The organism is Campylobacter concisus, assembly GCF_902460625.1.
Lineage (GTDB): Bacteria > Campylobacterota > Campylobacteria > Campylobacterales > Campylobacteraceae > Campylobacter_A > Campylobacter_A concisus_AD.
Map to the genome: position 1 here is coordinate 1 of NZ_CABPUT010000007.1, position 46,776 is coordinate 46,776.

The window sequence follows — 46,776 nt, forward strand, 5'->3', positions numbered from 1 at the left end:
CCCTTAGAGGATTTGAACCTCTGTTTCTACACAGAGAAAGTAGAGTCCTGAGCCACTAGACGAAAGGGTCATAAACCCAAAAATGGTGTCCTGCGTTGGATTCGAACCAACGGCCCCCTCATTAAAAGTGAGATGCTCTACCGACTGAGCTAGCAAGACATTTGTTTAAAAAAGAATTGAGATTATACAAAAAACATTATTACATGTCAAGAAACAATAAAAAGTATCCAGTGCTTTACAATATTAATTTTTAATAATATAAGTTTATCTCAAATTATAAAAAAGAATGGTGCGGATGAAAGGACTTGAACCTTCACGCCGTGGGGCACCAGATCCTAAGTCTGGCGTGTCTGCCAATTTCACCACATCCGCACAACAACAATAAAGTGGTACGCCCATCAGGATTCGAACCTGAGGCCTACGGCTTAGAAGGCCGTTGCTCTATCCAGCTGAGCTATGAGCGCATAAAGTATTTTAAGTGGCGCGCCCGATAGGAGTCGAACCCATAACCTACAGATCCGAAGTCTGTCGCTCTATCCAATTGAGCTACGAGCGCCCAAAATGGGGTGAGTGATGGGAATCGAACCCACGACCCTCAGGACCACAATCTGATGCTCTAACCGACTGAGCTACACTCACCATTTAACATGGTCGGGGTGAAAGGATTCGAACCTTCGGCCCTCTGGTCCCAAACCAGATGCGCTAACCAGACTGCGCTACACCCCGCCTGAGTCGTGTTTGTAAGTTTATGCCACTACCTCATTAAAAAGTCGTATTTTAACTTGTTTTTTTTATAAAGTCAATTAAAAAACACTTAAATTAATAGAAATTATATATAAAAGATAATTCAATCAAAAATATTAATTAATACTTCACCAAATACTTAATTTTTTACACAGGCCATATTTTTGCTTCTCTATCTTATTACCTCACCATAAAGTATAACCTTTATTTCACGGATTTTTAAGTAGCCTGACATGAATATTTTAACTAATATGCAACGAAACAAACATTGATCTATTATCTATTATGCCTTTCATACTTAGCAAAATTTTCTTTTAAATTTATACAGATTTATCTTTTTGGGCTAGAATTTTTATAAAATTGCTTACTTAAAATTCCACAAACAAAAATCACTTGATAGGCTAATGATATGATTGACATTTTATCTATCCTATCATTAGCTTTTCATCATCGTAAAAATATTATTTAGCTAACATTTTCTTTTTAGCATAGATATTTATACTTTCAACTGCCAATGAAAATGCCATCGCAAAATAGATATATCCCTTTGGAATATGAAATCCTAATCCTTCAGCAACTAGTGTCATGCCCACAAGCACCAAAAATGCAAGTGCTAAAATTTTTATAGTCGGGTTATTATCTACAAAATTAGAAATACCTTTTGATGCTACCATCATTACACCAACTGCTAAAATAACAGCAATGATCATTATCTCTATATGCTCAGCCATTCCAACAGCCGTGATAACACTATCAAGAGAAAAAACAATATCCAAAACAGCTATCTCGCTTACAATAACCAAAAAATTTGCATGTGATTTTTTGCTATTTTTATGCTCTTCACCTTCACCAGAAACACTAGAATGTATTTCAAGGGTTGATTTTACAAGTAAAAATAGACCGCCCAGTATAAGCACCAAATCTCGGCCGCTTATACTAAATTCTGCGATAGTAAAGAGTGGCTTTGTTAGCTTCATGATCCAAAACAATGAAAGTAAAAGTAAAATTCTAGTCACCATAGCTAGCCCTAGGCCGACAATCCTACCACTACCGCGCTGCTCTGGAGGTAACTTACCTACCAAAATAGCAATAAATATAATGTTATCTATGCCTAAAACTATCTCTAAGCCAGTTAACGTAAGTAGTGATATCCACGCTTCTGGCGAACTAAACCATTCAAACATTTGCTTCCTTTGTTAAAATTTTTATTATGCTATCAGGCAAAATTTCATGCTCTATCGCATGGATTTTGCTCTCCCAATCCTCTAAGCTCATACCATCTTCTCTTTCAAACGCTCTTTGTGCAATGAGTTTACCTCCGTCAAGCTCCTCGCTCACGTAGTGCACGCTGACACCACCTATCATCATATCGCTCTCAAAGCTCTCTTTTATCGCATGAGCGCCTTTAAAAAGTGGCAATATGGAAGGATGTAAATTTATGGCTTTTATCTTTGATGTAAAAACAGGAGTTAATATCCTCATAAATCCAGCAAGCACTGTTAGTTCAGCGCCGCTTTTTAAAATTTGCTCCACAACTGCAGCGTCAAATTCTTCTCTATTTGCAAATTTGGCACTCTCTATTATCGTCGTATCAAGCCCAAATTTCTTAGCTCGCTCGATGCCATATGCTCCTGGCTTGTTGCAAATACAAAGGCAAACTTCGATCTTTACGCCATTAAAAATTTGATTATGAACTTTTTTAAGTATCGCTTCTAAATTTGAGCCACTACCGCTAAAAAGTACGGCTATTTTTTTTGTAAGCATTTTACTCCTTTTATAATGTCTGTTGGGCTAAGCGCATAGCTATTTTTTTTGAAATTTTTAAGGCTTAGTGCATGAGCTAGTGTAGCCGAGATGGCAGCATCCAGTGGCTCGTAGCCTTGAGCCAAAAGAGCAAGCACGAGTCCGCTTAGCACGTCGCCACTGCCACCTTTTGCAAGCGTGTTTTTACCATAAGGCATGATATAAATTTGTCCGTCTTTAGCGATTATCGTATTTGCGCCTTTAAGTACTAGCACAGCCTTAAATTTCTCGCTCCAAGACTTAGTATAGGCAAATCTATTTTCTTGTAATGTTTTTACGTCGATATCTGCTATATTACAAAGCCTTAAAAGTGAGCAAAATTCCTTTGGGTGAGGTGTCAAAACACAGTTTTCATTTAATAGATCAAGCACTTTTGCGCTGTAAAAGATATCAGCGTCAAGAACAAGTTTTTTGCTCTTTAAAATTTGTGCATCAAGCTCTTCTATACCATTTTCACCAAGTCCCATACCAATGGCTCCGGCATTCATTTTATCGCTTATCTTGCTTGCTTGCATGATCTGCATTGGTAAATTTAGACTCTCACTACTTATCACACTAACTAGCCCAGCCCCAAAGGCAAATGCCGCCTTTGCGCAAAGCATGCTAGCTCCTATGCGCTCGCCAGATATGATAAATGCGTGGCCAAAGTCGCCCTTATTTACGCACTGATTTTTTCTATTTGGAAGTACAAGATCACATTTTTCAAGCAAGTGATAGTCGCTCTCGCATTCGTAGTTTTGCGCGCTTATACCAAGATCAGCGACCTTTACCTTGCCAACAAAGTCTTTTGCAGCGTCGCTATAAAGCCCAAGCTTTCTAGCTCCCATCGTGATCGTGATATCCGCTTTTACGCAAGCACCAAGTACTTTGCCCTCGCTACTTAGCCCGCTTGGCATATCACAAGCGATAGTGCAGGCAGAGCTTTTGTTTATCTTTGAGATAAGCTCTATGTGCTTTTTGTCTAAATTTCTATTTAGCCCTGAGCCAAAAAGCCCGTCTATGACGCATTTTGCGCTATTTAAGCTATTTTCTGCGTCTTTACTCTCTCGCACGCCAGCAGATTTAGCTCGCTCAAGCTGCTTAATGGCTAGTGGCTTTAAATTCTGACTAGCTAAGATAAATTCGCATTCAAACTCGCCCTCTAACATCCTTAAAGCACAAAGCACGTCAGCACCGTTATTCCCACCACCGGAAATGCCAAGCACCCTCTCGCCTTTTTTAAATTTCTTACGGATGAAATTTGCTATGCCAGCGGCAGCGTTTTCCATTAAAAGCTCTTCACTAAGGCCAAATTTCTTGCTCGCTCGCTCGTCTAAAATTCTTGTATCTAAATATAAATTTTTCATCTTCATGCCCTAAAACTAAGCGCCTCTAAGATGTGGGGCTTTAAAATTTGCTCACTCTCATCAAGGTCAGCGATACTTCTAGCCACTCTAAGTGTCCTTTTTATGCCTCTTTGAGAAAGATTGTACCTCGAGGCTGCCTTTTGTAAAATTTCTCTTGCTTCATTATCCAGTAGACAAAATTTTTCTACTTGTGCGTCATTTAGCTTGCCGTTTAGCTCATCTTGATCGCGCTTTTTTTGAAATATAAAGGCTTTTAAAACCATATCACTCATCTGCTGTGAGCTCAAACTTGCCTTGTCACCTGGCGAGCTCTCGTCCATGGCAACTTTTAAATCAATGCGGTCGAGCACTGGAGCTGAAATTCTTGATTTATAGTTTTTTATCTCATTTTCGCTGCATTTGCAATTTAGGTTGTGAGAGAATAAATTTCCGCAAGGGCATGGATTTTGAGCTGCTACGAAGATAAATTTAGTCTCGTAAGTCACTTTTGAATTCACTCTTGCGATGTGGATTTGATTGTCTTCAAGTGGCTCTCTAAGGCTTTCTATCACCTGCTTTGCAAAGTGAGGGAACTCATCAAAAAATAGCACTCCGCCATTTGCAAGTGCGATCTCGCCGATCTTTGCGACGTTTGAGCCTCCGCCAAATATCGAGCTTTTTGTCGAGGTGTGATGTGGCGATCGAAAAGCTCTAATACTTGTAAATTCGCTATCTTGAAGGTTTAAAGAGCGGTAAGCGGCAGACTTTAGCACCTCTTCTAGGCTTTGTGGCGCCATGATGTAAACTAGGCGTTTTGCACACATGCTTTTGCCGCTACCTGGGCTGCCTTCAAATAAAATATTGTGCATGCCAACAGCTGCAATAACGCAGGCTCTTTTGGCACGATCCTGACCCAAAACGTCCTTAAAATCAAGCTCAAAGTTTAAATTTGGAACATATCTTTTGCCAGAAATTTCTAATACGTTTGAAAATAGCTCATGCGTAGCGTTAAAACGTATGCTTTTTGCAAATTCTGCGTCATTAAAAAACCTAATCGCCTCTTCTAGAACACTAACCGCATAAATCTCTAAATTTGGGATCATAGAAGCTTTTTGTGCTATCTCTTTTGGTACTAAGACTTTTACGTTTTTTACCTGTGTGCTTAAAAAAAGAAGGATTGAGAATAAATTTGCTGTGCTTTTTACACTTCCATCAAGTCCAAGCTCGCCAAAAACAAAAATTTTCTCTAAGTTTTTTGCCTTTTGAAGAGCTATAAGAAGAGCAATAGCTAGGTCAAAATGTGAGCCACTTTTTGGCAGATCTGAAGGGGATAAATTTATGGTTATCTTTTGTGCTGGAAAGGAAAAATCAAGTACTAGAAGTGCTGCTTTTACGCGTTCTGTGCTCTCTTTTATGCTTGTGCTTGCAAGCCCAACGATGCTAAAACCAGGAAGCCCGCGAGAGAAGATAGACTCAACGTCAATTATCTTTAGTCCATCGCCGTAAGTAGCACATCTTAAAGACTTCATGAAGCTTTTTCTTTTTTTTGCTTTTTGTATTCCTTATCAAATTTTTTACGTTTATTAAAGCCGATTTTTTCTATAAAAAGATGTCCATCTAAATGATCATTTTCATGCTGGATAGCAATAGCTAAAAGCCCATCAGCCTTTAAGCTTTGCTCTTTGCCAAAGCGGTCTTGATATTTGATAGCCACAACCTCATTTCTTTTTACATCTTCATAATATCCGGGTACACTAAGGCAGCCCTCTTGATAGACACACTCACCCTCACGTAGTTCAAATTTTGGGTTTATGATTTCGATTAAATTTTCTTTATCTTGTACGCCCTCGTCATTGGCTAGATTTATAATAAAAATTCTTTTTGCGACACCTATTTGAATAGCTGCAAGGCCAATGCCCTCTTTTGCAATCATCGTATCATACATATCATCAAGTAGTTTGTGAAGTTCCTCATCAAAAATTTTAACCTCTTTTGAGACTTCATAAAGTTTTTTATTTGGATAAGATAAAACCTCTAAGATCAAGCCCAAACTCCTACTTATTCACCCAAAAATATAGGCTGCTCATCATCTTGTGTTAGTATTAGTTGATCTAACGAGTAAGAGATTAATTCTTCAGCACTTCTTGTCTTTGTTATCATGCTTGAAACCACTTGGATATCAAGCTTGCACTCTTCGCCATCAATCTTCCAAGGTATAGATGAAAGCATATTTAAAATTCTGCTACCGGCTTGTTTTGTGCCATTTTCATCAGTATATTTCATAACCATAGCAAAACAGCCATCACCGTAATGAGCTACTATATCGCTTCTTCTAGAAGTTCTTAAAAGAAGCTGTGATATAGCTTTATACATATTGTTTCGCTCTTTTAAATTTTTAACACGATTTGTAAACCTATCTTTTGCTCTTACTAGTAAAAACGATGCGTTATAGCCATATCTCTTAACAGCTTCTACTTCACTTTGTACTGTGGCTACTAGAAATTTTTTATTATAAACGTCATATGTCGTATCATAAATCGACTGCTCTTCAATAGATTTAAGCATCTTAGCTACTTCGTCATAGCTTACTTTAATGACATCAAGATGCTTATCCATAAGGCTGTTTAATTTTATTAAGTCATGGTTAAATGCACTTAAAACATTTTGAAGAGCTAGGATATTTGTATTATTTTTGAGTGCATCCATGCGCTTTTGTACTAGGCCTCTCATGATGCCTAAATTTTTATAGATTAGCACCACAGCCTGAAGCATGCTTTTTATCTGGATAAAACCTTGCTTTATCTCTTTTTCAATAGAGATATTACTGCCTGATGGTACTGAGATCTCGGAATTTATAACTATCATATCACCGATCTCTTTTCTAAATTCATCAGGCTGCCCATCAAGCATTTTCTCAAAATAAATAGAATAATTATTTGGCGTAGATGGAACATTATCATCGCTTAATTCATGCAAAACATTTTCTGAAAATTTGTAGATATCTACCTTTTCTTTTTCTAGAATATGTTTTACCTCAACCGCTTTTTTCTTAGGGTCTGGTGCATTATCTATCTTTATCACTTTGGGCCTTATTTAAAACTTTTCTCCAAAATTTTATCAACAAGTCCGTACTCTTTGGCTTCGGCCGAACTCATAAAGAAGTCACGTTCAGTATCTTTTACGATCTTACTTAGCTTTTGACCTGTATTTTTGGCCAAAATTCCATTTAAAATCTCTTTCATACGCAAAATTTCACGAGCTTGTATCTCGATATCAGTCGCTTGTCCTCTAGCGCCGCCAAGTGGTTGATGTATCATGATGCGAGAATTTGGCAATGCATATCTTTTACCTGGCGCACCACAGCTTAATAAAAATGCACCCATGCTAGCGGCTTGTCCGATGCAGATCGTGCAAACATCTGGCTTTATGTAGTTCATCGTGTCATAGATACTAAAGCCACTTGTTATCACGCCACCTGGTGAGTTTATATAAAGGTAGATATCTTTGTCCGGATCTTCAGCCTCTAAAAATAGAAGCTGAGCAACTATAGAAGCGGCCATGCCATCTTCTATCTCACCACTTAGCATAACGATCCTGTCTTTTAAAAGACGGGAGTATATATCATAGCTTCGCTCACCTCTACTAGTTCTTTCAACTACGACAGGAACGTAATAGCTCATTACTCGGCCTTCTCTTTTTTACTTGCTTTTTTCTCGTCTTTTTCTTTGTTAAAGAGCTCACCAAATAGCTTCTCTTCGATCATTGACATCTTTATAGCTGGAAGCATGCCTTGATTGCGGTACATCTCAAGGTGTGCTTTTGGATCTTGACCGCTTCTATACGCCTCAAAATAGATCGCTTGAACAACCTCTTGATCGCTTACTTTCACGCCTCTTACGCGAGCTAGCTCATCAATAATGAAAGTTAAACGAACGCTATTTTCAGCGTCTTTTCTAAACTCGTCACGTTTTTTAGAAAGAGCATCTTTGTCCTCTCTAAATTTCTTCATATCGTCTGGAGTAAATGAGCTCCATGCGTTTCTAAACTGCATATCAATCTCTTGCTCGACAATATTTTTTGGCACGTCAAATTTAAATTTCTCAACCGCAGCTTCAGCAAATTTTGGCTTAAGCTCATCATTTATAAGTTTATAAATTTTCTCTTGGCGGATTTGCTCTTTTATACGCTCATCAAGTAGCTCTTCAGTTGGTTTTTCTTCATTTGGAAGTAGAGTTTTAAGCATCTCTTCATCTAGTTTTTCAGGGATTTTTCTCTCTTGAATTTCATGAAGTTTGACTTTAAAAACAGCGTCTTTGCCAGCTAAATGTGCAGCGCCGTAGTTTTCTGGGAATTTAACCTCGATATCTTTTTCGCCACCAGCTTTTATGCCTACCATACCATCTTCAAAGCCTGGGATAAATTGATTTGAGCCGATCTCAAGCACGTAGTTTTCAGCCTTACCACCATCAAATGCAACGCCATCAACAAAGCCTTCAAAGTCAAATTTAGCAAAGTCGCCAACCTTTAGACCTCTTTTGCCATCAATTTTCTCAAGTGGAGCTATCATTTTTAAAAGCTCGCTCTTTTTCTCATCGATATCTTTTTTCAAAACACGTGGGTTTGAAAACTCAGGTATCAAGCTCTCATAGCCGCTCACATCGACACTTGGCTTAAATGAAACTGTTAGCTCAACATCGATCTTGTCATCTTTTCTGTCAAATTTTGAAACGATAGGCTCGCCGATAAGGTCATCGTTTTTCTTGCCTGCTTGCTTTATAGCCTCATCAACAACATCTCTTAAGACATCTTGTTCAGCATCGTTCGTTAGCTCTTTCTCGTAGCGTTTTAGCACAATAGCAACTGGCACATGGCCTTGTCTAAAGCCATCTACTTTCATAGTTTTTGCTGCTTTTTTTGCTAGTTTCTCTACGCTAGATTTTATAGCATCTGCACTTATAGTCGTGCTTGCTAAGGTATTTACGCTATCTAGAGCTTTTGTTTTGATTTCCATCTAATTCCTTTATGAATACAAATTTTTAGCCCAAAATATAGCAGAATTTTCCTTATTTCATTGTAAATTTGTAAATTTTTATAGATATAAAAGGCGTTTTAACGTAGAATCTGGCAATAAAATTATGGAGAAAATTTATGCAAGAGAGCTTTGAAAATTCGGTTAAAAACATGCTAACAATAATAGGCGAAGATCCAAATAGAGAAGGGCTTATAAAGACGCCTGAGCGTGTCTTTAAAGCGTTTAAATTTCTAACTAGCGGATATGATGAAGATCCAAAAGAGGTCCTTGGTGATGCACTTTTTACTAGCTCAAATAATGAAATGGTTCTCATGCGAAACATCGAGTTTTATAGCCTTTGCGAGCACCATTTGTTGCCTATTATCGGCCGAGTGCATGTAGCATACATTCCAAATGGCAAGGTCGTTGGCCTTAGTAAAATTCCACGCATGGTAAATATCTACGCCAGACGCTTGCAAATTCAAGAGCAAATGACTGAGCAGATCGCAAAAGCACTTGAGGACGTAATCGCTCCAAAAGGCGTTGGAGTCGTCGTCGAGGCTAGGCATATGTGCGTTGAGATGAGAGGTGTGCAAAAGATAAACTCAACTACGACAACCTCAGCACTTAGAGGCTGCTTTATCAAAAACGCAGACACAAGACGAGAATTTTTCTCGCTTATAAATTCTCCTAGGGAAACGCATTTTTGAGCTTAGAACATATAAATTTAAAGCTTAAAGAGGGTGTAAAGCTCTCAAACACCTTTGGCATCATAACTAAAATCACAGCTACGACTATCGAGATCACTGGGCTTCGTCCAAGTATCGGTGATATCGTGCGTATAGTTGCAAAAGATAAGAGCAAAAATGGTCTTGGAATGGTCACACAAATAAAGACAGATGGCGCTTATATCAGCCCCTTTGGCTTTGTCGAGGGCTTTAGGATAGGCGACTTTGTCTATGAGAGTGATCAAGGTATGAGTATACCTGTGGGACCAAATTTACTAGGCCGCGTGGTCGATCCATTTATGAAGCCCATTGACGGCAAAGGAGCGATCGAGACGACTGAGTATATGCCGATCATGAGAGTACCGATAGATGCGATGAAGAGAGGGCTTATAAACGAGCCATTTAGCGTTGGTATAAAGACGATAGATGGACTGCTTACTTGCGGCAAGGGGCAAAAGCTGGGAATTTTTGCAGGTTCAGGCGTGGGTAAATCAACGCTCATGGGTATGATCGTAAAAAACACACTAGCTCCCATAAAAGTAGTCGCGCTAATAGGCGAGCGTGGCCGTGAGGTGCCTGAATTTATCGAAAAAAATCTAGGCGGTGACCTAGAGGGCACAGTCATCATCGTAGCGACCAGCGATGACAGCTCGCTCATGCGAAAATACGGCGCATTTTGTGCGATGAGCGTGGCTGAGTACTTCAAACAACAAGGAAATGATGTGCTTTTTATCATGGATAGCGTTACGCGTTTTGCGATGGCACAGCGTGAGATCGGCCTTGCGCTTGGCGAGCCACCTACATCAAAAGGCTATCCACCAAGCTCACTCACGCTCTTACCACAGCTAATGGAGCGCGCCGGCAAAGAGGAGGGCAAGGGCAGTATCACGGCATTTTTCACCGTGCTAGTTGAAGGCGATGATATGAGCGATCCGATAGCTGACCAAAGCCGCTCTATCCTAGACGGACACATCGTGCTAAGCCGCGAGTTAACGGACTTTGGAATTTATCCACCTATTAACATCCAAAACTCAGCCTCGCGTGTCATGGGCGATGTGATCAGTAAAGAGCATAAGCTAAATGCGATGAAATTTAAGCGTCTTTACTCGCTTTTAAAAGAAAACGAAGTCTTGCTTCGCATCGGTGCATATCAAAAGGGTAGCGACAAGGAGCTTGATCTTGCGATCTCAAAGAAAGAATTTATGGAAAATTTCTTGAAACAAAGCTCGGAAGAGACATTTGCACTCGAAGAGGTCGAAGAGCTGCTTGATAAGATCAATCAGTAGATTTCTAAAATTTGCAAGCCTTTTGACAAATTTTGCTACTAAAATTTTTATAGCTTCTTAGGCCTTGCCAAAAATATAATCAATTTTTTATACTAATTGCTAAAGTGATCACGCATTACTTCTTTGCTTCGGATGTAAGAATTGCGCTCAAAGACTTATATCATCTCTTGTTTAATTTCAAAAAGCGCTGCTACAAATATCATGAAAGAGAATTTGAAAATTATGAGGCTTTTTATTTTAAACTTAGTGAGAACGGTTTTTGTGTTATACAAAACGACAAAGTATTAAAAACTATTTCTAAGCACAATACGCATTCCAAACAGCGATCACAAAGTGGGCAAATTCCAAAATTTGGGTTTTACAAAAACTTACCCACTTACAAAATCTGCGGTAGTAAATTTGAGACAAGCGAACAAGCTAAATTTATACCAAGTGGTTATGTGCTGATATCTGTCTTGCTGTAAATTTTGGTAGCAATCATGACGTAAATTTAACTATGAAAGTAAAATTTTACATTTAGATCAGTAATCTCTGGCACTTTAAACTTCACCTCGCAACAAAAAGCATATGCTACATGAGATAGTAAAATTTGGAAGAGATTAAAAGCCAAGACCTATTTTTTCTCATCAAAGCTTGAGTTTAGCTTACACTTTCCCTGACTTTGGTGACGGCAAACGCATAAATTCTAATTAGATAAAAGCAGGTTTCCCACCAACGTCAGAGACTCTTGTTTATTTATATTTGTTTAAATTTATACAAACAATGAAATCAAGAGAGAAAGGCTTAAGAGCCAAATCCCATCTTTTTATCCTCGCCAAAGCTTGAGTTTAGCTCGCGCTCTATCGTCGTTTTAAAGTCCTCAAAGGTAAAAATCCCATCATCTTTTATCGCTACTTTTAAAGCAGTATTTTTTAGCGCAAGTACGATCTGTGCGCCACTTAGGTTAAACTCAGCCAGCCTTTCTACGCTAAAGCCATCTTCAAAGCTTGCATTTTCGGGCAAAATTTTACGCCAAATGGCAAGCCTGCCGTTATAATCAGGCTTTTTAAACTCGATCTTGTAGTCAAACCTTCTAGAAAACGCCACGTCAAGGCTTTGCAAAAAATTTGTCGTGGCGATCAGCACACCCTCAAAGCGCTCGATCTGCTCTAAAAAGATATTTTGCATTTGATTATGCATCTTCTCAGCCCCGCTCGAGCTCTCCACTCTCGTGCTTAAGAACTGATCGGCCTCATTTAGCAAGAGCACCGGCTCGCTGCCACTTTTTTTGCAAATTTCTTTGTAAGTGTCAAAAATTTTTCTTACATTTTGCTCGCTCTCGCCGACATATTTGCTTAAAATTTTTGAACAGTCAAAGCTTAGAATTTGCTTCTTTAGACTCTTTGCAAGCCCAACAGCGCTCATCGTCTTACCAGTGCCAGGCTCGCCGTAAAAGATGATCTTGGCGTCTATATTTTTTCTAGTTTTTATGCCCCAGCTGCTAAGTCTAGCGAGTACTTTTTTATCGACTTGTTTTAGTATCGTGCTTAAAAGCTGCTTTGTCTTTTCGTTTAGCACGACATCTTCTAGGCTAGTTACTGGCTCTATTAGCTCAAAAATTTCTTGCTCTTTTACCAGGCTTTCGATCTTGATTTTTTTACTATTTTTATCATTTTTTGGATGCATTATGCTTTGCAAAATTTCTTCGTTTATAAAAAAGCTCTTGCTAACGTTGCCATAAGCGTTTAAAACCTCATCGTAGTCAATGAGCACACCCTCGATGAGCCTTGAGCCATCCTCTAAAAGAGTACGATTTTTGATGCGTTCAAGCTCGTCTTTGCTTATTAGCCCAACTAGCGTGTTTAGATCGCGACCGTTTTCAAAGTCGCCCGCGTACTCCTCTTTTAAAAGGGCTAAAAATATAATCTGCTCTTTTTCATCAAGCGAATTTTCTTTAAAAATTTGCTCTATCTTTAGGCTAATTTTGCTTAGTTTTACGCGCTCGTTTATGCGCTTTGTAAGCTCAGAAATTTGTTCATTTATTCGCTTTTTGGCATCACTTGAGCTGTTTTCAAAAATAGCAGCCTTTGAGTAAAGCTCCACCTTTAAAAACTGATCTTTTAAATACTCCAAATGATCCTCATATGGCGTAAGTTCTGGCAAATTTATATCAGCGTTGCCATCTTCAAGAATTTTTAAAAATGTGGCTGATAGAGAAATTTCAGAATGAAACAACGAAAGTAGCCCTTGAGCTGAAGCTCTTTGCGTGCTCTCAGGTATTTTAAAAAGACTATAATTTTGTACAATCCAACCGCTATCAAGCAAATTTTTTATAAATTTTAGATACAAAAGCTGCTTATCATTTTGCGTGCCAAAGACTGCTCCAAGTAGCTCAAAAACGCTCATATTAGCCGTTCCTTGCACATAAGCTTTACTTAGATATTTTAAAATTTCTCCCTCTTCATCGCCGCACTTTATCAGCTCGTAAATTTTACTTTTTTTGAGGTCCTGGTTTAAAAAATCAAGCAAGTATTTCACTAAAATTTATCCTTCATCTGCTCTATTTGCTCTTTTAATACACGTTTTAGCACCTTACCAGTAGCATTTCTAGGCAACTCTTCGGCAAAATAGATACTCTTTGGTATCTTGAAATTCGCTAAATTTTTCTTTAAATGCTCTCTTACTGTCTTTTCATCAAGATCCATGCCCTCTTTTACCTGAATAAAGGCCACAACCTCTTCATCTGCATGCACGTCTTTTACGCCGATTACCGCTGTTGCTTCGACTGCTTCAAGTTTGTAAATGACTTCTTCTATCTCGCGCGGATAGATGTTAATGCCCTTTGATATAATGAGGTCTTTTTTACGATCAACGATATAGATAAAACCCTCTTCATCGACTTTGCCAAGATCTCCAGTTTTTAACCAGCCGTTTATTATAGTCTCATCAGTGATGCTTGGCATACCATAGTAGCCTTGCATGACGCAGTCGCCCTTTACAATGATCTCACCGATCTGGCCAATTGGAAGCTCCATCATCTCATCATTTACGATCTTTACCTCATAGCCATCAAGCACAGGCCCTACACTTAAAAGCTTTTGTTTATCATATAAATTTGCAGCTACGACTGGCGAGCATTCGCTAAGGCCATATCCCTCGACAAGTGTTGCACGTGGGAATTTCACTCTAAAGTCATCTATCGTCTGCTTTGCAAGCGGAGCCGCACCACTTACAAATAATCTAATGCGGTTAAACCATCTAAAATACCAAGGAATTTTTGCCTTGCCGATAGCTGTATAGATGGCTGGGATTCCCAAAAATACAGTTACACGCTTTAGCAAAGTTTGCTTTAACACATTTGAAAACGGAAATACCGACTTTACAAGAACCATCGAAGCGCTCGCAAATATCGGAAGCAACACCATTGCAGTTAGCGTAAAACTATGAAACATCGGCAAAAAGACTATAAAACGATCGCTTTTTTTCACTATAAAACGATCATGAGCTCCAATTAAATTTGAAAAGATATTTTTATAGCTTATCATCGCACCTTTTGGCTTGCCAGTAGTGCCTGAAGTGTAAATTATATGCATTAAATCATCTATTACCGGATGCTTTGCGATACTAAGAGCATATTTGTGATTTAGAGTTTCTGTAAAATTTATGTTTTTAACGAGCCCATTATTTTCATAGCCCTTGCTCATATCCTCTTTTGAAATTTGAGGTGTTGAAGTGAGATACGCGCTCTCGCCATACTCTTCGTCAGTGTCTATATATTCATCTTTTGAGGCACTTTGAAGTTTCTTTGGTATTGCTCCGATCCAGATTATTTTTCTTAAAATTTCAAGCTCATTTAATGCGATTAACTCTTTTGCAAGCGAGCTAGACGCAAAAAGCACCTTTGCACCGCAATCATTTATGATATATTCAAACTCGTTTGCTTTTAAAAAAGTATTCATAGGCACTGCGATACCGCCTATTGCGGTTATCGCAAGGTATGAGATGATAAATTCTTTCGAGTTTGTAACCGCCATAGCTACTTTATCACCAAATTTTACTCCAGCAAGCTGCAAATAAGCCGCCACTTTATCGACATTTTGCTTTAATTCGCGATATTTTAGCTTCTCTTTTTCTTCAAAAAGAACTACTTGATTTGGATTTTCCTTTGCTACTTTAGTTAAAATTTCATAAAAATTATTATAAGAGTATCGCATTATTGACCCTAACTAAAATGTATATTTAAAAGTCGTACCAAGGATTTGGATCGTACCAGTATCAAATTCCCCTGACATTTTTCCATTAGCTGTTGAAATACTTGTTGCACGCTTTTTGTCACGGTGTTGATAAACATATCCAAGTGCCATTTCAAGATTTGGCGTAAATTTATAATTTACTCCAAAAGAATACACCTTAGATGTAGTATTTGGAAGCTCTAATCCAGTATGCTTACTGCTTGTAATGTCTTCATCATAGGCAAAGCCAGCCATTAGCCTAAATTTTTCATTTACGTCGTAGGCAAGACCTAGTCTGTATGTATTTGTATCTTTTGCATTTTTAATGACTGGATCATCCATGAATCTTGCAAAAGCTGGATGCGAGTGAGCTGGGCCTTTATCCATGTATTCAAAGTCATAGCCTTTAAATTTAGACCAATACGTCCTCTCAAAAGCTAGCAAAAGAGTAAAGTCGCTAAATTTATATCCAGTTGCAAGCACAAGCTGTGCAGGAAGTGGGATCTCAACTTTTGTTTTGCCATGATAGCTTATAGGAGATAGCGCTCCGTTAAAATCAGCATCTGTATGGCCTTTAAGCTCTAAATTTACATTTGAGCGGTAAGTAACAGCAAAGCTCAAATCCTCAATAGGTCTATAAGTAAGCGCAACATTGTAGCCATAACCCATACCATCGCCTTTTATCTCTCTGTAGCCTATTCGTCCAAAGTCACTTGCTATCTTACCTTTGGTGTAAACGCCTCTAGCACCAAGAGCAACGGCAAGCTTATCGTTTATGCGGTAAGCCACGGTTGGATTTAGCTCAACAACTTGCAGCTTAAACCTTTTAGCGGTAAATGCAGTAGCTGGATCCTCCCATGATACACCAACAGCAGCAGGAACGGCAAGAGCTAAACCAAATTTCCAGTTTTCATAAATTTCTGGCGTTACAAAACTAAATGTACCAGCTAGCGAGTCAAATTTTTCTGACCCATAGCTTTTACCACTATCACTTTTAAACTCAAGCTTATTTATATGAAACCAGCCAAGGGTACTTTCAAAATGGTGAAGCCCGTCTAAAAACATCATATTTGCAGGGTTAAAATACGCCGCATCAGCCCCAAAACTAAAGGCCACGTTACTAGCAGCAAGGCCTAAAGAATCAGCGCTTTGCTCAGGAACCTTATAACCTCCAGCATTTAGCAAAGTAGATGCCATAATAATGCTTAATAGCACTTTTTTCATAGTTTTTCCTTTTCAAAATTTCTTAAAATTTTTATCTCGTCTTCCCAAATACTCTCGTCAATCGTCTCTAATATTAAAGGAATTTCGCCTATTTTATCATCATTTATTATATTTTTAAAAGCGCTAAATCCAAGCTCGCCCTTGCCAAGGCTCTCGTGTCTATCTTTTTTCGAGCCAAGCCCAAATTTTGCATCATTTAAATGCATGCCAGATAAAAATTTATAGCCAATGATCGCATCAAATTCCCCCATCGTCTTGGCGTAAGCTTCTTTACTTCTTAGATCATATCCAGCAGCAAATGCGTGACAGGTATCAAAGCAAACACCAACTCTGTTCTCATCGTCTACTCGCTCTATTAAATAAGCAATCTGCTTAAAACTAAAGCCTAAATTTGAGCCTTGTGCAGCTGTATTTTCGATGACTAGCTTTACACCGCTTGTGCGTTTAAGTGCCACGTTCATGCAGTTTGCGATATTGTCTAAACACTCTCTTTCGCTTATTTGTTTTAGATGTGAGCCTGGATGAAAATTTAAAAGCTCTAGCCCAAGCTTACTGGCGCGATCTATCTCATCTATAAAGGCTTCAAGCGACTTTGCTCTTGCCTCCTCATCCGGATGGCCTAAATTTATCAAGTAACTACTGTGTGGCAAAACATGCTTTGTGCTTATGCCAGAAATTTTTAGATTTTCCTTAAACTGCTCTATTTCACTAGCACTTAGCTCTTTTGCATTCCACTGGCGTTGATTTTTTGTAAAAAGCGCAAAGGCATTTGCTCCTATTTTTGCAGCATTTAAAGGTGCATTAAACACGCCTCCAGCCGCACTTACGTGAGCTCCTATGTATCTCATTTTAACTCTTTTATTATCACTCTTATTTTGTTTTTGCTATCTACAAATTTGACGTAGTTATCGCAAGCCTCGTATTTTATAAAATATGAACTTAGATCTTGACTAAAACCACACTCCGTATTTATCAAGCCTTTGCCTTCATAAATCTTTTCTTTTTGCAAAATTTCTTCAAAAAGGCTCTCATAATGCGGGGCTAGAAAAAATTTCTCATTAAACTCAGTCTTGTTAAAGCAAGCATTATTTATGCAAATTTTATCTCTTATGCTTATGTTTGCGGTGTTTACGCCAGAGCTATAAATTTGCAAATTTAGCTCATTTTTATATTTATGGAAAAATCCAACGTCATTTATCTTGATCATTGGAGAAAATAAAGTAACTTGAAAAGCTTGTGAATTTTGCGGCGTTTTAGTAGCTACGCAACCTGTAAAAATAAAAACAGACAACAAAGTAAATAAAAAATTTTTCAAAAATTTTTCCTTATTAATCTAAAATTAAGTATAAAAGAAATATAATCCCAACTTCATAACCGACATGTGGCCCATTCGTCTAGCGGTTAGGACATCGCCCTTTCACGGCGGTAACACGAGTTCGAGTCTCGTATGGGTCACCACTTCTAAAAATTAAAATCTTATCCATATAAGCTTTAAAATATAGTTAATCTTAAATATTATTTTTAATTTTACTGGACTGTGCCGCTTTCAATTAAATGCGTTATTAAAATTTTAAAACCTAGAAAAATTAATATCGCTCCTCCCAGAAAGAGCGCCTTTTTCTCTAAAATTTCACCCATAAATTTACCTATATAAAAAGCTATCAGGCTTAATGCAAAGCAGACTACACCGATGATAAGCGAGCTTTGAAAGATATTTATCTCTTCAAAGCTAAGTGTGACGCCAACGGCAAGAGCGTCTATACTAGTAGCAAATGCTCCATACAAAATAGTCTTAAATCCTATCTTAAGATACTCACACTCCTCTTTGCTACAGGCCTCTTTAAACATTCTAAAACCAAGAAAGCAAAGTATAAAAATGCGATGAAATGATCAACCGAGCTTATAAATTTTGCAAAACTAACACCTAAAAGATAGCCAAGAAGTGGCATAAGAAACTGAAAAAAACCAAGCATAAAAGCAATAAATAAAATTTTATTAAGAGCTAAATTTTTATACCTTGCGCCATTTGCCATATTTAGTGCCGCACTATCCATACTAAGAGCGAAGCTAAGAAGTAAAAGTTGCATAGTCTTCCTTTAAAAAAAGGGTAAATTCTAGTGCAAAAAGATTAAATTTATTTTAAGTGTTTAGATATTTTTTGTATGATTTTGCTCTAAATTTTAAAAAGGAGAGAAGATGAAAAGATCTCTTGTTATTCTTTGTGGCGCGCTTGCTTTAAATTTACAAGCTGCAAGCATGGATGATATGATAAATAAAGGCGTCAAAATAGCTACTCACGCATCAAGTGGCGACTACAAAAGCCTAGTTAGCGAGGCGCTAAATGCCGCTGTTAGCGAGCTTTCAAAAGAGGGCTTTATAAACAATGCCACAGCTAAAATTCCACTTCCAAAAAGCCTTGAAATGGCTTCAAATTTGGCCAAAAAAGTAGGCGGCGAGAAGTGGGCGCAGGATCTTAGCAAGTCGATAAACAACGCCGCGACCACAGCCGTACCAAAGGCTGCTGAAATTTTTAGCGAAAGCATAAAAAATATGAGCGAAGCAGATGTCAAAAAGCTCTTTAACGGCGGCAGTGACAGCGTTACGAAGTATTTGCAGCAAAGCTCCAGCCAAAAGCTAAAGGCAGCTTTTACGCCGATAATTGAGAAAATGATGAGTGATAATAGCTTTGCTACCGCCTATAATGGGCTAAATTCTTTCATCGTCGGCTCAGCAAAAAATAATGAAACGATAAAATCAGTAAAGAGCCTAGCTAAAAATTTAGGTGCAAGCGAGTATGTGCCAGATGACGGCGAGGATCTAAACGCATATATCACAAGAAAGACGCTAGATGGGCTATTTAACGTGATGAGCGAGAAAGAAAAGGGGCTAAGAAGCGGCTTTAGCCTAGATAGCGGCAAAAAGGTGCTAGACTCGATCTTTAAATGAAAAATTTAAGCGCGCAAAACAAAGCCGACATCGCACTCATCGTAGTTGCCATCGTTTGGGGCGCTACGTTTTTACCTATGGCAAACGCACTAAAAACAAATAGTGTCTTTGTCATGCTCTTTTGTAGATTTTTTATTTCCGCTATCTTTATGGGGCTTATAGCATTTAAATTTTCTAAAATTTTTGATAAAAAAAGTGTGGTTTATGGCATTATCCTTGGCGTAGTTCTATTTGGCTCATTTGTTGCTCAAACTTACGCTCTAAAGCTTACTTTTAGCTCAAGCGTTGCCTTTATTACAGGGCTTGAGTGTGTGATCGTGCCTTTTATGACAGCACTCATTTTTAAAAATAAAATAACCATTTTTGCTATTTTTGGTGCGCTTATTGCCATTTTTGGACTATGGCTTTTAAGTGGAGCCACTCTTGCCTTAGGAGCTGGCGAGGCACTTGCCCTACTTTGTGCCATATTTTATGCACTTTACACGAGCTTAAATGGTCACTTTGTAAGAAAATGCGAGCTTTATCTACTCGTATTTGTGGTATTTCTTACAGTCTCTTTACTCTCATTTGTCTTTGCGTTTATTGAAGGTAGTGTGGTGCCAAATTTTGACAGGGAATTTTTCATAGCGATATTTATCACAACGGTGATTGGCACCATATTTTGCTACTTTGTACAAACCATCGCTCAAAGATATACGACGGCTAGCAAAGCAGCTTTATTTTTCTGTCTTGAGCCAGTTTCTGCTGGCTTTATCGGCTATTTTTTCGCTGGTGAAAAGCTAACACTCATACAAATTTTTGGCGCGATCTTAATAATCTTTGGAGTTATTTTTAGCGAATTTGGTAAAAAATTTTTCTCCAGATCAAAACTAGCTTAAAAGACAAAAAGCTTCATCTGCGACTCTATCTTTTCATCTATAAACTCGCCGTCAAATCTCTCTTTTAACATCGCTAAAACCGCCTTTTCATCGTAGTTTTTAGCTCCATTTATCTCAAGGTGCCAGCAGATGTTCTCAGCAGCTTCCTTCACGCTTCGTCTTGCGATCCTTGTTTCGTTTAAAATTTCACTCTTATAAGCGATCCCTTGCTCATTTAGCCACGCTTCAAGTCTATTTACAACGTTTTTTTGAGAGAGAGTGCGTCCAAATTTTTTAAAAAATGGCTCAATCAAATCAGAGCTTCTAGGCTTATCCCAGCCAAGGTAGAGTTTTTGCTTTGCGATATTATGAAATTTAGCAAAATCTTCATCGCTAGCAATCGCTGGACTCATTGTGCAAATAGCAATATCAAAATGCTTTGTGGGCTTAAATTCTCTCCAAGAGCAAACCTCGCTGGTTAAATTTGTCACGCCAAATCTTTTAGCATCTTCATTTAAAATTTCTATCATATTTTTTGAGCTATCAATGCCAGTTATATTTTTTGCAGTTTTTGATAGAAATATCGTCCAAACGCCGGTGCCACAGCCTATATCAAGAATTTCTTTACCGCTAAAATCAACTCCCCAAGCTAAGGCTTTAGCAAAAATTTGTTGCTGAATAGCACTTACTTTGCCATCAAACCTTTGATAATTTGACGCCTTCTTATCCCATAAATTTTGCATTTTAGCTCCTTATTTTTGGTTATAATTCTAGCAAAAAAGGTCGGAAATGAAAGATTTTATCTACAAAGTAATAATCCCTCCACAAGCCATTGATATGCACGGACATATGAATAATGTCTATTATTTTACTCTTATGCAAGAGGCTGCATTTGCGCACTCTGCCGCGGTTGGCGACACGGTCGAGGCGCAGTATAAAAGAGGCGAGATCTGGCTCATTAGAAAAAATGAAGCCAAATATATAAAAAGCGTAAAATTGATGGATGAGATAGAAATTCACACTTACACACAAGCTGAAGGCAAAGCGACTTCGTGTAGATATTTTGAGTTTAAAAAAGATGACGAGCTAATAGCAACTGGCAAGACCGAGTTTGTCTATATCGATCTAAAAACAAATCGTCCAAAAGCCATTCCGGCTGAGATAATCGCTCTTTACTCGTGATCACACTCATCACAAACGCCTTTTATCACGGCGCTTTTTATATTTTTAGCGACGTTTAGATGAGGCATATCAATGTTTGTGACTTTATGACAGACATCGCAGATAAAGTACGCTTTTGCCTCATTTGCCAGTTCGTAGTAGCTTTTATGATTATTCTCAGTTTTTATGACAAGGCCTTTTTTTTCAAAAATTTCTATGCTTCTATAAAAAGTGGTTTTATTTGCATTAAGGCTTTCTAAAATTTCATCATAGCTTAATGGAGTTTTGGCATTTTGCAAAATTTCAACGAGCTTTATGCGAAAAGTAGTTGCCTTGATACTATGCTCTTCTAAGAAATTTCTTGCATTCATCCTTGCCCTTTTTATTTTTTGTATATTAACGCTAAAAGTTTTAAATTTCATTTAAAAAGCGCTATATTTAGGCTTTCGTTCTTTAAGTTGCAACCAAGTTGCAATCTGCTAAACTTCCGCAATATTTTTTCAAACAAAGGAGAGATGGTGAGAAAGATTTTTGTTTTTTTAGCAGTTTGCGCTTTGTCACTTTTTGCAAAGCCAGTTGTTACGACTAGTATATTGCCTACAAAATTTTTTGTTGAGCAAATCGCTGGTGATACACTAAGCGTAAATACAATGGTTGGCAAAGGTGCTGATCCGCACACTTATGAGCCAAAGCCAAAACAGATGAAGGAGCTTGAAAAGAGCGAGCTTTACTTTGCTATTGGTATTGAGTTTGAAGATACTTGGCTAGAGCGTTTTTCAAAATCTTTTAAAAATTTACACATTGTAAAAACACAAGAAGGCATCGAAAAGATAGCTATGAGTGATGAACACGAACATCATGAACACCATGAACATCACGAGCATAAGCACGAGGGCGAGCATAAACATGAACATCACGAGCATCATGACCATGACCACGAAGCTAGCGAGCATCACCATCATCATGACGGCCTTGATCCGCACATTTGGCTTGATCCGGTTTTAGTAAAAACTCAAGCTGATAATATAGCCAAGGCATTAATAGAGAAATTCCCGCAAAATGCAAAGCTTTATGAGGAAAATTTAGCTAAATTTAAAGCTAGTCTTGACGAGCTTGATAGCTTTATCAAAAATACTCTAAAAGATGTTAAAACTCGCGAATTTATCGTATATCACCCATCTTGGGGATATTTTGCAAAACGCTATAACTTAGAGCAAATCGCTATCGAGATAGAGGGCAAAGAGCCAAAACCAGCTGAGCTAAAAGAGCTCATAGAAGAAGCTAAAGAGCACAGTGTAAAGGTCATTTTCGTGGCTCCACAGTTTCCAACAAAGGCTGCAAATTTAGTAGCAAAAGAGACTAGCTCAAAGGTCATAAGCATTGATCAGCTCCCAGAAAATTGGTTAGATGAGATGAAAAAAACAGCAGAAATTTTTGCTAAGAGTCTATAAAAGATGTTAGCACGCCTGATTGTCATTTGCTTATTTACTATAAATGCCTTCGGGTGTGCTCTTTGCTCACTTTATAGCCCAACCGCTCACGTGAGCGTTAAATTTGACTCAAATGAAAACAATATCACTACAATTGCTTTTTCATGGACATTTTCGCAAAATTTCTCAGAGCTTATGAGGCAAAATTTTGACCTAAATCAGGATGAAAAGATAGATGAAAGCGAGATCAAAAAGATCCGCTTAAATTTACTTGATTATCTTGTGCCAAGGCACTATTTAACAAATATTGAGTACTTTTATAAAGATGAAAATGCTACAAAGCTTGAGTTAAATTTAAAAAAGTATAAACTCTATTTTGATGAGGGCAGATTAAAATTTGATGTTAGTTTTAAGACAAATTTGCTTATCAAAGATGGCTTTGTGGTGTCTGTCGAAATGGACGACAAAGAGGGATATTTTAATTTTAAATTTACACAAAACAACGCATTTTTGGTATCAGATCAGTTTTGGACGATACCAAATCCAAATGCAAATTTAATATTTTTTACATTTTCAAGTAAAGCTGCAGCCAAAGCTCATAATGAAAAGCCTGCATTAAAAGAGCTTCTAAAAGAGCCAAACTCAGTAAATTTTGAAGATGAAAATTTAAGCCAGATCGATAAGATCGATGAAGCTAAGTTTGATCTTGTTTCAAAAACAAGTCTAAGCATGTTTGATAGATTAAAGCAAATTCTAAGAAATTTTGATCAAAGAAGTCCGCTAACTCTGCTATTTTTAGCGCTCATATCATTTGGTTATGGCTTTTTACACGCTGCATCTGCGGGGCATGGCAAGGTGCTTACAAGCTCCTATTTTGCCGCAACTGGTGGAAGCTACGCCAAAGCCTTTTTCTTCTCTTTAAAGATCGGATTTTTACATGTTGTGGGCGCGTTTATTTTTGTGCTTGCTAGTTTTATGATATTACGTGAGATCAGTAGCGATCTGACAAAAGATACAGCAAGCGTTACGACAGCATTTTCTGGCGTTATTATCTTTTTTGTAGCGATTTTTATGCTTTATAAAAAGGTCAAAATTTATCTTTCAAGCAAAAAAGAGTTAAATAAATTTTATATTTTTAGTTCAAGCTTAAGCCAAAATTTGAGTAAAAATACAAAATTTATTAGCGACTGTGGCTGTAATATCTGCACTACAAAAAAACCAAAAAGCAAAGAAGAATGGCTGGTTGCGGCTGCTGCGGCACTTATTCCTTGTCCTGGCACAATACTTGTCTTTGTACTGGCAAATGAGCTAGGTAGCTACTTTGCAGGCGTTATAAGTGGCGTATTTATGGCACTTGGCATGAGCGCAGTGATATTTTTAGCGGCTATTTTTGGAGCCAAGATAAACGAGAGCACAAATATTAAGCTAAAAAAGTTTAAAATCTATGCCGAATTTATGGCACTTAGCGTTATGCTTTGGCTTGGACTTTTTATTTTTACTACTACATTTACGCAAAAGAGTCTGTTTTGAAAGAAATTATAAAAATTAGAAATTTAAACTTTAGCTACGATAAGCAAGTGGTTTTAGAAGGTATCAATTTAGATTATAGTAGCGATGAGTTTTTAGCTATCATCGGCCCAAATGGTGGCGGTAAAAGTACGCTTTTAAAGCTTATCTTAGGGCTGCTTAAGCCTCAAAGTGGCGAGATAAAGCTCTTTGGAAAAGAGCCAAGCGAAGTTAGTAAATTTATAGGCTATGTGCCTCAAAATTTTCTCTCAAATCAAAGCTTTCCGATGATGGTTTTAGAAGTAGTTTTAATGGGACTAATCGATAAAAAAATTTTTGGTTTTTACTCGCGAGATGAGAAACAAATGGCCCTTGGTGCCCTTGAGAAAGTTGGCATGAAAGAATTTGCAAGCGCTAGAATTGGTGAGCTAAGCGGTGGCCAAAGACAGCGTGTATATATCGCAAGAGCGCTTTGTGCAAATGCGAAGGTTCTCGTTTTAGACGAGCCAACAGCTAGTATCGACACAAAGGGCCAGGCTGAAATTTATGAAATTTTAAAAAATATAAATGCAAGCGGTGTTGGCGTAGTTTTAGTAAGTCATGATCTAAATATTGTGCTAAATTATGCTACAAAAATCGCCTATGTGAGTAAAAATTTACATATTCATAAAACTCATGAAGATACCGCAAAAAGAGAATTTATAGAGCATTTAGCAAAATCTCATAGCCATTTTTGTGATGTTGAGATCGCACTTGGTGAATGTGAGTGCAAAATCAAAAGTAATGTTTTTAAGCTAAAGAGATGAAATGAGTGAAATTTTAGAGTTAAATTTTATGCAAAATGCCTTTATTGCTGGCATTTTAGTTAGTATCATTTGTGGGCTCATAGGCTCGCTCGTTGTTATAAATAAAATGACTTTTATCGCTGGCGGTATCGCACACGGAGCATATGGCGGCATAGGACTTGCTTTTTTCTTCTCGCTTGAACCACTTCTTGGAGCTAGCATATTCTCACTCTTTTTAGCCCTTATAATCGCCACTATCACATTAAAAGATAAAACCAACATCGACTCAGTTATCGGTGCTATTTGGGCATTTGGTATGGCTATTGGCATCATTTTTATCGATTTAACTCCGGGATACAATGCCGATCTCATGAGTTATCTTTTTGGCTCTATCTTAGCAGTGAGTGGGCAAGATATAACATTTATGAGTATTTTAGATATCTTATTTTTAGCACTCATTGCCCTTTTTTATCGTCAATTTGTAGCTATTAGTTTTGATGCAGAGTTTGCAAAGTTACGCGGCGTAAATACAACATTTTTTCACTATTTATTAGTGTGCATGATGGCACTTTGTGTGGTGGCTACGATTCGTGTTGTTGGGCTGATTCTAGTCATCGCTCTTCTTACTATACCGCCATATTTAGCACAAATTTTTGCCAAAAGACTGGGGCTGATGATGTTAATCTCTACTGTCTTTTCAGTCGTTTTTTGCTTTAGCGGTCTATTTATTAGCTTTTATTTTAACCTAACAGGCGGAGCTAGCATAATCTTAGTTGCTTCACTTTGCTTTTTTGCTTTTTGTTTTAAATTTAAAAGCTTACGCCAGTAGCCCTTCTTAGCTGATAAAGCGTCCAAAAGACGAAGCAACTGGCTGTGAGATAGACGCTAAAAAATAGAGCCAGCCATATAAATTTTATCTCAAGACCAAAATAAAAAACTACTGCGTAAAAAAGTGATCCTTGAAGCACGAATTGCCTAAATCCATTTAGCAAAAAGATGGCCACTGGGCGTTTTATAGCCTGAAGAGTGCTGCCTGAGACATTTATCGTGCCATAAGCTACGTAAGCAAGAGAATTTATACCAAGATAAAGCCCTGCTATCTCCAAAACTGCCGGCGTATCATCAAAAATTCTTATCATATCTTCACCAAAAAATCTAATAAAAACGCAAGCAAATACACAATAAATAAGTAAAAAAAGAAGCGAAATTTTATAACATTGCTTAGCTCTTTTAAAATTTTTAGCACCATAGTTTCTTGAAACGATACTTAAAACTGCTGCGGCCATACCAATGGTCGGCAATACCAAAATTTGCTCTATCCTTAAAGCTATACCGTACCCTGCTACGGCATTTACGCCATAGTAGCTTATAAATTTTAAAAGTACAAGTGAGCCAAGTGACATCGATAGATAGTTTAAACAAGCTGGTAGAGCTTGCTTTGTAATCTTTGCCCAAATGCTAAAATTTGGCACAAAATAGCTTAAATTTCTTGGCTCAATCATCTTAGCTTTTTTAACTTTTACAAAAAGGTAGATCATGCCCAAAAGCTGAACACCGGCCGTTGCTAGAGCAAGTCCTTTTACACCAAGGCCCAAAATGAATGCAAAAAAGTAGCAAAAAAATGCATTGATAAAAAGGCCATAAAATAGCCAATTGCGGTAACTTTTTGTATCTCCAAGTGCTACAAGCACGCCGTTTAGAGATTTGATAATCAAGAAAAACGGTGCAGCAAGAAAGATAACACCCGCGTAATCAAGCGCCTCTTTTAAATAGTGATGATCAGCCCCTAAAAAAGTGAGCAAGTTTGGTGCTAAAAAATAGCCACAAAACCCCATAAAAATAGCAAATGCTAGCACAAAGATAATTCCATTTGACGCATAAAATTTGGCCATTTTTACTTTTCCTGCTCCAAGACTATTGCCTATTAGCGCAGTTAGTGCTGAGCCAAAACCAAGCCCAATGCCCACAATACTTAGATAAAGCAAAAAACTCATAGCCATACCAGCTACGGCAAGGGTAGAAATTTTTGCTGCAAAAAAAGTGCCAGTAACGTTATAAAGAGTATTAAACATCATTGCGGTGCCGGCTGGAAGCGAAAGCGAAATGATGAGCTTATTTAACGGGTCTTTTAGTAAATCCATGGTTTGATTTTACGTTTTTTATCTTTAAAATTTGTAAAGAAGAAAAATCAACTAAATTTAATAAAAAGCCATTGCTTATAAGCATAAGTTAGGATTGATATCTTTTGGCAACGCATTAAATCTTAGAAAGCTTTTATTTTTATGCTTATAAATTATTTGTGTAAAAATTTGTATTTCTATTAGTCTTTGTTATATTATAAATTTAGTAGGCCAAATATCATAAAAAGCAAGGAAATACCTTGCTAAATTTTATTTATATTTTATGCCCATGCCACCAAATTTAAGTGTATTAGCTGTCTTGTTGTCGGTAGTACTTTCGATTAAGGCTTTAACATCTACTAAGCCTGGCAAGCCCCAAACTTGTTTGCAAAGACCGCCTGTTTTTATAGTTATTCCTATCTCACCAGTAGTATTATTTCCAGGACGTACTTCTAAACACTCATCATCTTTTGCTTTTACTGGTGTTTTTACATTTGACATTTTTTTGACAGCTTCTTTAATATCCGAATCAGTAGCAAATTCGCCTTGTGAAGTGTAGTAAGAACCCAAGTCCGAAATAAGCGTTTGTATATTTGAAGCAGTTTTTGATATCTCTGCATCATCCCTTGTTGCAGCTAATTTTGGTATAGCAACCGCAGCTAATATGCCCAATATAACGATCACGAAGATCAACTCAATCATCGTAAAGCCTTTTTTCATGACTTTCTCCTCCCTGAAATATAAATATTTTCTAAATCGAGCGAATTGTATCATAAATTTCAAAAAAACAATAAAATAATGTACTATATAAAAAATCAAAAATTTGCCGATATAAAAAAGAAAATTAAAATTTAGGGGCGTTATGAAGAGCGTTATACTTTGTCTATTTATCATCACGATTTCATTTTGTAAATATGAATCCTACAAACCTCTCACGGTAGTAAAATATAATGAAGAAAAGGCTCTGCTTGGTAAAAAACTCTTTTTTGACAAAAGACTAAGCCCAAATGAAAACTACTCTTGCCAAACTTGTCACAACTTGTATTGGAATTTAAGCGGAAGCAACCAAGATAGCATGGAAAAAGGCACTTTAAATCCTCCAACCATATTAAATGCTGCAGCAAACTATCTATTTTATAGCGATGCAAAGATTAGCAATTTAAAAGATCAAGTAAAAGAGTCCATAACTTCTAGAATAGAACTAAACTCGGATAACGACAAGATAGTGGATTCTGTAAATAATATCTCTGAGTACAAAATTTTATTTAAAAAAATTTATAATGACGGTATTAATTTTGATAATATTGCAGATGCAATAGCTGAGTTTGAAAAGGCTGTCTTAAGTGTTGATTCGCCATTTGATCGTTTTATATCAGGTGATAACAATGCCATAGATGATAGTGCAAAGAAAGGATTTGAGATATTTAATAATATAGGCTGTGCCGCTTGTCATAATGGTAGAAATTTGGGAGGAAATTTGACACAGGATATTGGCCGAGAAAAAATTTCTGCCTTAGATACAAGCAAAAGATTAAGAAGAGTGCCATCACTAAGAAATATTACAAAAACTGCTCCATATTTATCTCATGGAGAGATAAATGATCTAAAAGAGGCTATAAGCTTTATTGGTAACTACCAGCTAGGATATGAGCTTAGCAAAGATGAAATTGATGCTTTATACTCATTTTTTCTGACATTAAATGGTAAAAAGCCTAGGATACTAAATGAGTACTAAACGAACAAGAACCGTACTTAGCGTCTTAGTAGCTATATTTTTCATTAGTACATTTTTTATATATAAAGCAAATATAGCCATTGATATGGCTCATAAATTTGACGATGGAATTTTAAATCTAAAATTTATAGACAATGAGATAACTTTTTCTTTAAATAATATTTATGATGTCTCGAACTACGACAAACTCAACGCTGATATAAATTCTTTTGATACAAATTTGAGCAACCTTTCAATGCTTAGCGATGAAATGATATTGTTTCATCAAAATGAAATAACAAAAGACCTACAAAATATAAGAGATGTATTTATTAAAAAAGTATTTTTTACACAAAGATCAGCTTATGTAAACTCATCTATAGATTCTTATATCCAAATAAGTCAATATGAGATACAAAATATCGCGCTTCCAAATAAGCTTGAGCCTATATTTTATGCGATAAAAGGTGCTTTAATGCTTAGTCCTGAAGCAATAGATGATATTTCAAAGCAAATAAAAATGTATAAAAACGAGTATAAAGATAACCAAAAAGCTCAAAATGTATTAGACAAGATACTTTATGCAACTCAAGCTACAAAAACTTTACGTACAATCTCAAATAGTGTAAAAGAGCTACACCTTGATAATCTGATAGAAAATTTTAGAAACAAAATCCTAGAATTTCACTCTGATGAGGTGAATAAGGCAAAAATAGCTCAGAGAATTTGCTTACTTACATTTATAATATTTTGTTCATTTGGTCTCTATCAAATTAAAATAGCCTCAGAGCGTTTAAGACAGATAAAACTCTTAAGATCCACGGTTGAAAACGATCATAGCTCTGTTGTCTATTGCGATAAATACAATAGAATTTCATACGTAAATAAAACCTTTGAAGAAAAAACTGGCTACAAGCTAAAGGATGTAATCGGTAAAAATCCTAGAATACTAAAATCATATATGCACCCACAAAGCTTTTATGAATCCATAAAAGATGCTCTGCAAAAATCTCTACCTTGGGAGAGCGATGAGCTTATAAGCAGAACAAAAAGTGGTGATTTTTTATATGAAAAGGTAAAATTTTCACCATTTTTCTTTAAAAATAAATTTGAGGGCTATATAGCGGTAAAACTTGATAGGACTAAAGAGACGCTAATACTAAACGAACTAACTCAAAAAAATGAACAAATAAAAATACAATCTTCGATCGATAAACTAACAGGCTTTGGTAACTACTTTGCTTTAACTGAAATTTTAGACGCGCAAAAAGATGGAGTGCTCATTTGCTTAAGCATTAAAAATTTTAAAATTTTAAGATTCTTTTATCAAACTAAGATTATCGATGCAATGCTAAAAGCAGTAGCTGACACACTAAAGCTTTGCATAGATACTTCTGAGATAAAAGCAAAGCTATTTAGATTTCAAGATGACGCATTTTATATATGGTATGAAGGCGATAACATAGTAAGAGATATTGAATATATAAGAGAATATTTTGGCTCAAATAGAATAAATGTCGCTATTGATGAAAAATTTGAAAATTTACCAGGCATAAAGATGGTGTTTGGTGTTTCATTGCCAAATGATACCCCACAAACTAACCGCCTAATGCAATCAGTCCTTGCAAATCAGCTCGCAATAGAAAATGGTAGCAATATTTACTACTATCTAGAAAATGACGCTATCGAGATGAAATATCACAAAAACCAGCTGGCAGTTCAGCTAATCGAAGATGCTTTAGAAAACGATAGAGTCATCGTAGAAGCACAAGGCATCTTTAACTTAGAAGAAAATGAAACCGAAGCAAAATATTATGAAGTTTTGGTTCGTATAATCGATCAAAATGGCAAGATACACTATCCGGGCGAATTTTTAGATATTGCCATGAAAACGCAACTATATCCGCAAATAACCAAAAAGGTGATAAGTCTTGCATTTGATCTTGCTAAAAGATATCCAGATTATATGTTCTCGATAAATTTATCAATTACCGATATAGCTGATGCTAGTATGAGAGAGCTTATAGAGAGCAAGCTAAACGAGTGCAAAGATCCTAATAAAATTTGCTTTGAAATGCTAGAGAGTGAAGAGCTTAGCGACTACGTTGCGGTAAATTCTTTCATAAAACGCGTCAAAGGCTATGGATGTAAAATTTCGATTGATGACTTTGGCTCAGGATACTCAAACTATTACCGAATTTTGGAGCTTGATATAGACACCATAAAAATAGACGGCTCGATAATCAAAAAGCTTCCATTTGACGAAAATGCTAGAGTTCTAGTAGAAACCATCGTAAGCTTTGCAAAAAAGCAAGGCTACAAAATAGTAGCCGAGTTTGCAAGTTCAGAAGAAATTTTAAACCAAATCAAAAATTTTGGAATACCTTACGCACAAGGTTTCTTACTAGGCAAGCCTCGCAGAATGGAATAGTGGCTAAATTTCTATATCTATCCCAACTGGGCAGTGATCGCTGCCTGTAATATCTGGCAAGATAAATGCGTCTTTTAGCCTATCTTTTAATCCTTGCGAGATAAAGAAATAATCAATCCTCCAACCGACGTTTTTAACCCTTGCGTTAAAGCGGTAACTCCACCACGAGTAAGCGTCCGCCACGTCGTCATTTATGGCTCTAAAGGTATCTATAAAGCCACTTTTTAGCACCTCATCTATCCACGCTCGCTCGATAGGCAAAAAGCCTGAAGTTTTGGCATTTGCCTTTGGATTTTTAAGGTCGATCTCGCGGTGAGCGGTATTTACATCGCCACAAAATATCACCTCTTTGCCGCTTTTTATAAGTTCTTTGCAGTAAGCTAAAAATTTCTCATAAAAGTCCATTTTATAGGCTAGTCGCTCATCATCCTTTTGTCCGTTTGGAAAATAGATATTAAAAAGCACGATATCATTAAATCTATGCTCCAAAACACGCCCCTCCGTGTCGTCGAAAAAAACTGCCTTTTGTGTAGAAATATCAAAATTTGCTAGGCTCATCACGCCAGAGTATCCAGCCCTCTCACCCGAGTTTACACTTATATCTTTAAAACCAAGGTTATAAATTTCTTTTGGCACATCACTTTCTTTGACTTTAATCTCTTGAAGTGCCAAGAAATCAGGCTTTTGCTCTGTAAGCCATGCAAAACCATCTTTTGTTACAAGTGCTCTAAGGCCATTTACATTCCAGCTAATAAGTTTCAAATTTCATCCTTTTTTTAATTATAATTATGCCAAAAATCGCAAAAAGGAAAATTATGAGGAACCAGCCAGAGTATAAATTTTTAAAAAATTTTGGCTATGCAAGAGAGGGTTTGGCTGAAATTTTTAAAAATGAAAAGAGCTTTCGAATAGAAATTTGCATATTTTTATTAGCAACACTATCGCTATTTTTTTGGAAATTCAGCTTTATTTTTAACCTATTTTTGATCTTTAGCATGGCATTTGTGCTAGTTTGCGAGTGCCTAAACTCTGGCTTAGAACGAGTAACTGATCTTGCAAGCCCAGACTATCACGCCCTAGCAAAGGCGGCAAAAGATGCAGGAAGTGCAGCTGTGATGATCGCAAATTTCTTATGTGGCGCGCTTTGGTGCGTGGCAATAGGATATAAAATTTGGGGCTAGTATGAATGAAGAAATTTATAAGGCAATCATTGGCGAGAAAAAGGTAGAAATTATAAATTTGCTAGTTAAAAGCTGTGATGAAAATGGCTTTGTTATGCTTAAAATTTCAGAAATTTGCGAAAAGCTAAACGTGAGCAAACCAACCGTGATAAGCACGTTTAAGCTGCTTGAAGAGAAGAAAATTTTCGAGCGAGTAAAAAACGGAGTTTATAGATTTAAAAATTTATAGTGGCAAGCAAACGCTTACTACCTCTTTTTAGCCGATAGTCTCAGCATTGATCATTCCAAATGTTAAGTAGTTAGTTATCACGACGACCCTAGACGGCTAGCGTCATGAACGCCACCTGTGATCTCGCCGGCTGCATATAAATTTGGTATAGGCATAGCTGTTTGAGAGCTTATGACATGGACTTTTGTATTGATACTTAGACCACCTATTGTGTGGTGAACTTTTGGTGTGCCATGCTCTGCTTAAAATGGCGGATAGGCTATAAAAGTAAAAAAATAATATAAATTTTCTTATAAAATTTTTAAGTAAATAGCTTTAAAAATATTCACTACGACTTCTTTAAATTTATAAATTAGTTGACGAATTTTAGAGTATTTTAGATTTTAGTTTAAGAAAAAAATTTAATTTAGAAGAACGGAGCAAAATTGCTCCATAAATTATTTAACACCAACTATAATTTGAGTTGCTTTAATGATCGCAGTTACTTTATCTCCCACTTTTAAAGCTAGGCTGCTAACTGACTCTCTTGTGATGATAGCTGAAATTTTGTTGCCATTTACATCGATAATAACTTCAGCATTTACAGCTCCGTCTTTTATCTCGCTAACAACGCCTTTGATTTGGTTTGTAGCGCTAAGTTTGATGCTGTCATCTTTTGAAACGATAACGCTTGAAGCTTTGAATAAAAAGATAGCTTTTTTGCCAACTTTAAGATCAAGACCTTTTTCACTATCAACCGTAACAGTTGCTTTTAGCACCTCACCGCCTGCAAGCTTAGCAGATATTAGCGAATTTACCGCACCTATTCTTACTTCTGATATCTCAACATTTAGTTGATTTCTTGCACTTATTGACACTTTGTCTCCTTGTTTTGAATTAAATTATGGTGAAATTGTAAGGTAGAATTATTAAGCAAAACTTAAAAACTATTTATACAAAATTATAATATCAAAAATAAAAATTTTATACTTTTAAATGCCCTAGAAATCGCTATTTTAGAAATAAAATCTAAAAATTTAATTTATATTATTTTAAAAAAAAACGAGAAAAAATATTACTAACTACTACTTCTAAATATCTATTTTTGTAAAATTCTTGTAAATTTGACTTTAAAGATTAGTAAATTTAAAAGTATTTTAAGCTAAAGCAATATTTTTAGGTAAAGAAATAAATTATAAAATTTGAAGTAAAAATTTGAAAGTTTAAATGCCAGCTTCTAGCATAGCTTCTGCTTGATAATGCGTAATAAGTGGCTCAATGATCTCATCAAATAATCCCGCAGCCATAATCGCATCAAGGCGGTAAAGTGTTAAATTTATACGGTGATCACTTATGCGGTTTTGCGGATAGTTGTATGTCCTTATCCTGCCAGAACGATCTCCGGTACCAACTTGGCTCTTTCGCTCACTAGTCTCTTTTGCAAGTCTCTCTTGCTCTTGAAGCTCATAAAGTCTAGCCTTTAGCACCTTCATCGCAGCTTCTTTATTTTTGTGCTGACTCTTGCCATCTTGGTTTGTGACAACAAGGCCTGTTGGTATATGTGTGATCCTAACGGCACTATCGGTTGTATTTACTGACTGACCGCCATGGCCTGAGCTTCTCATCACATCAACCCTTATATCATTTGGATTGATCTCAATCTCGCTATCTTCAACCTCTGGCATAATAGCCACAGTCACAGCTGAAGTATGTACCCTACCCTGACTCTCAGTCTCTGGCACACGCTGAACCCTATGCGTGCCGCCTTCAAATTTTAGTCTTGAGTAAGCACCTTTGCCTTTTATAAGCACGATGATCTCTTTAAAGCCGCCAGTATTGCCTTCGCTTTGGCTAACGATCTCAAATTTATATCCCCGAAGCTCTGCATATCTGATGTAAGCATTAAAAAGATCTCCAACAAATAGCGCGGCCTCATCTCCACCAGTACCTGCACGAATTTCTAAAAATATATTTTTATCATCGTTTGGATCTTTTGGAAGAAGTAAAATTTTAATCTCTTCTTCAAGCTTTTCTCTTGAAATCTCCAAATTTTTAAGTTCCTCTTTTGCTAACTCTCCAAGCTCAGAGTCATCTAGTAAAGCTTTGTTCTCATCAATGTTATTTAAAATTTGTAGATATTTTGTTGCAGCAGATGCAACTGGCTCGATAGATGATTGCTCTTTTGAGAGCTTTGTCATCTTTTCGATATCGTTTGCTATATTTGGATCGCTAAGAAGCGCAGAAATTTCATTATAGCGATCCAAAAATGGATGAAGTTTATCAGCAAACATTAAAATTTATAGATTAAGCAGCTTTTAGAGTGTTTACTAATTGAGCAAGGCGACTAACGCGGCGAGCAGCAGTTTGTTTCTTCAAAAAGCCTCTACTTACGAAGCTATGGATGCTTTTGTTAGCAACTTTTAAAGCTTCATTTGCAGCATTTAGATCTTTAGCTTCTACAGCTACACGCACTGCTTTTGTGATGTTTTTAAGTCTAGTGCGGTAAAATCTGTTTCTCTCAGTTCTTTTTATAGTTTGTCTAGCTCTTTTTTCAGCAGATTTATGGTTTGCCATAATATACCTTTTTGAATAATTTTAGTCGGTGATTATATTAAAGATATAATAAATTTGACCTTAATTTAAGTCATCCTTAATGAAAGTAAAATTTTAGATTTTAAATTAGGTAAATTCTGATAAAATAGCACAATTTTATAATAAAAAGGATAAATTTATGAAACTATTTGGAACGGATGGAGTTCGTGGAAAAGCTGGCGAGAAGCTTTCAGCTCAAACATCTATGCGTCTTGCAATGGCAGCTGGAATTTATTTTAGAAAAACTTCAGCGACAAATGTGATTTTAGTTGGAAAAGATACTAGAAAAAGCGGTTATATGATAGAAACTGCCATCGTTGCGGGGCTGACTGCAGTTGGCTACAACGTCCTTCAAATAGGCCCTATGCCAACACCTGCGATCGCATTTTTAACAGAAAATATGCGCTGCGACGCTGGCATAATGATAAGCGCCTCACACAACCCATACTACGACAACGGCATCAAATTTTTTGATAGCTTTGGCAATAAGCTTGATGAGACTATAGAGGCCGAGATAGAAAAAATATTCTACGACGATGAGCTCATCGCAAACGCTCAAAAGACGATGACAGAGATCGGCGCAAACAAAAGGATCGACGACGTTATAGGCAGATATATCGTACAGATCAAAAATTCATTCCCAAAAGAGCTAAATTTAAAGAATTTACGAGTAGTTTTAGACGTGGCAAACGGAGCTGCTTACAAGGTCGCACCAACTGTATTTAGCGAGCTTGGAGCCGATGTCATCGTTATAAACGACGAGCCAAATGGTAGCAACATTAACCAAAACTGTGGCGCGCTTCATCCAGAGGATCTAGCAAGCGAGGTAAAAAGGCTTCGTGCTGACATCGGCTTTGCATTTGACGGCGATGCTGATAGGCTTGTAGTAGTTGACGAAAACGGCGAAGTTGTGCATGGCGACGCGATACTTGGCTCGTTGGCTGCATTTTTACACGAGCAAAAGGCTCTAAAAGGCGGAGCCATCGTAGCTACGGTGATGAGTAACGCCGCACTTGATGACTATCTAAAAGCTCATAAGATCAAGCTACTTCGCTCAAACGTAGGCGATAAATACGTCCTTGAAATGATGAAAGAAAATGGCATAAATTTTGGCGGCGAGCAAAGCGGTCACGTCATTTTTAACGACTACGCTAAGACTGGCGACGGCCTTGTTACCTCGATGCAAGTTGTCGCAATGATGCTTAAAAAAGGCAAAAAAGCTAGTGAAATTTTTGGCGAACTAAAGCCGTATCCGCAAATTTTGTTAAATTTAAAGATCACAGAGAAAAAGCCGCTTGATAAGATAGAAGGGCTAAAAGAGCTTGAGGCCAGCCTTGCAAAAGATGGCATAAGATCACTTTTTAGATACTCTGGCACTGAGAATTTGATCAGACTTTTGCTTGAGGGTAAAAATCAAACTTTAGTTGAAAAACACATGGATGAAGTTGAAAAATTTTTCGTAAAAGCCTTAAATGCGTAAAAATTTGGTTAAATTTTTCATAGCGTTTTTTATCATTTTTATCGTTGATCAAGCGATAAAAATGATATTTATAGATGGTTTTTTGTGGGAGGGCGAGTTTTTCTCACTAGTTCTTACATATAATAAGGGCGTTGCATTTTCGATGTTTGCCTTTTTAGATGAGTGGCTTAAATTTATCCAGATAGCCCTTATTTTAGGCGTTTTTGTCTATCTAGTCGTTGAGAAGAAGCTGCTTTGCTCGCATGCCATTTGGCTTGGAGCTTTGCTAGGAGCTGGCAGCTCAAATATCACAGATAGATTTATCCATGGCGGCGTCGTGGATTACGTCTTTTGGCACAAGTGGTTTAACTTTGCAGTCTTTAACTTCGCTGATGTGATGATCGATCTTTGCGTAGTGATGATACTTTGGCAAAGTTTTAGAAAAAGGAGAGAGAGTGGGAAATAATATCTACGTCGCATACGCGCTTTGGCTACTTACTGGCTGGCTTGGAGCGCATAGAATTTACCTTGGTAAATTTATCACTGGCTTTTTGATGATGGGACTATTTTTTATCGGCTACTCTTTGCAAATCATCCTTATTGGATATATATTTTTAGCTATCTGGTTTATCTGGTGGATCATCGACGCATTTTTAGTCGGCAGTGGTGTGGATAAAAATTTACAAAAGGACGAGCTAAAAGAGAGACTAAAACTAAAAGATAAAGAGGACGACTTAAAAAGACTTTATGAGCTTTTTGAGAGTGGTGTGATCAGCAAGGCTGAATTTGAAGCTAGAAAAGAGATACTTTTTAGATAAGGAGACGTTATGGCAGAATATTATCTTTACTTAAAATACCTCCACTATTTGTTTTTCATATCGTGGATGGCAGTGCTGTTTTATCAGCCAAGGCTCTACGTTTATCACGTAGAAAACATGGACAAACCTGACTTTATAAAAGTGGTTGAGGTGATGGAGTATAAGATGTATCACTACATCGGTTGGGTCGCACTGATTGGCTCATTTTTTACTGGCATTTTGATACTTATCGCGATGCCTGATCTTATAAAAACTGGTCACATACACGTCAAAATTTTAGTTGTCATCTTAATGGCTATCTATCACCTAGACCTTGGACGCTACATGAAGCAGCTCAAAGAAAAACGCTGTAACAAAAGTGGCATCTTCTTTAGAGCTTACAACGAAGTGCCAACTATCGCGATGCTTATCATCATCTGGGTCATGATAGTAAATCCATTTTAAGGGAATTTGATGAAGAAATTTTTAGCGTTTATTGCTTTGCCGGCACTCTTACTTGCAGCGACTCAGTACTTTGAGCCGATGCAGATAAAATTTGACAACAGATTCTACTCGCTAGCAGGCTCAGCCAAGCCTGTGCCAAATTTATTCACGCAGGAGTACTTACTGCCTGGCGAAAAGCTAGATAGTTTTAGCTACATGCTCTCGCTAAACACGCTTAAATTTGATGCTACGCCAGAGCAAGCAGTCGAGCAAAAGATAAATGATCTAAAAGAACTAAAAGCAAAAGGGCTAAAAGTGGCTTACAAAAAAGGCTCGCTCGCAAATGAAATTTATCTTGATATCACAATATTTTCAAATCTAAATGGTGTGCCAACAGCAGAACACTCGATATATCGCTACACCAAGCAAAGTGGAAATTTAGTCCTTTTTACCATCCAAAGGCGCGCTTATAAAAAAGAGGGCATTCAAAGATTTGCTACAAATTTCACGATCGAGTCGCAAGATTTTAGCAAAAAAGCCCTAGCCACCCCTTTTCCACAAATCATCAATAGATAGAAAAATTTGAGTGTAAATTTAGCCTTTGCACTCAAATTTTAAAACCAGACTTAATAAATTTATCTAAAAATAAAACGAATAGTTATATGATAAGAAAAACTCAAGAAGGATAGCCTATGATACATAAAATTCTTATCGCAAATCGTGGTGAGATCGCAGTTAGGATAGTCAGAGCTTGTAGGGATTTACACATCCAAAGCGTAGGAATTTACACAGCGCCAGACAGCGAATGCTTACATGTAAGGATAGCTGATGAGGCCTATCAAGTGGGCGAAGATCCAATCAAGGGCTATCTTGACGCCAAAGCTATCGTAAAGCTTGCTAAAGAGTGCGGGGCTGACGCGATACACCCAGGATACGGCTTTTTAAGCGAAAACTACGAATTTGCAAAGGCGGTCGAGGACGCTGGACTTATCTTTATCGGTCCAAAGGCTGAAGTGATCAGAAAAATGGGTGATAAAAATATCGCAAGATACCTGATGAAGAGAAACGGCATACCAATCGTTCCAGGCACAGAAAAGCTAAATGACGAGAGCATGGACGCCATAAAAGAGCACGCTAGACGCATCGGCTACCCAGTCATCTTAAAAGCAAGTGGAGGCGGAGGCGGACGTGGCATCAGAGAAGTTTGGCAAGAAGAAGATATGCAAGATGCCTTTGAGTCGTGCACCAGAGAAGCAAAGACCTACTTTAACAACGATGAAGTCTTTATGGAGAAGCTTGTCGTAAATCCTCGTCACATCGAGTTTCAAATTTTAGGCGATAACTACGGCAATATCATCCACCTTTGCGAGCGTGACTGCTCTATCCAAAGGCGCCACCAAAAGATAATCGAGATCGCACCTTGCCCATCTATCAGCGAAAATTTAAGAAAGATAATGGGCGTAACCGCGGTGGCCGCTGCAAAGGCTGTGGGCTACTCAAACGTAGGAACGATCGAGTTTTTGCTAGATGACTACAACAACTTTTACTTCATGGAGATGAACACCCGTATCCAAGTGGAGCATGGCATCACCGAAGAAATCACCGGCCACGACTTAGTCGTTAGACAGATAAGGATCGCAGCTGGCGAGATTTTAGAGATCGAGCAAAGCGACATCAAGCCGCGCGGCTACGCGATAGAGGCAAGGATCACAGCCGAGAATGTCTGGGAGAATTTCATCCCAGCACCAGGCACTATCGAGGGCTACTACCCAGCTCTTGGCCCATCTGTGCGCGTCGATAGCCACGTCTATAAAGACTACACCATACCGCCATTTTATGACTCACTTATCGCAAAGCTGATCGTAAAGGCGACCGACTACGACCTAGCGGTAAATAAGCTTGAAAGAGCGCTTGAAGAATTTACCATCGAGGGCGTGCGAACGATCATCCCATTTTTACTAACGATCAGCAAGAGTAAGGAGTTTAGAAGAGGATTTTTCGATACTAGCTACGTCGAGAAAAACTTAAAAACCATCCTTGAAAACACCTATGATGATATGAACAAAGAGCCAAACGACGACCTAGAAGAAGTCATCGTAGAGGCAATAAAAAGATATAAAAAGAAGAGATAAATTTATCTCATTTTGGCTTTGGCGGTAAATTTCGCCAAGGCTAAATTCTCGCGCAAACTGCGTACGTCTTGGCTCTGTCATTTGCACGGCGTAGAGCTTGTCACCGCTTATTAGCATAATCTGATCTGTAACTAAACCAAAATTTCAAACTCTATCTCTTTTAAAAACGAGCTATTTTTAGCGCTTATCAAAGCTGGCTTATTTTTGCGGTTTGCGAGTAGAATTTAACCATCGACTTAAGGAGAATGCTCCGCGCCACTTGTTTTAAATTTAAATATCACCTCGCCACTTTTGCCTCAACGGCATAGAGATGTCCGTTATTGCCAGCGGTGCCAAAGTAAAGCACACCCTCTCACGTAGGCAAACTAGCGTTTAGAGATATGCGCCAAGCTTTAGCCTTCAGATAGTTTTGCCTATTCTTGTACTATGTCTTTAGGTGGCACACTCTCATTTAAATTTTTTATCTTTTGCTCCACTTTTGAATGCTGCGCCGCTTAAAATTTCTTTACACTTTACTATAAGTGGCGAGCTCATTCGTACGCAAAAGTCCTCAAGTTCGTATGCTTTAGCGTAGTTTTAATTCTCTTTTATGGGCTACGTGGCTTTACCAAGCCAATTTACCTTATCATTAATCCTTTGTAACTCTCGCATTTAGTGATTGCTAGTTTTCTTAGCTATCTCTTGCCAGCTTCTTAAATTTATGAAAATCATGGTCTAAATTTGGCAACAAATGGGTCAAATTTAAAAGCGTGCTGAAATAAATTTGATAAAATTTGCCAAAATTTAGCAAATTAAAGGACTAATATGTTTTTAAAGCTAGATGAAATCGCTCAAAAGTTAGATCAAATTTTCTTGCCACTAGAGCAAGAGGGTATGACTGGCATGAGACTCTTGCTTCAAAATGATGTTAAAGCTACCACACAAGCACTTAAAAACGCACAAGAAGCTCTTGGCGTAAATTTCCCAGCTAAATTTACAAAGCTTTTAAGCAAATTTGACCTTGGAAATTTTGAAATTTGTAATGTTAGTTTTGGCTCCAAAGGCGACTACGCGAGTGAGCTAGTACGGCTAAATAGCGTAGATGAGTATGGCGGCAAATGGTGGCAAGGTGAAGCTCGCCCTTTAAATTTGATAGTCTTTGCCGTGGGTGATCCGTGGATATTTTTGCTTGATTGCACGAGTGGCGCAGTCTATGCATGGCTCTTTGGAGATGAGGAGCTTTGCAGCAGGCGCGTTGCGAGTGACTTTGAAAAATTTTTCATAGCGCTTGCTAGCATCGATATAGCAAGGCTAAATGAAGAAACCCTGCCATCAACCGAGCAAATCCTAAAATTTGTCCAAGCAGACGACACAGCACTTGATCTTTGGCAAGAGATGGCGCAAATTTAGTAAATTTAGGCTCTACTCAGCCTAAATTCTCTTTTATAAATTTATCCCAGCGATCGAAACAAAAACCACTTTTTATAAATTTAGTTTCGATATGTAACGCTCATTGCCTAAAGTAAAAATATAAAAATAAATTTAAATAAAAATTTTTTCTAGGAGAGTTAATATTCAACTACAAAAATTTGACGAATAGGAGCCAAAATGAGCGAGTATATCGAAAAAACGATGGAGTGGATAAAAAAGACCAATCCGGGTCAAGGCGTCTTTGTCCAGGCTGCGACCGAGGTACTAAACAGCCTCGAGCCGCTTATAAAAAGAGAGAGCAAGTACCAAAAGCACGCGATCCTAGAGCGCATCGTCATCCCCGAGCGCACGGTGATATTTCGCGTCACGTACACGGGCGATGACGGCAGACCGCAGGTAAATAACGGCTACCGCGTGCAGTTTAACTCAGCCGTGGGCCCCTATAAAGGCGGCATCAGACTGCATCCTAGCGTGGATCTTGGCGTGCTAAAATTTCTTGGATTTGAGCAAATTTTTAAAAACTCGCTCACCGGCGTAAATATCGGCGGCGCAAAAGGCGGCAGCACCTTTGATCCAAAAGGCAAGAGCGAGGGCGAGATAATGCGCTTTTGCCAAGCGTTTATGAGCGAGCTTTACCGCCACATCGGCAACACCGTAGACGTACCGGCAGGCGACATCGGCGTTGGCGCGCGCGAGATCGGCTATATGTTTGGACAGTATAAAAAGCTCACGGGTAGATTTGACGGCATACTAACGGGCAAAGGCCTAAACTGGGGTGGCAGCCTAGCGCGCACAGAGGCTACTGGATACGGACTAGTATATTTCACTCAAAACATGCTAAGAAAAGCTGGACTTGATCTAGAGGGCAAAAAATGCAGCATCAGCGGTAGCGGAAACGTCGCCATCTACACAGTCGAAAAGCTCTATCAAGCAGGCGCACTGCCTATCACCGTCTCTGATTCAAACGGATACGTCTATGACGCTGAGGGCATCGATATAGCGGTGCTTAAAGAGCTAAAAGAGGTCAAACGCGCGCGCCTTAGCGAATACGTTAAATTTAGACCGAACGCAAAATACGTAAGCGTAAACGAGTACAAAGAGGGTAGAAACGGCGTATGGGACGTGCCGTGCGACGGAGCGTTTCCGTGCGCGACGCAAAACGAGCTACATCTAGCCGACATCAAGACGCTCTACGCTAACGGCTGTCGCTTCGTGGCTGAGGGGGCAAATATGCCAAGCACGCTTGATGCGATAAATTTTATGCTCGCGCAAAAGGATTTTTACTTTGCTCCGGCAAAGGCGGCAAACGCGGGCGGCGTGGGCACAAGCGGCCTTGAGATGATGCAAAATGCTGGCATGACTTCGTGGAGCTTTGAGGAGGTCGATCACAGACTGCACGGCATCATGAATCATATCTTCGAGCTTAGCTACGAGACTAGCAAGGAGTTTGGCGACGAGGGAAATCTAGTACTTGGCTCAAATATCGCGGGCTTTAGAAAAGTGGCCGACGCGATGATAGATCAGGGATACGTGTAGGGCTGATTTTGCTCTTAGCTCTATAAATTTGCGTCCAAGTTAAATTTGGATGCAAATCAATATGAAATAGTTTTAGGCTTTTAGTTAAAAAAGAATTTGCCTTTTGTATGGCAAATTTTACTGACAAACTATCAAATTTACGCTAGTTTGAAGTATTATTTTATGCGGCGTTCGTTTTGACAAATTCGCGGTGGTGTGATATATGTGGATTTGAAGCTCACCTAAATTTAAAATATTGATACTAAGGTGGCGAGCAGATCACTATTTTTAGAGCATTTAATAGAAATTTTGTCAAAAAAGCTGGCGTGGTAGTAAATGGTGGAGTGGCGAGATTTGTGCAACAAATTTGAAAGTTTTTGCCATGTATGCTTTTGCTTGATTGCACGAGTGGTATGTTTATGTGTGGCTGTTTAAAGATGAAGAATTTGTAGCAAGCGCGTTGCGAGCGAGAAATTTTTATAGTGTTAGCTGGCATCGATATAACAAGGCAAAATGAAGAAGTCCTGACATAGGATGAGCAAACACTAAATTTTATTCAAGCAGATTATAGGATATTTGATTTTTGCCAAGAAATGGCTTATAAAATTTAGTAAATTTATGCTCATCCAGCCTAAATTCTCTTTTATAAATTTAAACTATAAACAAGCGAATTTTTTAGCAAATTTATACAGCTACTAGGCGAAATTTAGCTTATAACTCTCGCACAGGCACCATTAATTTACAACTCGAAAGAAGTTATCAAATTTACTCTTTCAGGCAAGCTCTTGCCTAGTCAAATTTCAGCAAAGCGGCCCATGTAATGGTTGGCAAAAAAAGGATGGAGCAAATTCTAGTAAGCAAAAATTAAAATTTGCTACATTTAATCCACGAACAAGCAAATTTTTCGTCAAATTTGGTCGCCACATAAAACCAAGAGTAGTCAAAGCTTTTTGTAAAAAGTATTATTAAAGCGATATCCCATTACCAAATTTAGCTAAATATTAGGCAAAATTTAGCTTAAAAATACTCACGCAAGTACTAAAAATTTGTAAGCTCGCAAGAGAGTCGATTTGCCTAGATTATTTTCAGCACAACATCCATATGAGCGATAACAAAGCGGGTAAATTCCAGCAAGTAAAGACCAAAATTTACTAAATTTAAGCCACATCCAAATTTTGCCTATCAAATTTAACCATAAGGTATATCAACCCTGCAAACGCCTTTGCGTAAATTTAACACATATAAAAATGATAGGATTTTTGAAAATAGTTATTTATAAGTTTTTGTATTAAAAAATTTAATGTAACAAAGAGCAAGCCCTAGCCTGCTCTTTGTTAGAATTTAACCCTTTTTTGGAGTTACAAGCATATTTACATAACGACCTTCTATTATAGGCTCTTTGTCGCGGTCAGCTTCATTTTTTATCATTTCCCAGACCTTCTCAAGCATGGCTACGCCAGCCTCTGGGGTACTCATCTCGCGACCCTTTAAAAATACACGAAATTTAACGTGTTTGCCATCTTGCAAAAACTCGCTTGCGTGTTTAACCTTGTAGTTTATATCGTTTTGGGCGATCTTGACAGAGAGTTTTATCTCTTTTATCTCGATGGTTTTTTGCTTTTTTTTAGCTTCTTTTTGCTTTTTCTCTTGCTGATAACGGAATTTACCATAGTCCATTATCTTGCAAACTGGCGGCTTCGCATCTGGCGCTATAAGCACTAGATCAAGCCCAAGCTTATTTGAGATCTCTAAAGCCTCATCTCTTGAGATGACACCGTATGCTGTGCCATCATCCCCTACACATCTTACTTCTCTCGCCCTTATGTCCTCATTGAGCAATACTTCATTTTCCTTACTCAAAAATGTACCTCACTAAGTTTATCCTTCGTTAAATTTATAAATTCCGCCAAGCTCATATCGCTCTGCGTCCTAGCCTGTCTGTCGCGTAGCGCAACGCTCTTGTTCGCTACTTCGTTGTCACCTAGCACAACTATCATAGGCACCCTTTGTTTTTCTGCCGTTCTTATTCTTTTATTTAAACTCTCATTTTTACTTGCGATCTCGCTATCGACGTTGATTTTTCTTAGCTCGCGTGAAATTTCTTTTGCATACTCTAAATGCGCGTCGCTAATAGGTACGATGACGACTTGCGTAGGAGCTATGAAAAATGGTAGCTCGCCAGCAGTGTGCTCAAGTAAAATTCCTATGAATCTCTCAAAACTGCCAAGCAGTGCTCTGTGAAGCATTACGGGGCGTTGTCTTTCGTTGTTTGCATCGATGTATCCTAGATCAAAGCGCTCTGGCAAGTTAAAATCAACTTGTATCGTGCCGCACTGCCACTTTCTCTTAAGCGCATCAGTGATCTTAATGTCGATTTTTGGACCGTAAAATGCGCCGCCACCCTCGTCGATGCCGTATTTAAAACCGTTTTCATCAAGCGCTTCTTTTAGCGCTTTGGTTGCAGTTTCCCAAATTTCATCCCCGCCGATCGCTTTTGCAGGCTTGGTCGAAATCTCCATCTCGTAATGAAAGCCGAAATTTTCCATTATTTTGCCGGCGAATTTTAAAATTTCTAGGATATTTTCTTTTATCTGGCTTGGCATACAAAAGATATGCGAGTCATCTTGTGCAAATTCGCGAACTCTAAAAAGTCCATGTAAAACGCCGCTTTTTTCATGGCGATGCACTACGCCGTATTCGAAAAATTTAAGCGGTAGATCGCGGTAAGACCTGATATCACTTTGATAAACTTTGATGTGACCAACGCAGTTCATCGGCTTTATGCCATATTCTGTCTCGTCGATCGTCGTAAAGTACATATTTTCTTTATAGTTTGCGTAGTGGCCGCTTCTTCTCCATACGTCGGCCTTTAAAAGCTCAGGCCCACGCACTGGCTCGTAGCCGCGGTCGCGGTGAGCTTTGTATAAAATTTGCTCTAACTTCGATCGCAACCGTCCACCATTTGGTAACCATATCGGCAAGCCGCCACCCACTTCTTCATCAAAAGTAAATAGTTTCATCTCGGTGCCAAGCTTTCTGTGGTCACGCTTTTTGGCCTCTTCGATGATTCGGATGTGCTCTTTTAAGCTCTCTTTATCTGCATAGGCTGTGCCGTAAATTCTAGTTAGCATCTCACGGCTCTCATCGCCGCCAAGATATGCGCCAGCCACGCGTGTAAGTTTGAAAAATTTTAAAAATTTAGTATTTGGTACGTGTGGTCCACGGCAAAGATCTTCAAAATCACCTTGTGAGTAGCTGCTCACTTCGCCATCTGGGATTCTTTTTAAGACCTCTTGTTTTAGGTCGTCATCTTTAAATTTATCGCTCATATTAGCTTTGGTTGAGCAGGTTTTTACGATGTCAAATTTCTTCTCAGCAAGCTCTTTCATCTTATCTTCGATTGCAGCTAGATCGCTCTCGCCTAGCTTCGTGCCCTCATCATCAACTCTAAAATCATAATAAAATCCATCTTCTACGTTTGGTCCGACAAAGAATTTTGCCTTTGGATAGAGTGATTTGATAGCTTGTGCCATTAGGTGCGCACAGGAGTGTCTAATAACGTGTAGTGCTTCTTTTGAGTTGTCAAAATAGATAGGCTCGGCACTACTCTCGCGCCCTGCGATACTTTGAGTATCGACTATTTCGCCATTTAGTTTGTATGCGATGATATCGCTCATTGTTTTTCCTTATATCAAATTGTCTTTTTTACGATAAAAGAACGATTAAGGATTTTATCTAAATGGGCTTTAAGCTAAA

The 46,776-nt window shown here is 37.9% G+C and carries 44 protein-coding genes, 7 tRNA genes and 2 pseudogenes; 22 read left to right on the plus strand and 31 right to left on the minus strand.

The genetic code is table 11. The features are described from left to right. Positions 1-83: 83 nt before the first annotated feature. The 14 genes from F3G69_RS06065 to tig all read right to left on the minus strand — a co-directional run bounded on the left by F3G69_RS06065 (position 84) and on the right by tig (position 8,883). Positions 84-159: transfer RNA gene (locus F3G69_RS06065), tRNA-Lys, on the minus strand. A 128-nt stretch (positions 160-287) separates the two neighbouring features. Continuing rightward, a tRNA-Leu gene (locus F3G69_RS06070) sits at positions 288-372 on the minus strand. A gap of 15 nt (positions 373-387) precedes the next feature. Further along, positions 388-464, minus strand: a tRNA-Arg gene (locus F3G69_RS06075). Positions 465-479: 15 nt separating this feature from the next. After that, a tRNA-Arg gene (locus F3G69_RS06080) sits at positions 480-556 on the minus strand. A gap of 6 nt (positions 557-562) precedes the next feature. Then, positions 563-639: transfer RNA gene (locus F3G69_RS06085), tRNA-His, on the minus strand. A gap of 9 nt (positions 640-648) precedes the next feature. Then, positions 649-726 (minus strand) — tRNA-Pro (locus F3G69_RS06090). A gap of 479 nt (positions 727-1,205) precedes the next feature. Further along, positions 1,206-1,928, minus strand: coding sequence for a TerC family protein (locus tag F3G69_RS06095; RefSeq protein WP_149714700.1), 723 nt, complete (start codon positions 1,926-1,928; stop codon positions 1,206-1,208). After that, on the minus strand, positions 1,921-2,508 hold the full coding sequence (gene purN, locus F3G69_RS06100) for a phosphoribosylglycinamide formyltransferase (RefSeq protein ID WP_103600690.1): 588 nt from the start codon (positions 2,506-2,508) through the stop codon (positions 1,921-1,923). Before purN ends, F3G69_RS06095 begins: the two co-directional genes overlap by 8 nt. Beyond that, on the minus strand, positions 2,490-3,893 hold the full coding sequence (locus F3G69_RS06105; protein ID WP_149714701.1) for an NAD(P)H-hydrate dehydratase: 1,404 nt from the start codon (positions 3,891-3,893) through the stop codon (positions 2,490-2,492). The genes purN and F3G69_RS06105 overlap by 19 nt, the downstream gene beginning before the upstream one ends. 2 nt (positions 3,894-3,895) lie before the next feature. Further along, a complete protein-coding gene (locus tag F3G69_RS06110) occupies positions 3,896-5,401 on the minus strand; it encodes a YifB family Mg chelatase-like AAA ATPase (protein WP_149714702.1) in 1,506 nt (501 codons plus the stop codon). Beyond that, on the minus strand, positions 5,398-5,916 hold the full coding sequence (def, locus tag F3G69_RS06115) for a peptide deformylase (protein ID WP_103600693.1): 519 nt from the start codon (positions 5,914-5,916) through the stop codon (positions 5,398-5,400). The genes F3G69_RS06110 and def overlap by 4 nt, the downstream gene beginning before the upstream one ends. A gap of 14 nt (positions 5,917-5,930) precedes the next feature. After that, positions 5,931-6,953: a GGDEF domain-containing protein gene (locus tag F3G69_RS06120; protein ID WP_085657935.1), complete on the minus strand. Its 1,023-nt coding sequence runs from the start codon at positions 6,951-6,953 to the stop codon at positions 5,931-5,933. Between the two features lie 8 nt (positions 6,954-6,961). Next, a complete protein-coding gene (gene clpP, locus F3G69_RS06125; protein ID WP_054196008.1) occupies positions 6,962-7,552 on the minus strand; it encodes an ATP-dependent Clp endopeptidase proteolytic subunit ClpP in 591 nt (196 codons plus the stop codon). Next, on the minus strand, positions 7,552-8,883 hold the full coding sequence (gene tig, locus F3G69_RS06130; RefSeq protein ID WP_149714703.1) for a trigger factor: 1,332 nt from the start codon (positions 8,881-8,883) through the stop codon (positions 7,552-7,554). Before tig ends, clpP begins: the two co-directional genes overlap by 1 nt. Before the next feature lie 137 nt (positions 8,884-9,020). On the opposite strand from tig, the gene folE reads away from it, so the two are divergent. Then, on the plus strand, positions 9,021-9,593 hold the full coding sequence (folE, locus tag F3G69_RS06135; protein ID WP_021090409.1) for a GTP cyclohydrolase I FolE: 573 nt from the start codon (positions 9,021-9,023) through the stop codon (positions 9,591-9,593). A gap of 11 nt (positions 9,594-9,604) precedes the next feature. Next, complete coding sequence (fliI, locus tag F3G69_RS06140; protein WP_410470298.1) at positions 9,605-10,897, plus strand: flagellar protein export ATPase FliI; 1,293 nt, start codon at positions 9,605-9,607, stop codon at positions 10,895-10,897. Between the two features lie 783 nt (positions 10,898-11,680). Here fliI and F3G69_RS06145 read toward each other — a convergent pair. The 5 genes from F3G69_RS06145 to F3G69_RS06165 are packed head-to-tail and all read right to left on the minus strand — an operon-like array spanning position 11,681 to position 17,647. Next, positions 11,681-13,414, minus strand: coding sequence for an ATP-binding protein (locus F3G69_RS06145; RefSeq protein WP_149714705.1), 1,734 nt, complete (start codon positions 13,412-13,414; stop codon positions 11,681-11,683). Further along, entirely contained in the window at positions 13,414-15,090 is a 1,677-nt protein-coding gene (locus F3G69_RS06150; protein ID WP_149714706.1) for a fatty acid--CoA ligase, read from the minus strand. Before F3G69_RS06150 ends, F3G69_RS06145 begins: the two co-directional genes overlap by 1 nt. Before the next feature lie 12 nt (positions 15,091-15,102). Continuing rightward, entirely contained in the window at positions 15,103-16,332 is a 1,230-nt protein-coding gene (locus F3G69_RS06155) for an OmpP1/FadL family transporter (protein WP_149714707.1), read from the minus strand. Beyond that, complete coding sequence (gene nfo / locus F3G69_RS06160) at positions 16,329-17,180, minus strand: deoxyribonuclease IV (protein WP_149714708.1); 852 nt, start codon at positions 17,178-17,180, stop codon at positions 16,329-16,331. The genes F3G69_RS06155 and nfo overlap by 4 nt, the downstream gene beginning before the upstream one ends. Next, positions 17,177-17,647: a hypothetical protein gene (locus F3G69_RS06165; protein ID WP_149714709.1), complete on the minus strand. Its 471-nt coding sequence runs from the start codon at positions 17,645-17,647 to the stop codon at positions 17,177-17,179. Before F3G69_RS06165 ends, nfo begins: the two co-directional genes overlap by 4 nt. 68 nt (positions 17,648-17,715) lie before the next feature. Between F3G69_RS06165 and F3G69_RS06170 the strand changes: the two genes are divergently transcribed. After that, positions 17,716-17,790: transfer RNA gene (locus F3G69_RS06170), tRNA-Glu, on the plus strand. Positions 17,791-17,859: 69 nt separating this feature from the next. Here F3G69_RS06170 and F3G69_RS06175 read toward each other — a convergent pair. Beyond that, positions 17,860-18,305, minus strand: a pseudogene (locus F3G69_RS06175) (manganese efflux pump MntP). Between the two features lie 223 nt (positions 18,306-18,528). Here F3G69_RS06175 and F3G69_RS06180 point away from each other — a divergent pair. Further along, positions 18,529-19,278, plus strand: coding sequence for a DUF4197 domain-containing protein (locus F3G69_RS06180; protein WP_021090355.1), 750 nt, complete (start codon positions 18,529-18,531; stop codon positions 19,276-19,278). Then, entirely contained in the window at positions 19,275-20,156 is an 882-nt protein-coding gene (locus F3G69_RS06185; RefSeq protein WP_149714710.1) for a DMT family transporter, read from the plus strand. The genes F3G69_RS06180 and F3G69_RS06185 overlap by 4 nt, the downstream gene beginning before the upstream one ends. On the opposite strand, the gene F3G69_RS06190 is transcribed toward F3G69_RS06185, so the two are convergent. Then, the gene (locus F3G69_RS06190) at positions 20,153-20,878 is read right to left on the minus strand and encodes a class I SAM-dependent methyltransferase (protein ID WP_149714711.1); all 726 of its coding nucleotides are present in this window, start codon (positions 20,876-20,878) and stop codon (positions 20,153-20,155) included. The genes F3G69_RS06185 and F3G69_RS06190 overlap by 4 nt on opposite strands. A 46-nt stretch (positions 20,879-20,924) precedes the next feature. Between F3G69_RS06190 and F3G69_RS06195 the strand changes: the two genes are divergently transcribed. Further along, positions 20,925-21,317 (plus strand): acyl-CoA thioesterase, encoded by a 393-nt coding sequence (locus F3G69_RS06195; RefSeq protein WP_072594025.1) that lies wholly within the window; start codon positions 20,925-20,927, stop codon positions 21,315-21,317. Here F3G69_RS06195 and F3G69_RS06200 read toward each other — a convergent pair. Continuing rightward, positions 21,308-21,667, minus strand: coding sequence for a Fur family transcriptional regulator (locus F3G69_RS06200; protein WP_084109795.1), 360 nt, complete (start codon positions 21,665-21,667; stop codon positions 21,308-21,310). The genes F3G69_RS06195 and F3G69_RS06200 overlap by 10 nt on opposite strands. A gap of 147 nt (positions 21,668-21,814) precedes the next feature. Here F3G69_RS06200 and F3G69_RS06205 point away from each other — a divergent pair, with 147 nt between their 5' ends. Genes F3G69_RS06205 through F3G69_RS06220 form a run of 4 tightly spaced genes read left to right on the plus strand, consistent with a single transcriptional unit; the run spans position 21,815 to position 25,846 of the window. Continuing rightward, on the plus strand, positions 21,815-22,747 hold the full coding sequence (locus tag F3G69_RS06205) for a metal ABC transporter solute-binding protein, Zn/Mn family (protein ID WP_149714712.1): 933 nt from the start codon (positions 21,815-21,817) through the stop codon (positions 22,745-22,747). 3 nt (positions 22,748-22,750) lie between these two features. Further along, the gene (locus F3G69_RS06210) at positions 22,751-24,256 is read left to right on the plus strand and encodes a nickel/cobalt transporter (RefSeq protein WP_149714713.1); all 1,506 of its coding nucleotides are present in this window, start codon (positions 22,751-22,753) and stop codon (positions 24,254-24,256) included. Beyond that, the gene (locus F3G69_RS06215; protein ID WP_085657950.1) at positions 24,253-25,038 is read left to right on the plus strand and encodes a metal ABC transporter ATP-binding protein; all 786 of its coding nucleotides are present in this window, start codon (positions 24,253-24,255) and stop codon (positions 25,036-25,038) included. Before F3G69_RS06210 ends, F3G69_RS06215 begins: the two co-directional genes overlap by 4 nt. Position 25,039: 1 nt before the next feature. Continuing rightward, positions 25,040-25,846, plus strand: a complete 807-nt coding sequence (locus F3G69_RS06220) for a metal ABC transporter permease (protein WP_087586738.1) — start codon at positions 25,040-25,042, stop codon at positions 25,844-25,846. On the opposite strand, the gene F3G69_RS06225 is transcribed toward F3G69_RS06220, so the two are convergent. Continuing rightward, on the minus strand, positions 25,827-27,158 hold the full coding sequence (locus tag F3G69_RS06225; protein ID WP_149714714.1) for an MATE family efflux transporter: 1,332 nt from the start codon (positions 27,156-27,158) through the stop codon (positions 25,827-25,829). The genes F3G69_RS06220 and F3G69_RS06225 overlap by 20 nt on opposite strands. Positions 27,159-27,407: 249 nt before the next feature. Continuing rightward, positions 27,408-27,857, minus strand: a complete 450-nt coding sequence (locus F3G69_RS06230; protein WP_072594030.1) for a type II secretion system protein — start codon at positions 27,855-27,857, stop codon at positions 27,408-27,410. A gap of 142 nt (positions 27,858-27,999) precedes the next feature. On the opposite strand from F3G69_RS06230, the gene F3G69_RS06235 reads away from it, so the two are divergent. Then, complete coding sequence (locus F3G69_RS06235; RefSeq protein WP_149714715.1) at positions 28,000-28,872, plus strand: cytochrome-c peroxidase; 873 nt, start codon at positions 28,000-28,002, stop codon at positions 28,870-28,872. Beyond that, positions 28,862-31,282 carry a bifunctional diguanylate cyclase/phosphodiesterase gene (locus tag F3G69_RS06240; RefSeq protein WP_149714716.1) on the plus strand — a complete coding sequence of 807 codons (2,421 nt, stop codon included), beginning with the start codon at positions 28,862-28,864 and terminating at the stop codon, positions 31,280-31,282. Before F3G69_RS06235 ends, F3G69_RS06240 begins: the two co-directional genes overlap by 11 nt. Positions 31,283-31,285: 3 nt before the next feature. Here F3G69_RS06240 and F3G69_RS06245 read toward each other — a convergent pair whose 3' ends face one another. Beyond that, positions 31,286-32,044 carry an exodeoxyribonuclease III gene (locus F3G69_RS06245; protein WP_103600709.1) on the minus strand — a complete coding sequence of 253 codons (759 nt, stop codon included), beginning with the start codon at positions 32,042-32,044 and terminating at the stop codon, positions 31,286-31,288. 53 nt (positions 32,045-32,097) lie between these two features. On the opposite strand from F3G69_RS06245, the gene F3G69_RS06250 reads away from it, so the two are divergent. Beyond that, the gene (locus tag F3G69_RS06250) at positions 32,098-32,463 is read left to right on the plus strand and encodes a diacylglycerol kinase (RefSeq protein ID WP_103600710.1); all 366 of its coding nucleotides are present in this window, start codon (positions 32,098-32,100) and stop codon (positions 32,461-32,463) included. A 1-nt stretch (position 32,464) separates the two neighbouring features. After that, the gene (locus tag F3G69_RS06255; RefSeq protein WP_103600711.1) at positions 32,465-32,692 is read left to right on the plus strand and encodes a replication/maintenance protein RepL; all 228 of its coding nucleotides are present in this window, start codon (positions 32,465-32,467) and stop codon (positions 32,690-32,692) included. 27 nt (positions 32,693-32,719) lie between these two features. On the opposite strand, the pseudogene F3G69_RS09595 reads toward F3G69_RS06255, so the two are convergent. From F3G69_RS09595 to rpsT, 4 genes and pseudogenes are all read right to left on the minus strand, one after another. After that, positions 32,720-32,955: pseudogene (locus tag F3G69_RS09595) on the minus strand (FAD-binding protein); the annotation flags it as partial. Between the two features lie 174 nt (positions 32,956-33,129). Further along, entirely contained in the window at positions 33,130-33,549 is a 420-nt protein-coding gene (locus F3G69_RS06265) for a TOBE domain-containing protein (protein WP_103600430.1), read from the minus strand. Between the two features lie 345 nt (positions 33,550-33,894). Then, on the minus strand, positions 33,895-34,962 hold the full coding sequence (gene prfA, locus F3G69_RS06270; RefSeq protein WP_107698425.1) for a peptide chain release factor 1: 1,068 nt from the start codon (positions 34,960-34,962) through the stop codon (positions 33,895-33,897). A gap of 13 nt (positions 34,963-34,975) precedes the next feature. Then, positions 34,976-35,245, minus strand: a complete 270-nt coding sequence (gene rpsT, locus F3G69_RS06275) for a 30S ribosomal protein S20 (RefSeq protein WP_004317319.1) — start codon at positions 35,243-35,245, stop codon at positions 34,976-34,978. 157 nt (positions 35,246-35,402) lie between these two features. On the opposite strand from rpsT, the gene glmM reads away from it, so the two are divergent. From glmM to gdhA, 8 genes are all read left to right on the plus strand, one after another. Next, complete coding sequence (gene glmM / locus F3G69_RS06280; protein ID WP_149714717.1) at positions 35,403-36,743, plus strand: phosphoglucosamine mutase; 1,341 nt, start codon at positions 35,403-35,405, stop codon at positions 36,741-36,743. Beyond that, positions 36,736-37,188, plus strand: coding sequence for a signal peptidase II (gene lspA, locus F3G69_RS06285; RefSeq protein WP_149714718.1), 453 nt, complete (start codon positions 36,736-36,738; stop codon positions 37,186-37,188). Before glmM ends, lspA begins: the two co-directional genes overlap by 8 nt. Then, positions 37,178-37,540: an NINE protein gene (locus tag F3G69_RS06290; RefSeq protein ID WP_149714719.1), complete on the plus strand. Its 363-nt coding sequence runs from the start codon at positions 37,178-37,180 to the stop codon at positions 37,538-37,540. Before lspA ends, F3G69_RS06290 begins: the two co-directional genes overlap by 11 nt. Positions 37,541-37,549: 9 nt before the next feature. After that, positions 37,550-37,984 (plus strand): CopD family protein, encoded by a 435-nt coding sequence (locus F3G69_RS06295; protein WP_149714720.1) that lies wholly within the window; start codon positions 37,550-37,552, stop codon positions 37,982-37,984. A 9-nt stretch (positions 37,985-37,993) separates the two neighbouring features. Further along, a complete protein-coding gene (locus F3G69_RS06300; protein ID WP_103600480.1) occupies positions 37,994-38,539 on the plus strand; it encodes an HI_0983 family protein in 546 nt (181 codons plus the stop codon). 116 nt (positions 38,540-38,655) lie between these two features. Next, on the plus strand, positions 38,656-40,095 hold the full coding sequence (locus F3G69_RS06305) for an acetyl-CoA carboxylase subunit A (protein ID WP_054195976.1): 1,440 nt from the start codon (positions 38,656-38,658) through the stop codon (positions 40,093-40,095). An 804-nt stretch (positions 40,096-40,899) separates the two neighbouring features. Beyond that, positions 40,900-41,484 carry an SMI1/KNR4 family protein gene (locus F3G69_RS06310; protein ID WP_103600479.1) on the plus strand — a complete coding sequence of 195 codons (585 nt, stop codon included), beginning with the start codon at positions 40,900-40,902 and terminating at the stop codon, positions 41,482-41,484. 198 nt (positions 41,485-41,682) lie between these two features. After that, a complete protein-coding gene (gene gdhA / locus F3G69_RS06315; protein ID WP_103600478.1) occupies positions 41,683-43,041 on the plus strand; it encodes an NADP-specific glutamate dehydrogenase in 1,359 nt (452 codons plus the stop codon). Between the two features lie 1,320 nt (positions 43,042-44,361). Here the strand turns inward: gdhA and infC are convergent. Continuing rightward, positions 44,362-44,880 (minus strand): translation initiation factor IF-3, encoded by a 519-nt coding sequence (gene infC, locus F3G69_RS06320; protein WP_149714721.1) that lies wholly within the window; start codon positions 44,878-44,880, stop codon positions 44,362-44,364. Further along, positions 44,877-46,697 (minus strand): threonine--tRNA ligase, encoded by a 1,821-nt coding sequence (gene thrS / locus F3G69_RS06325; protein WP_149714722.1) that lies wholly within the window; start codon positions 46,695-46,697, stop codon positions 44,877-44,879. Before thrS ends, infC begins: the two co-directional genes overlap by 4 nt. Positions 46,698-46,776: the final 79 nt, after the last annotated feature.

Bases quoted from the DNA above. Each gene is read 5' to 3' on its own strand.
- F3G69_RS06095 (WP_149714700.1), bottom strand. From the start codon at position 1,928: ATGTTTGAATGGTTTAGTTCGCCAGAAGCGTGGATATCACTACTTACG.
- purN (WP_103600690.1), bottom strand. From the start codon at position 2,508: ATGCTTACAAAAAAAATAGCCGTACTTTTTAGCGGTAGTGGCTCAAAT.
- F3G69_RS06105 (WP_149714701.1), bottom strand. From the start codon at position 3,893: ATGAAAAATTTATATTTAGATACAAGAATTTTAGACGAGCGAGCGAGC.
- F3G69_RS06110 (WP_149714702.1), bottom strand. From the start codon at position 5,401: ATGAAGTCTTTAAGATGTGCTACTTACGGCGATGGACTAAAGATAATT.
- clpP (WP_054196008.1), bottom strand. From the start codon at position 7,552: ATGAGCTATTACGTTCCTGTCGTAGTTGAAAGAACTAGTAGAGGTGAG.
- tig (WP_149714703.1), bottom strand. From the start codon at position 8,883: ATGGAAATCAAAACAAAAGCTCTAGATAGCGTAAATACCTTAGCAAGC.
- folE (WP_021090409.1), top strand. From the start codon at position 9,021: ATGCAAGAGAGCTTTGAAAATTCGGTTAAAAACATGCTAACAATAATA.
- F3G69_RS06150 (WP_149714706.1), bottom strand. From the start codon at position 15,090: ATGCGATACTCTTATAATAATTTTTATGAAATTTTAACTAAAGTAGCA.
- F3G69_RS06155 (WP_149714707.1), bottom strand. From the start codon at position 16,332: ATGAAAAAAGTGCTATTAAGCATTATTATGGCATCTACTTTGCTAAAT.
- nfo (WP_149714708.1), bottom strand. From the start codon at position 17,180: ATGAGATACATAGGAGCTCACGTAAGTGCGGCTGGAGGCGTGTTTAAT.
- F3G69_RS06180 (WP_021090355.1), top strand. From the start codon at position 18,529: ATGAAAAGATCTCTTGTTATTCTTTGTGGCGCGCTTGCTTTAAATTTA.
- F3G69_RS06185 (WP_149714710.1), top strand. From the start codon at position 19,275: ATGAAAAATTTAAGCGCGCAAAACAAAGCCGACATCGCACTCATCGTA.
- F3G69_RS06190 (WP_149714711.1), bottom strand. From the start codon at position 20,878: ATGCAAAATTTATGGGATAAGAAGGCGTCAAATTATCAAAGGTTTGAT.
- F3G69_RS06195 (WP_072594025.1), top strand. From the start codon at position 20,925: ATGAAAGATTTTATCTACAAAGTAATAATCCCTCCACAAGCCATTGAT.
- F3G69_RS06200 (WP_084109795.1), bottom strand. From the start codon at position 21,667: ATGAATGCAAGAAATTTCTTAGAAGAGCATAGTATCAAGGCAACTACT.
- F3G69_RS06210 (WP_149714713.1), top strand. From the start codon at position 22,751: ATGTTAGCACGCCTGATTGTCATTTGCTTATTTACTATAAATGCCTTC.
- F3G69_RS06220 (WP_087586738.1), top strand. From the start codon at position 25,040: ATGAGTGAAATTTTAGAGTTAAATTTTATGCAAAATGCCTTTATTGCT.
- F3G69_RS06225 (WP_149714714.1), bottom strand. From the start codon at position 27,158: ATGGATTTACTAAAAGACCCGTTAAATAAGCTCATCATTTCGCTTTCG.
- F3G69_RS06230 (WP_072594030.1), bottom strand. From the start codon at position 27,857: ATGAAAAAAGGCTTTACGATGATTGAGTTGATCTTCGTGATCGTTATA.
- F3G69_RS06235 (WP_149714715.1), top strand. From the start codon at position 28,000: ATGAAGAGCGTTATACTTTGTCTATTTATCATCACGATTTCATTTTGT.
- F3G69_RS06240 (WP_149714716.1), top strand. From the start codon at position 28,862: ATGAGTACTAAACGAACAAGAACCGTACTTAGCGTCTTAGTAGCTATA.
- F3G69_RS06250 (WP_103600710.1), top strand. From the start codon at position 32,098: ATGAGGAACCAGCCAGAGTATAAATTTTTAAAAAATTTTGGCTATGCA.
- F3G69_RS06255 (WP_103600711.1), top strand. From the start codon at position 32,465: ATGAATGAAGAAATTTATAAGGCAATCATTGGCGAGAAAAAGGTAGAA.
- prfA (WP_107698425.1), bottom strand. From the start codon at position 34,962: ATGTTTGCTGATAAACTTCATCCATTTTTGGATCGCTATAATGAAATT.
- rpsT (WP_004317319.1), bottom strand. From the start codon at position 35,245: ATGGCAAACCATAAATCTGCTGAAAAAAGAGCTAGACAAACTATAAAA.
- glmM (WP_149714717.1), top strand. From the start codon at position 35,403: ATGAAACTATTTGGAACGGATGGAGTTCGTGGAAAAGCTGGCGAGAAG.
- lspA (WP_149714718.1), top strand. From the start codon at position 36,736: ATGCGTAAAAATTTGGTTAAATTTTTCATAGCGTTTTTTATCATTTTT.
- F3G69_RS06295 (WP_149714720.1), top strand. From the start codon at position 37,550: ATGGCAGAATATTATCTTTACTTAAAATACCTCCACTATTTGTTTTTC.
- F3G69_RS06300 (WP_103600480.1), top strand. From the start codon at position 37,994: ATGAAGAAATTTTTAGCGTTTATTGCTTTGCCGGCACTCTTACTTGCA.
- F3G69_RS06305 (WP_054195976.1), top strand. From the start codon at position 38,656: ATGATACATAAAATTCTTATCGCAAATCGTGGTGAGATCGCAGTTAGG.
- F3G69_RS06310 (WP_103600479.1), top strand. From the start codon at position 40,900: ATGTTTTTAAAGCTAGATGAAATCGCTCAAAAGTTAGATCAAATTTTC.
- gdhA (WP_103600478.1), top strand. From the start codon at position 41,683: ATGAGCGAGTATATCGAAAAAACGATGGAGTGGATAAAAAAGACCAAT.
- thrS (WP_149714722.1), bottom strand. From the start codon at position 46,697: ATGAGCGATATCATCGCATACAAACTAAATGGCGAAATAGTCGATACT.